Source organism: Polaromonas sp. (genome assembly GCF_029945685.1).
Classification (GTDB): domain Bacteria; phylum Pseudomonadota; class Gammaproteobacteria; order Burkholderiales; family Burkholderiaceae_C; genus Polaromonas.
The window spans coordinates 1-53,102 of the sequence record NZ_JAQSDA010000004.1; the positions used below are offsets into that span (position 1 = coordinate 1).

Genomic DNA, 53,102 nt, shown 5'->3' on the forward strand with positions numbered 1-53,102 from the left:
GGGCTGGGCCGAGGAGCACAGCCGAAAGCGGATCAGGGCGAGCGATTGTCTGAGCGTAGCGAGTTCGAACTCGACCCCGATTTCGGCGAGCACCGCAGGTTGCCCGTAGCGAAGCGAAGGGTCCCAGACCATCGGGTCGCCTTTCTTTTCCTTAGGTTTCTTTGGCGAAGCAAAGAAAAGTAAGTCGCCCGCCGGGGCGAGACCCGGCTCGTGGGCACCCCACAAACGACGGAGACAACCGGGTCTGCTCCCGCCAAAGGTCCTCCTGGGCACACCGCAGCGTGACGCCGGAGATCAGTCGATGTCGTCCACCGTGTCCGGGTCCGGCACGTCGCCTATCGCCTGGCGGGTCAGGGCACTCTGGGCCATCAGCCAGTCGCAGAAAGCCTTGACCTCGGGGCGGACGGCGCTGCGCGCGCCGACGATCAGCCAGTAGGCCATCGGCGATTCCAGCCGCATCTGCGGCAGGGGCTCGATCAGGTCGCCTGAAGCCAGGCTTTCGGCGATCAGCGGCAGACGCGCCAGCACGATGCCCTGGCCGGTCAGGGCGGCCTGCACCATCTGGTAGGCATAGTTGAAGTAGAGCCAGCGCTTGCCCTCCAGCTTGGGGGTGCCGTGGACTTCGAGCCAGCGCCGCCAGGTCAGCCATTCCATGTGGGTGGAATGTGAATCGCCGGCCTCGATCAGCGCGAAGTGCACCAGGTCCTCGGGTTTTTTCAGGCGCGGGCTGCTTTTGAGCAGCCAGGGGCTGGCCACCGGTGTCAGCTGTTCGCCGAACAGCCGTATAGCCCCGGCCGGCATGGTGGCCGCTGGACCATAACGCATGGCCATGTCCAGGTCCGAGGTGTCCAGCTCAATGGCGACGTCGGACGCATCAATGCGGATGTCCATGTCGGGGTTGTCGTGCTGAAAGGCCTCAAGCCGCGGGATCAGCCACATCGAGGCGAACGATGCGAAGGTGGTGAGCGAGACGCTTTTGCGGCCGGCGCTCTGGCGGATCTGCCGCACCGCGCCGTCGATCCGTTCGAGCGATGGCGAGACGGCACGCAGCAGCACGCCGCCGGCGCCCGTGAGCTCCACCGACCGCGTGTGGCGGTGAAACAGGCTCAGGCCGACTTCTTCTTCCAGCGCCTGGATCTGCCGGCTCACGGCCGACTGGGTCAGGGCGAGTTCTTCGGAGGCGGCGCGAAAGTTCAGGTGCCGGGCGACGGCCTCGAAGGCGCGCAACTGGCCGGCCGAGATCGGGCGGGTGCGCAGATGGGTTTTTGAATGCTGCACGGGGGGTTCCGGTGATTGATGCGTTTCGGGAATGAATAGCGTAGCGCGATTTCATTGGACTGCCAAGGGCCGGGACGCGATCATTCATTCCCATCAACGACATTTGTCTTCAGGAGAACAGCATGAACCATCTTCACCACCATGAGCTGCAATCAGTCGTCGGCACGGAAAAGGTGTCGGGCTGCTGGAAGCTCGGCGACAGTCGTGCACTGACGCTGAGGCCCAGCCAGCCGGGCGTGTTGCGTATCGCGCACGGACGGGTGTGGATCACTTTCGACCATGCGCGGGGCGATGATGCCGTGCGTGGCGGCGACCACTTCCTGGGCGCGGGAGACAGCCTCCAGCTATTGCCCGGCCAGGCACTGGTGATGGAGTCGTGGAATGCGGCGCAGGGTGCGGCGGCCTATTTCAGCTGGGACCCGCTGCCGGCCAGCGCCGGGCTGGCCCTCACCGCACGGCGGACCACGGCGCTTGCGCGCAACCCGCAGTGGCGCGCCGGCGTGCTTCAGCCGCTGCGTGATTTGCGGCTGGCTGCCGGCCTGGCCGCCACCGCATCCGGCCGTCTGCTGGGCGGGCTGGCCGGGGCCTTGACGGCGACCTTGCTCGCAGTGGTTCCACGTTTTGCTATTGATTTGGTAGCTGGTCGCGCCCGCACCACCTTGGCTGCGCGTGCTTTCAAGGCACATTCCAGCGAGAGCCGGGCCCACTGCGCCATCAGCTGAGGCGACTCCATCGCGTCTGCGGGGGCGCTGTAGTAGTTCAGCTTCATGGCCTTGCCTTTGGCCTCGTAGACAAAAGGCACACAGCCCGCGGCTTCAAACAGGCCGCGGGTTTCCTCGCCCGCCTTGAGCCAGAGGGTGTCTCCCCGGCCGAGATCGGCCAGCAACGCGATGTTGAGTCCCCCGGTGCTGATGCCGAAGCCGCCGAACATGCGGCGTGCCGTGCACGGCCCGACGCTGGCAAGCAGCTCGCAGCAGTAGTGGGCAAAGGACAGGTCGGCGGCCATGGGGCTACTTTAGCGCGACCTGCGTGCTTCACAATAGCGCATGGCCCGTCCCAAATCCGCCACCCACGAGCTCCAGCGCGAAGCCATCCTCGACGTGGCCGCCCAGTGTTTTGCGCAGCGCAGCTACATGGCCGCCAGCATGAACGACATCGCCGCAGCCTGCGGCACCTCCAAGGCCCGGCTGTACCACTACTACGGCAGCAAGGAAGCCATCCTGTTTGACCTGCTGGACCGCTACACCCAGCACCTGCTGGCCATCATCGGCCAGACCGAGGCCAGCGCCCAGCGCAAGAACCTGGACGATCGCGCTGCCCTGCATGAGCTGATCCGCAACTTCCTGGACCAGTACGAGACCTCCGCCACACGCCACAGCGCCTTGCTGGGCGACACCAAGTTTCTCGGGGACGTGCAGCGCGAACTGATCCTGGACCGGCAACGCGACGTGGTCTCGGCCATGACACGTTTTCTCAAACGCGCTTACCCGCAGCGCATCACGCCCGCCAACCAGACCGCAGTCACCATGATGCTGTTCGGCATGATCAACTGGACCTTCACCTGGATGCGGCCCGACGGGCCCATGACTTACCGTGACTACGCCCAGGAGGTGGTGGCCATGCTCGAGCACGGCCTGGCCTGAGGCAGGTCCTGGACGTTCCAGGTGTTTTACTATTCGTAATTGGTTACGTATAGTAAAATTAGAGCCACACCAGATGCACGGCCGATGCCTGTCGGCCATCCCCACGGAGACTTCACCCATGTCCAAAGCCTTTGCTTCGCAGTCCGACCTCACGGACAAAAAAATCACCTTCGAGCAGCTCAGTGCGCATTGCTGGGCCTACACCGCCGAGGGCGACCCGAATTCCGGCGTGATCATCGGCGACAAGTTCATCATGGTCAGCGATGCGACGGCCACACCAGCCATGGCGCAGGACCTGATCGCACGCATACGCGCGGTCAGCGACAAGCCCATCAAGTACGTGCTGCTCACCCACTACCACGCGGTGCGTGTGCTGGGCGCCAGCGCCTATCTCGCTGAAGGCGCCACGGAGGTGATTGCCAGCCAGGGCACTTACGAGCTGATCGTGGAGCGCGGTGCCCAGGACATGCAAAGCGAGATGGAGCGTTTCCCGCGCCTGTTCCGCAACGCCGAAAGCGTGCCCGGCCTGACCTGGCCGACCATGGTGATCGCCGGCGGCAACCCGGTCAAGGGCGAAGTGCCCGGCAAGCTGGTGATCGACCTGGGCGGCGTGAAGGTGCAGGTTTGGCACCCGGGCCCGGGCCACACGCGTGGCGACACGATTGCCTGGGTGGCTGAAGAAAAAGTGCTTTTTTCTGGCGACCTGGTGGAGTACAACGCCGGCGTTTACACCGGTGATGCCCAGCTCGAAGAGTGGCCCGCCACGCTGGAAGCGCTGCGCGCGCTCGGGGCCGAGGCCATCGTGCCGGGCCGCGGCGAGGCGATGAAAGGTGCTGCCGAGGTGAACAAGGCCATCGACTACACCAGGCAGTGGGTCGAAACCCTGTTTCGTTGCGGCAAGGAAGCCGCCGCCGCCAAAATGGACCTGAAAAGCGCGATGCTTCACACGCGCAAAAGCATGGACCCGATTTTTGGCCAGGTCTTCATTTACGAACACTGCCTGCCGTTTGACGTGAGCCGGGCTTATGACGAAGCCAGCGGGATCAAGAATCCGCGCATCTGGACGGCCGAGCGTGACCAGGAAATGTGGGCTGCGCTGCAAGCCTGATCTCAAAGCGCGGCCAGCGCGGATTTCACCTCACCCTTTTTCGCTTCGATCCCCGCAAGCGGGGCCCCTCGCAGGTCGAAAAAGGGCTCGCCGCGCATCTGGACGGCCGCACGCGACCAGGAAATGTGGGCCGCGCTGCAAGCCTGATTCCACATTCAGGCGGCAGTGTCAGGCGTCCAGGTCAAGGGTGGAAAGCAGTGCCAGGAAGGCGGTGATGGCTTCCTGGCCGGTCAATGCTTCCAGCCGGCCCAGTGCATCGTCATCATCGAGCGTGGTGTAACCCATGCTGAAACGCCGGAACCTGCGGACGGCCAGTGGCCCCTGGTGCACGACCCGAAGGTTGAAGTGACGCGTATCCTGCCGGATGCGCTCGAGTTGCGCCAGCACATCTTTCTGGCTGCCTTCCATCTGCTCGCAAAAACGCATGCCGTCAAAGATGAGCAGGCCGGTGATACCCATCCAGGGGTTGTGCAGGCGTGCTTTTCCGACAATGTCCGCCACGACGCTGGTGGGCGCGTCGGGGGCGAGGGTGCTGACGTAGATGATTTCGTGCAGCCCGGCGGTGGGATCAAGGTGATGCATGGATGCATGCAATATAGCGGTCTGCAGTGACTGTGACCATCTGCATGGCCGCCGGAGGGTTCAGCCGTCCTGATCCAGTGTCGATACCAACGCCAGAAACCGTGTCAGTGCCGCTTCTGCGCCGACTTCCCGCAGCCGGGCCAGAGCGTCGGCCTCCTCGTTGGCGGTGTAGCCGAGACCAAAATGCCTGAAGCGGCGCTGCGCGAGAGGGCCGTGGTACAGGATGTCGACATCGACATGCCGCGGATCCTGACGGATGCGCTCGGTCAGTGCCAGCACCGCCTTGCAGGGCCCCTCGATGTGCTGGCAAAACTGCATGCCGTCAAACACCAGCAGCCCCGTGATGCCTGCGGCCTGGTTGGCCTTGCGTGCCCTGGCGGCGATGTCGGCTACGACCTTGAGAGGCGCGCCGGGGGCGAGTGTGCTGAGGTACAGGACTTCGTGTAGTTCGGATGCTTCATTCATGGGTGGCCTGTACTGTAGCCAGCGGTCCACAACACCACAATGTCAAAAGACACAGGGTTTCAGTATTAAAATTTTTCGGTGAACTTCATCCCCCTGTCAGGCGCCAGCCCCTGCCCCCGCCACTGCGCCGATTGCCGGCTGCGCGCCACCCAGGCCTTCCAGCCGGTATCGCCGCAGGAGCTGGCGTTCATCGAGTCCTTCCGCAGCGGTGCGGCCCTGGCCCCGGCCGGCAGCGCCATCATTTCGGAGCAGAACCCCAACGGCAAGCTGTTCACCCTGTATGCCGGCTGGGCTTTCCGCTACAAAACCCTGAGTGACGGGCGGCGGCAGATCCTCAACTTCCTGTTGCCCGGCGACTTCATCGGCCTGCAGCAGGAGTTTGCCGACGGGGCCTCGCATGGCGTGGAGGCGCTGACGGACGCGGCCCTGTGCGTTTTTCTGCGGGACGGCCTGTGGGACCTGTTCCGGCAGTTTCCCAGCCTGGGCTATGACGTGACCTGGCTGTCGGCACGCGAAGAAAGCATGGTCGATGAAGGCATGCTGACAACGGGCCGGCGCAATGCCACAGAGCGGGTTGCGATGCTGCTGATCCATCTTTACCGGCGGGCCGAGCGGCTGGGTCTGGTGCAGGACGGGTCCATGGCCTTTCCCGTCAACCAGCAGCACATCGCCGATGCGCTGGGGCTGTCGCTGGTGCACACCAACAAGACCCTGCGGCGCCTGAAGCAGCTGGGGCTGCATGAGCTCAAGGACGGGCGTCTGTCCCTGCGCAATCCCAAGGCCCTGCACCGGATTGCCGATTATTACGATCTGCCGATGCGCAAAGTGCCCATGCTCTAGGCGCTACAGGCCCGCTGTAGGCCGGGTCTGACAGCAAGGGGCTGGGCTTGATGACAGGTCCGGTCCGCCTGGCTTTTTACGCTGGACCCCGAGGTGTCGTTGCTGTGTCGCCCTGGCACAGGAACGCCTCGCCGCAGGAGTTTTTCATGAACAGTCAAAGCGTTTCCCCGCCGCGCCCTCTGCAGCAGCAGCCGCGGTACCCCGCCAACCGGCAACAGCAGCAAAGCAGTGGTTCGGGCGAATTCCAGCCCGATCGCCCCCTGCAGGCCGGCGAATCTTTTTCTGCGTTCGCCGTCGGCAGCAGCCCTTTCCAGCGCTGACTGCCGCCGCCCGAATCAACCCATGAGGCTTTCCCATGACCAGCGAAAAATCCTCCCAGCCCCGGCCCGACACCTCCGCAACGCCAGCGTCGCCGGGCCAGCAGCAGACGCCGCCCATCGGCGAAGGCAGCTACGAAGGCACCTGTGATTACCAGAAAAGCATCCAGACCTATCTGGAGGGCGCCGACGTGGCGGCCGATGCACAGGCGGCCCGACCTGCGGACGCCGCTGAAGCCGAGGCGCTCAAGCAGGCTGAGCAGGCAGGCCTGTCACATTCCAGGTCCCCGGGCCAGTAAAGGGCAAGCGGGCGCAGCCGCGCCTGGCGCCGCAGGGGCTTGGCCCTCAGCGCCGTGCGACCAGGATTCCGAAGTCCTGCGCGTAACCCTCCAGGGTTTGCACTGCCTTGGCGCGTTGCGTTGCCGTGGTGCTGTTGTGCAGGGCCGCAAAGGTTTTGCAGCTGTCGCGTGTCAGCCGGTCCTGGTAGTTTCGGAAGGTGGGGTCGGGCGAGTTGACGGCACGGTCGATGTAGGCCCGCATGAGCGGCCTGGCTTGCTCGGAGCTGGCGCGGCCGGCGATCAGCGGTCCCAGGCTCTGCAAGGCGTCCCGCTGGCGGCGCTGGTATTCTGCCAGCGAAAGCCGGGCGTCGAACACCGACTGCGTGATCCGGCTGCGCAAAACCGCCTGCTGCCTGTCCTCCAGCGTGCCGTAAAGCATCTCGGCGCGGCTGACCGCCTTTTTCAGCCGCCGGTTGATCAGCTCGTCGGGACTTCCGTCGAGAAAGTCGTCGCGGTACTCCGCGTTGAGTTTCGAGAATTTCCGCTTCAGGGCGTCCAGCTGATCCGGCCCCAGCGTGCCCACCACGCTACCCATGGCGGGCACGGCGCGGTCCGAAATAACCTGCAGCCGGGTCTTGACCTCCTCAAAGATGCCGCAGGCGCGCGCCTCGTCGATCTCGGCGGGCAGCCAGGTCTTCCATTTTTCCAGTGTTTCGACATAGGCCGGCAGCTGGGTTTGCCGGTGCCATTGGTGCAGGCGGGCCAGCTCTTCCCGGATCAGCGGCTTTTGCGTATCGTCGAATTCGAAATAGCTGTTGAGCTGCCAGTACGCCAGCTCGCTCGCCTGGTTGTAGGCAAGTTTCACCGCACTGCAGGCCAGCAGTGTCCCGCCCAGCAGCAGCACACCGATAATCTGCAGGGTGCGTTTGAGTTCCGGCCCGGCCGGACGCCACCTTCGAGACCCCTCATTCACAGGAAACTTCATGGCCATTCCAGTTCCAGTTGATGTTGTCATCATGGCCGCGGGCAAAGGCACGCGGATGAAAAGCACATTACCCAAAGTGTTGCACCGATTGGGCGGCCGTGCCTTGCTGGCGCATGTGATCGACTGCGCCGCGCGGTTATCGGCCCGGCAGGCGGTGGTCATCACCGGCCACGGGGCCCCCGAAGTGGAGTCTGCCTGCAACAGCATGGCGCAGGCCGTGACTGCCGGCAATCCGGTGCCCCAACTGCGTTTTGCGCGCCAGGAGCCCCAGCTGGGCACCGGCCACGCGGTGCAGCAGGCCTTGCCGCTGCTGGCGGACGACGGCGTCACGCTGGTGCTGTCGGGCGATGTGCCCCTGACGCAGGCGGCCACCCTGCAGGCCCTGCTCGAACAGTGCGACGGCCAGCGCCTGGCCCTGCTCACGCTCAGCATGGCCGACCCGACGGGTTACGGGCGCATCGTCCGCGCCGGCGTGGAACCCTCCGCCCAGGTGCGCGCCATCGTCGAGCACAAGGATGCGACGCAGGCCCAGCGCGACATCCACGAAATCTACAGCGGCATCATGGCCGTGCCCACGCGCCTGCTGCGCAGCTGGCTGGCCCGGCTGGACAACAAGAACGCCCAGAACGAGTATTACCTGACCGACATCGTGAAGTTTGCCGTCGCCGATGGCGTGGCCGTGGTCGCGCACCAGATCACCGATGCCGCCCAAGTGGCCGGCGTCAACAGTCCGGTGCAACTGGCCGAACTCGAGCGTGTTTACCAGTTGCGCCAGGCCACGGCCCTGATGGAGCAGGGCGTGCGGCTTGCCGACCCGGCGCGTTTTGATGTGCGCGGCACGCTTTCCTGCGGACAGGATGTGGAGATTGATGTCAATTGTGTGTTCGACGGCGAGGTGTCGCTGGGCCAAGGCGTGCGCATAGGTGCCAACTGCTGCATTGCCAACGCCATCATCGCTGCCGGGGCGGTGATCCACCCGTTCACGCACATCGACGGCGAAAAACTCGGCGTGCAGGTGGGCGAGGGAGCGCTGGTTGGCCCCTTTGCCCGCCTGCGCCCCGGCGCGCAGCTGGGTGCCGAGGTGCACATCGGCAATTTTGTCGAAGTGAAAAATTCCACCCTGGCCCAAGGCGCCAAGGCCAACCACCTGGCCTACCTCGGTGACGCCACGGTGGGGGAACGCGTCAACTACGGCGCAGGCAGCATCACCGCCAACTACGACGGCGCCAACAAGCACCGCACCGTGATCGAAGCCGATGTGCACATCGGCAGCAATTGCGTGCTGGTGGCCCCGGTGACGATAGGCGCAGGCGGCACCGTCGGCGGCGGCTCGACGATCACCAAGGACACGCCGCCTGGCGCGCTGAGCGTGGCGCGCGGCAAGCAGGTCAACATAGCCAACTGGCATCGGCCCGCGAAAGTCTCCCGCTAGGAGTTGCCTGCAAGCGACAGGGGGCGCTCGGGCCTTCGTTGTAGTGGATTTTGGGCGTTACTATTCGTAACGGTGCTGACAGCAACTGGCAGCGACAGATCCAAAAAAACAATACGGAGGGTTTCTCATGTTTCAAACAGTCAGACGCGCAGCCTTGTGCGCCGGTATTGCCGTGTCCGCCATTCTTGCCGGGTGTGCCGGGCCGGCGCCCAATTACGCACCGTCCATCGACAACGTCGAAGTGCTCAAGAAAACTGGCGGTAACACGGCCGTGAAAACGGGTGTCATCGACGTGGCGCCGGGCCTTCCGGGGGGCACTTCCATGGCGCTGCGGGCCAACACCATGGTTTCTCCGGTGGGCAAGAACTACGGCGACTATATTGCCGCGGCCCTGCGGCAGGAACTGGAGCTGGCAAAGATCTACAACCCGCAGTCAGGCATTGAAATCAGCGGAACCCTGCTCAGAAACAACATCGACGCAGGCAACGTGAGCATCAACTCCGGGCAGATCGAGGCGCGCTTTCTGGTGAAGGCCAATGGCAGGGTGCTGTTTGACAAGGTCAAGCGGGCAGAACGCAAATGGGAAAGCTCCTTTGCCGGGGCGGTGGCCATTCCCCTGGCTGCGAACAACTATCCGCTGATGGTCCAGGCGCTGGTGTCCGCGCTGGTGACCGATCCGGATTTTGTCAAAGCCATTCGTAACTAGGCGTGGAGAGATCAATCATGAACCGCTTGTTGAGACTTGTTTTTCCGGTGATGGCCTGTGTGTTTCTGTTCGGCTGTGCACACCCGATCACGATGAATCCTGATCTTGCTGTGGTTGCCGCGCCGGTCGGTGTTGTGCCCATCGGCAAGAAGGTGGGTTACCACATGCCCGATGCGCTGCGGTCGGTGGAGGTGACGACGCCCGGTGGCGGCGGCGACAAGGTGCGCTACTTCCCGTACCGCGACATGGAGCCCGGGTTTTACAAAGCCCTGTCCGAAGCCTTCACCAGCGTGAGCAAGGTGCAGAACCCCAAGGATGCAGCAGCTCTTCAGGCCGATGGCATTGTTTTGCTGATCACGCCTGAGATCACCACAAGTTCGTACTCCGACAGCGCATTTACCTGGCCTCCAACCCAATTTACCGTCAAACTGGTTTGCGCCATCGTCGATGTCAGTGGCAAACCGGTGGAGACAATACGCGTAAGCGGCGAAGGCACAGCGACGTTCGGGGAGTTCAAGAGCAATTTTTCCCTGGCCGCGGTGCGAGCGTCCAACGATGCCCTGACCAAGCTGATCAAGGCGCTCGGGGAATCGCCGGCATTGCGCAAATAGGCGGCGCAAAGGCAGGGTATGCGAGCGACCCTTCGCCACGGTGATGGGTTTCACCGGACAGCGGAGCCCGAGGTGGAAGGATGTCGGCTCGCTATCAATAAAGTAGCTGCCCGCGCCCGCGTCTAGGGGGACAGAAGCAGTTTTGGCTCAAACTTCGAGCGTTTCAGACTGAAAAAGGCCTTCACATTGCGCACGTTCACGTCGCTGGTGAACAGCCGCTGCGCCAGTGCCAGGTAGGCCGGCATGTCGCGCACATGCACCACCAGGACGAAGTCCGGACCCGGCGAGACCCGGTAACACTGCTGGACGGCGCCGTCGGGCACCACCCGGGCTTCAAACGCTTCCTGCTGCTCGGCCCCCTGCCGGTCCAGGGTGATTTCCACCAGCGCCGTCAGGCCGTGGCCCAGTGTCTCGGCCAGCTTGTCGGCGTGGAGGATGGCGATATCGCGTTCGATCAGGCCAGCGTCTCGCAGCCGCTTGACGCGTCGCAGGCAGGTGGGCGGCGAGATGTGGGTGCGCGCTGCCAGGGCCTGGTTGCTTTGCGAGGCATCGTCCTGCAAAGCTTCAAGCAGTTTGATGTCAATTGCGTCGATGGAAAATTTCATCTTTATTCCATTTATCTTATAGATACGGAATATTATTCCATAATACAAATTCTATGGAATTTAATTCCACAATATATAGAAAATTGACGATAAAAGAAAATTGAAAACGCCTAGCATCCGCCTATTGTTTCTTTCAGGAGCGGTTTATGTGCGGCATTGTGGCGTCGGTTTCGACCAGAAATATTGTTCCCATCCTCGTGCAGGGTTTGCAGCGGCTCGAGTACCGGGGTTATGACTCCTGCGGCGTGGCGGTTTATGCCGACGGCCTGAAGCGGGCGCGCAGCACATCCCGCGTGGCCGAACTGATGGAGCAGGTGAGTACCGACAAGCTCGAAAGCGGCACCGGCATTGCCCATACCCGCTGGGCCACCCACGGCGCTCCCGCGGTGCACAACGCCCACCCCCACTTCAGCCAGGGCGCCGGGGACGTTGCGCACAAGCCGGGTCGGGTGGCGCTGGTGCACAACGGCATCATCGAAAACCACGACGAGCTGCGCGCAGAGCTGCAGGCCAAGGGGTATGTGTTTTCCAGCCAGACCGACACCGAAGTGATCGTGCACCTGATGGACAGCCTCTACGACGGGGACCTGTTCGAGGCCCTGCAGGCCACCACCGCGCGCCTGCATGGCGCCTACGCGATTGCCGCTTTCTGCAAGGACGAACCGCACCGCGTGGTGGGCGCCCGTTCGGGCTCGCCGCTGATCCTGGGTGTCGGCAAGGACGGCAGCGAAACCTTTCTGGCCAGCGACGCGATGGCCCTGGCCGGCGTGACCGACCAGATCCTCTATCTGGAAGAAGGCGACCTGGTCGATATCCAGCTCGGCAAGTACTGGGTCATCGACCGCGACCACAAGGCCGTCCAGCGCGAAGTCAAAACCGTGCAGGCGCACAGCGGCGCGGCCGAGCTCGGACCTTACCGGCACTACATGCAGAAAGAAATTTTCGAGCAACCGCGTGCCATTGCCGACACGCTGGAAGGCGTTGAAGGCATCGTTCCCGAACTCTTTGGCGACGATGCTTACCGCGTGTTCAAGGATATCGACTCGGTGCTCATCCTGGCCTGCGGCACCAGCTATTACAGCGGCTGCACGGCCAAGTACTGGCTCGAATCCCTCGCCGGCATACCCACGCAGGTCGAGGTGGCCAGCGAGTACCGTTACCGCACCTCGGTCCCCAACCCCAGGACGCTGGTGGTCACCATCACGCAGAGCGGCGAAACCGCCGACACGCTGGCGGCCTTGCGCCATGCGCAATCGCTGGGCATGACGCAGACGCTGACCATCTGCAATGTCGCCACCAGCGCCATGGTGCGTGAGTGCAAGCTGGCCTACATCACCCGCGCCGGCGTTGAAATCGGCGTGGCGTCCACCAAGGCTTTCACGGCACAGCTGGCAGGCCTGTTTTTGCTGACACTGGCACTGGCCCAAAGCAAGGGCCGGCTGAGCGAGCAGGAGGAAGAGGGCCACCTCAAGGCCATGCGCCATCTGCCGGCTGCCCTGCAAGCGGTGCTGGCGCTGGAGCCGCAGGTCATCAGCTGGGCCGAAGACTTTGCAAAGATGGAAAACGCGCTGTTTCTGGGTCGCGGTCTGCACTACCCGATTGCACTCGAAGGCGCGCTCAAGCTCAAGGAAATCAGCTACATCCATGCCGAGGCCTACCCGGCCGGTGAGCTCAAACACGGTCCTCTGGCCCTGGTGACCAGCGCCATGCCGGTGGTCACCGTTGCCCCCAACGACAGCCTGCTCGAAAAACTCAAAAGCAACATGCAGGAAGTGCGCGCGCGCGGCGGCGTGCTCTACGTGCTGGCCGACGCCGACTCCCGGATAGAAAGCGGCGAAGGCATCCACGTGATCCGCATGCCCGAACATTACGGCGCCCTCAGCCCCTTGCTGCATGTGGTGCCGCTGCAGCTGCTGGCGTATCACACAGCCCTGGCCCGCGGCACGGATGTGGACAAGCCGCGAAACCTGGCGAAGTCAGTGACCGTCGAATGACGGTCAGCGTGCTTGTGCACGCGTCGCGGTTTGGGGGAGCACTCCTATCGCGCAGCGATGTGATGTGATCACCACAAACCCCGCAATCTCGCAAAGAGCGTGACTGTCGAATGACAGGCACGGTGCGCGTAAGCGCACTTATTCCGCGCAATTAAAGTCGTAAACACGGCTCCAGCATTGGTGCGGGTTTGCGGGCTGTTGGATATTCGAGACTGATTTCTAAAGTCGTAAACATGGCGCTCTCGCCAAGGTGAGAGGCAGAAGAATGGCAGCGAGTGCAGTAGGTTTAATGATCCGTTAAAAATGCTCAAGTCCACACGTTCGCGGTAGAGCACGGGGGGTAGCTGTCGTTTGCCTCAAGCGTATTGCGCGAGGCCGTGGCCGAGAGACCAATTTTCTTTCGCAACTTCAACAAGGCTCACGAACACGTCCTCCGGCCGGATGCCGGGCCTTTCTCCGAGCAGTTCCGCGATCCGCAGGAACAGCGCTTTTTTTTGTTCCGCGTTGCGGGTGTTGTTCGCGGTGATTTGGATAAACACGAGATCGTCGCTCCGGGCGACGCCGAGATAAGACGCGCTGTAGCGGAAGTTTGCAGCGTCATGCTCCGTGATGGTCATGAACTGGTCGTCTTCGGGCACGTTGAACGTTTCGCGCATCGCGCAGTACAGGCTGTCGAAGATCTCCTGTCGATAGGCTTCCGGCTTTCCGGCGCGCAGTGAGATGTGAAGCAGCGGCATCCTGGATCCTTTTAATTCGGTGATGGCTGAACTTTAGATAGCTACGATCATATTGAAAAGCCATTAAAGTGAATATCAATGATAATCATTTGAAATGATAGAACGCCCCCTTGACTTGGATGCCGTCCAGGCTTTCGTCCGCATCGCCGAGCTGGGCAGTTTCACTCGCGCGGCTGAAGCCATGCGGACGACGCAGGCCGCGGTCAGCCTGAAGCTGAAGCGGCTCGAAAAGAGGCTCGGCTGGCGGCTCGTCGAGCGGACGCCTCGTTACGTGGAACTTTCGGCCCGGGGCGCAGCCTTCCTGGAACACGCCCGCGAACTTTTGGAGGTACACGATCGCGCGCTCGCCGCATTTGCCGGAGCCCGGCAGCGCCTCACCATCGGCATCAGCGACCATGTGGCAGGGCCGGAGCTTCCCGCGTTAATCGCGCGCATGAACGCACAAGACCCGCAGCTATTGATCGAAATCCGGATCGGATCGTCGGGCGATCTGCTTCAAAGCTTCGACAGGCGGGAACTCGACACTGTGATCGTGCGCCTGCATGCAGGGCGGAGCGACGGGGAAATCCTTACCGAAGAAAAATTCGCCTGGTTCGCGGCGCCAAGCTGGCAGCATCGCGCGGGTGAGCCTCTGCCACTTGCAACGATGGCCGAGCCCTGCGGCGTGCGTGCAATGGCCGGGCAGCTTCTTGATGCGGCTGGCATGCCCTGGACAGAAATTTTCGTCGGTGGCGGCGTTGCAGCGGTTGCTGCTGCCGTCATGGCCGGGCTTGGCGTTGCTGCATTGGCTCCACGCATGCTGCCATTTGGCGCAACTGACGTAGGCCCCAAGCTCGGGCTTCCCGATTTACCGCGCTTGCCAGTTCTTCTTCACTCAAGGGTCAAGGACGGCCGGCCGCGCGATGCGCTTACCGCGCTTTCGGCAGCCTTCAGGAGCGCGGTGCGAGGCTAGCAAACGCTCCCAGCGCGGCTACTTTCGGCGCGTTGAGGGTCGCAGTCTAAAAGCGACTTTCACAGTTGTGGTCAACGCCTGTCAGCGCTTTTTTTACAAAAATGCCAAGTTGATACCGGCAGGGGTGTGCAGTTCGCCCGGAATGCGTAAGGGATGACATTGAGGCTTGCAGCCGAAGACATGGGTGCATTCATGCTGGTAGTCATTGCGGACCAGCGGAAGTGGAAAGTTTCAGCGCTCTGGAATCGGGCCGCCGCATGACCCATATGCCCCATTTCAGCCTGCCGGCCACTGCAATCTCAGTCACCATCCACCGGGTATTGCAATTCAGGACCAATTGGTCCATAATTCGCAACATGTCACGTCCACAAGAATTCGATACACAGGCCGTTCTCGGCCAAGCCATGCGAGTTTTTTGGCGCAAGGGGTATGAAGCGACATCGATGGCTGATCTCCTTCATGCCACCGGATTGAGCAAGAGCAGCCTGTATGCCACGTTCAACAGCAAGCGAGATCTGTTTTTGGCGGCGTTCGACGACTATCGGCGAGGCCGAGCGAAGGACATGTTCAAGATGCTGAGCGACGACCCCGCTCGGGCCGCAATCGAAAAGTTCTTTCACATGGCCATCTCCGACGCATGGACGTGCAATGGCGAGGGATGCATGACCATCAATCAAGCGGTTGAGATGGCACCCACTGACGTTGGGGTTGCAATCCGTGTTCGCGAAGATTTTTTGGGGATGGAGAAGGCTTTTGCAAAAACAATTGAGCGAGGACAGAGAGATGGCTCCATCGCCTCGTCGATGCCGGCGCTCGATCTGGCAAGACTTTTCGTCGTCGCGTTTCCAGGCCTTCAAGTCATGGTTCGAGCTGGATGCGAAGTAGCCGATATTGAAGCCCGACTAACAGCACTGCTGGCAGTTCTCGACTGAGGGGCCACCCAACAAGACCTCGTTTTTTTTACCCATTATGGACCGATTAGTCCTTAACTATGCAAGACCTACAGACAACCGGAGCCAAGACAAATGAAGATCACACAAATTCGCAGCGCCACACTCATTGTTGAGTACGCAGGCAAGAGATTCCTCGTGGACCCGATGTTGGCGCCAAAAGACACCTACCCGGGATTCCCAGGCACCCCAAACAACCATCTCAGGAATCCGACGGTTGAGCTTGTGACGCCGATGGCAGACATTCTTGCGGTTGATGCCGTCATCGTGACGCATACCCATCCGGATCACTGGGACCATGCCGCACAGGCCCTGATCCCCAAGACGCTGCCCGTTTTTGTTCAGGACGCGTCAGATGCTGAGATTGTCCAATCCGCTGGCTTCAATGACGTTCGCATACTCGGTGAAGGTTCGAGCTTCGAAGGCATTGCGCTGACCAAGACCCAAGGTCAACATGGCTCTGATGTAGCTGTCGCTGCGATCGGCGCCCTACTTGGCGAGGTGTCTGGCGTCATCTTCAAGCATCCCGATGAAAAGACTGTCTACCTGGCTGGAGACACAGTCTGGAATGACTTCGTGCAATCGAACCTAGTCAAGTACCTGCCTGACGTGGTGATCCTAAACAGCGGTGACGCGCAATTTCTCGGTCACGGTCCCATCATCATGAACAAGGACGATGTGCTTTCGGTGCACCTGGCCGCTCCAAATGCAACGCTGGTAGCCACTCACATGGAAGCAGTCAACCATGCCCTACTGAAGCGCACAGAGTTGCGCGCATTTGCCGCCGAGCATGGCATGGCCCATTGCTTGCACGTTCCTGAGGATGGGGAGGCTTTCACCATCTAATCCGACCAATTCTTGCGCTGTCGGAGGAAGGCGAAGAACGCCTTCATACATGCTGCCACCGGAAGCCGCAAGCCAACTGACCAAGGCGGCAGTACGAAATACTGAAACTTACCATCAAGGACTTCAAAACCATGAAAATCAATGTCGACCGCTCGGTCATCCACTATATCGATCAAGGACAAGGCGCCCCCACCCTGCTCCTCCACGGGAACCCCGACTCCTCAGAGGTATGGAGTGCCGTGATTCCTGCGCTCGCTGGGCACGTGCGCTGTATTGCGCCGGACTTGCCCGGCTTCGGCTTGTCCACCGCGCCCGGGGATTTTGACTATTCTCTCGACGGGATGGCAGCTTTTGTGGACCGTTTCGTTACCGCGCTTGGGATTTCCGAACCACTGAATCTGGTCGTTCACGATATCGGTGGCCCGTTCGGTCTCGCGTGGGTCGTGAAGCACCCCGAAAAGGTAAAAAGCGTCGTCGTGATGAACACGGTTTTCCACGCGGACTACCGTTGGCACCTGTTCGGCCGACTTTGGAGGACGCCGGTCATCGGTGAAATTGTCCAGGCACTTACCAGCCGCAGCGGCTTCACGCGCGAGCTCAAGCGGGCATCGCGCAAGCTCTCGCGTGACCAGATCAATCGTACCTACGACCTGATCACGCCATCGGTGAAAAAAATGATGTTGCGCTGGTACCGAGCTGCAAACCCACGAAACTTCACCGGCTGGGAGGAGAAGCTGCAAAAGATTCTAGCCACCAAGCACTCTATCGTCCTTTGGGCCGAGCATGACCCCTACATCCAGGGTCACTATGCGGATCGCTTCGGAACCAAAAAAGTAGAACGCTTTACGGATAGCGGCCATTGGTTACCCGCCGAGCTTCCCGAAGCTGTAGCTTCTAGGATGCTTCACTTCTACAAGGAAGCCATTGGCTAACCTGGTACATCGTGGAGTTACCTCAAATACGAGCCTCCGCATTCTCCGTATGCATGTGATGCGACCGATAAAGCGGTTGAAGCTCCAGGGTGTTCAGGATTCAATCTGCGGCAGAGAAGTTGGACTGGAGAGGCGAAATTCCGCTTTGAATCTGTCCGGCAGCTCGTCCTAATGGAGCCATGATGAACACTTCCGCCACGACACCCTTGCATCCTAGTCCAGCAATGCCTCAAAGCCCCTCTACGGTTCTTGCGGCTTTGAGTTACCTGAAACCCACGTCGGAGGTACCGTGTAGCTATGCCTACGAACCGCCGCCGGGAATACCTTGGGAGAATTCCGAGTATGAGCTTCAGCGGATACCCATCGCTGACGCGCGCAGCGCTGCGCACAGTTCGTCTATTGATCGCGAAGGGTTTGAATTGTGGGACGCACCTACAATCGTCAAAGACTTTCTCGACGAGGATGCGGTCCGCACGATCTACTACCGCGAAGCCTCCGAACTCGCACTGGCCGTGACCGGTGCGCAGCACGCATACGTCTTTGATCACTTGGTTCGACGGCGTGAGCCCGACCGTGCGGCGCTCTCTTTCGGTCGTCGCGGCGCCGATGGACGGGCGGCGGCCAATGGCCGTATTCATAACGACTACACCGAGGCTTCGGGCCGCAAGCGGCTTGACCTGGTGCTGACCGATTCCAGAGCCGCGTCACAAGTTAAACGTTACGCCATAGTCAATGTCTGGCGGTCGATCAAAGGGCCGGTGCTCGACACGCCGCTTGCCGTCTGCGATGCCCGCACGCTGGTGATCTCCGACCTGGTGAGAAGCGAAGTGCGTTATCCGCGCCGCACCGGAGAAATTTACCAGGCTGTGCATTCACCCCTGCATCGCTGGTCCTACTATTCGGAGATGGATCGCCATGAGGCGCTGGTGTTCAAGCAGTATGACTCGCAAATTAGCGGTGTCGCCCGGTTCGTCCCACACGCAGCATTCGACCATCCCGACGCGCCCCCAGATGCCCCGCTACGGGAGAGCGTCGAGCTGCGGTGTCTGGTCGTCTACGAATGAACGGACTGAAAGCCATGAGCAACCCCACAACAACCGCGGTTCCATCTGCTATCGATTTCTGGTTTGAATTCGGCAGCAACTACAGCTATCTGAGCGTGATGCGCATCGAAGAAGCTGCGTCCTCGTTCAACATACCTGTCCGGTGGAGGCCGTTCTTGCTGGGACCCATATTTCGGTCGTTCGGCTGGGAAACCTCTCCCTTCGTACTGCAAAAGGCCAAAGGCGAGTATGTGTGGAAAGACATGGTCCGTCAGTGCAAGAAGGCCGGCCTACCCTGGACCCAGCCAAGCACATTTCCTCGAACCGCACTGCTCCCCCTGCGGGTGGCAACTCTTGCTGCCGAACAGGACTGGATGGGCGCCTACTGTCGGCGCATCATGTCACTCAATTTTTCCGAGGATCGCGACATAGATGCACCGGAAGTGGTGGCAAAGGTTCTGGACCAGCTCGGTCTTCCCGCCCAACAGATCCTCGAAGAGGCACGGTCTGATGTCATCAAACTGAAGCTTCGCGAGCAGACGGAGATCGCTGGGGCCAAAGGAATCTTTGGTGCGCCTATGTTCTTCGTGGGCGACGAGATGTTCTGGGGCAATGATCGCCTGGACGATGCGCTGGCTCTGTGCCTGAGCAAGCGGTTATGAAACCGACCGCCGCGGGGCAGCGCGCTGGTAGTGGCGTCCGAATCGCCTGATCTCCCGCTATCCTCTGCGGTATCGCCGTGATCCTGCTGTTTTCCATGCAGAGGTGCGGAGATCATTCCTGCATCCGTGGTCGTGAGGCTTGCACTTCGGACTCAATCCAGGCCGCCACGCGGCGCACGTCCTCGCGTGGATGCGCGTCCGCTTGAATCAGCCAATACGCGTGTGTCGTCTTGGTCTTGTGCTTGGGTGGCGCGACTATGACCAATCGATGTTGGTCGAGCAGTGGCCCGATAAGTTCAAGCCTTCCCAGCGCGATGCCCTGGCGGGCCAAGGCCGCCTGGATCACTTGATCGTATTGGTTGAAATGCAGGACGCCCTGAGGTTTTGCATCTGTCCATCCCCTCGCGCCGAGCCAGTCACTCCACTGGAGCCAGGGATGCTGCGGATCGTCGAACTCCAACAAGTTCAGATTAGACAGCGCTTGCGCTGAGCGTAGAGACTTGAGACCCAAAGACGGATGGGCGACGGGAACAATGGATTCTCCGAACAGCCGGGTTGCACCCTCAGGTGCCGCCGAAGGCGTGGTGTAGCGGATGGCCAGGTCGATGCCGTCATGGCGAAGGTCGGCGACACGGTTGTTCGCTGAAACACGAAGGTCTACGCCGGGATGAAGTTTCTGAAATCGGCTCAATCGCGGCAGGAGCCAAAGGCCGGTGACGCCGATGCTCGCGCTCAGCATCACGGGACGCAGTACCCCTTTCGTACTGATCTCGCCCAGGACTTCCTGCAATTGCTGGACTACGCCATCTGCGCTGCGGAACAGTCGTTCGCCCTCGGCTGTGAACGTGATGGAACGGTAGCCGCGAACCAGCAGTTTGACGCCGAGTTGTTCTTCAAGTGCATTAATCTGCCTGCTGACTGCCGACTGCGTGAGGCACAGGTCCTGTGATGCCAGCGTGATGCTCATGCGGCGTCCGACAGCAACGAAACCTCGGATCAAATCCAAAGAGGATAGGCGAACAAGATCAATTGGCATTCCCATGGCGCATGCGATACGAAGAAAAGATTAATTGAAGCACAAGCGACTAAATGCTGCAATGGGGGCATCAATCAGCGCTGAGGCTGATGCAATGCCCAACAGGGAATCATGACAATTAACTCGTCCGCATATTTTCGTTCGACCAAGTTGATCGCGTCCAAGGTCGTGCCCTTTACCTGGTGGCAACAGGCATGGGCCCCAGTGTTGGCCGGCGGCATCGTGATGGGATTGGCGCTGGGCGTGCGCCACGTGCAAGGTCTTTTTCTTCTACCCATCACGCTGGATCGGGGTTGGTCGCGCGAGACTTTCGGGTTAGCGATGGCCGTCCAGAACCTGACCTGGGGCATCGCTCAACCGTTTACCGGCATGGTCGCTGACCGTTTTGGCTCTGCCAAGGTGATCGCGGGCGGACTAGTCTTTTATGCCATGGGTTTGTTCCTCATGTCGCAAGCCTCCACGCCGAGCGCCTTCAACTGGAGCGCCGGCGTTTGCATCGGCATTGCCTTGTCCGGCACCTCGTTCGGCGCTGTGTATGGTGCTCTCAGCCGACTGGTGGCACCTGAACGGCGGAGTTGGGCGCTCGGATTGGCGGGCGCAATTGGCGGACTCGGGCAGTTCGCCATGGTTCCAACTGCATATGGCCTCATGGGTGCATGGGGTTGGAGTGGAGCGATTGCCCTGTTGGCGGTGGCAATGGCGCTTGTGTTGCCGCTCGCGCTGCCGTTGAAGGATCAGCAGCAGACCGGGTCGATGAGAGCTGCCGACATACCTATGTCGGCAGCAATTCGGGAGGCGTTCAATCATCCCGGCTTCTGGTTGCTGAACCTGGGATTTCTAGCCTGCGGCTTTCATTTGGCGTTCGTTGCCACCCATTTGCCCGCCTATCTTTTGGACAAGGGGATGCGGCCTGACGATGCGATAACTGCACTGGCAATAATTGCCTTGACCAACATCTTTGGGACTTACTGCTTTGGTTTGTTGGGGGCACGGTACAGCAGGAAGTACCTGTTGGCGGGCATTTATCTGGTGCGGACATGCGCCATGGCGCTGTTCGTTATCGTGCCACTCAATCCCCTTAGTGTCTACATGTTCGCCGCCGTACTGGGCTTTGTCTGGCTGGGTACCGTACCTCTAACGAACGGACTGATGGCGCAAGTCTTTGGTGTGCGCTACCTCACCACGCTGTTCGGATTCGTCTTCTGCGGCCATCAGTTGGGATCGTTTCTCGGAGTGTGGTTGGGCGGATACGTTTTTGAAGCAACCAAGTCTTATGACATTATTTGGTTAGGCGCAATGGCTCTTGGCGTGCTGGCGGCCGCACTGCATCTCCCAATCGACGATCGTGAGATTCTCCGCCAATCGACACTCAAGGCACATACATGAAAACCCGTCCGAGCCCGAGCCGGAGAGTCTGGATTCCGGCTTTGCTGGCAGTGCCGCTTTGCGTCGCAGTTTTGCATGCATGGCTCGCGCCCGGGATCGTCGCTTCCTGGGTGATGGTTCTGTCATTCTGCGGCTAATGCCGACCGGCAATTTTTTGAAAAGGCTTGTCAATGGATTCCCCGTTGCTGTCCCAACTTGACAAGGCAAAAGTCTTCCGCGCGCTCCATACGGCGGCCGACGGGTTTGTCATTCCGAACCCATGGGATGTGGGAACTGCGAGGGTGCTGGAATTGCTTGGCTTCCAGGCCTTGGCGACGACTAGCGCGGGTTTCTCGTTCTCACGTGGGAGGCCTGACAACTCGATGCCGCGCGAGCCGCTCTTGGCGCATCTCTCGGAGATCGCCGCGGCCACCAGCCTGCCGGTCAGCGCTGATCTTGAGAACGGATTCGGCGATGCACCTAAATATGTGGCGCAGACGATCCGGCTTGCCGCCGAAGCGGGTGTGGTGGGGGGGTCGATCGAGGACACCACAGGGCGATCCGGCGATCCACTCTATGCTCGCGAGTTTGCGGCGGAGCGCATTCGTGCTGCGGCGGAAGCGGCACGTTCGCTGCAGTTTCCATTTACTTTGACGGCCAGAGCGGAGAACTACTTCATTGGTCGGTCTGATCTTGCCGACACCATCGGCCGGCTACAGGCGTACCAGGAGGCCGGTGCGGATGTCTTGTACGCACCGGGCCTGACCAGTCAGGAAGACATTGCGACCGTCGTGCGAGAAGTCGATCGGCCATTGAACGTACTTGTCGGGTTTCCGGGCATCGTGCTTAGCGTGAATGAACTTGCAGGCCTGGGCGTTCGACGCATAAGCGTGGGCGGGTCGCTCGCACGGGCCGTGTTCGGCGAGTTCCTCCGGGCAGCGACCGAACTTCGCCATCACGGTACGGCAACGTACGCGCGTACGGCGGCGAGCGGAGGAGCACTTAATGAGCTGTTTTCACAGACTACGCAAGTGAAATGAACACCGGGCGCTTTGATGTGATGCAGGCAATGCTACACGACCAACGCCATAGAGTCTGGGAACATGCGCTTGCGCAAGATCACAAAGAACCGGGGCTCGTTTCCCAGTGACGATGCCTTGCTCAAGCGGTTCTACCTGGCCTTGGCCAACATCAGCAAAAAATGGACAATGCCACTGCGTAACTGGAAGGTAACCTTTTGAACAGCCAGTTGCTCAAAATCAGGCGGCAAGTAGCTTGCCGCGCGCCGCAGTCATGACGCCAAACCTGACGCCCTATAGTGACTTGGGTTGGCTCCCGCCACCTTCCGCATAAGGCGCCTGAGTGCTGTGGCACCGCCATAACCCACCTGTTCAGCTACTGCTTCGATCGTCATCTTGCTGGATTCGATGAGCATCCGAGCCCTGTTCATTCGAACACAATGCACTAACGCCATCGTACTTTTGCCCGTTGCTTCACGCACCCGCCTTGAGAGCGTTCTTTGCGACATTGCGAACTCTTGCGCCAGCGTTTCAACGCTTGGTGGATTTGGCAAGGCCGATTCGATTCTCATTACAAGGCGCGTGATCAATTCATCCCCGTTGGAAAGCATGGTTGGCACAATAAAAGGGGCTTGGGCTTGCCGTCCATCGATCAGTAGAACGCGTCCCACCGCTTCAGCTAGCGCAACGCCAAACCGAACCCGTAACAGGTGGAGCATCAAATCAGTTTGCGCAAATGCAGCGCCCGCCGTGCTTAGAAGACCGTCGGTGCAAACCATTCTGTCGGAGTCAACAATGCAACTCGGCTCCAACTTTCTCAGTTCCGTAGCCAGCCACCAGGATGTGGTTACCCGACGCCCGGACAACAGACCCGCGGCCTGGAGTAAAAATACTGCGGAACAGGAAGCTGCAACACGCCCATCCCGGGCAGCATGCGCGGCAACGGCCTGAATTACGCGCAGTGCATCTTCCCGCGCCAACCCTGCTGCAAGGCCATCGGCATCGTCAATTCCCAATCCCGGGACGATCCAGGTTGCCATGTCGAGGTGATGCCGCTTTGGCAAGGCTTTGGTTTCCAAGTGCATTCCAGCGCTCAACGGCACGGTACCGCCAGATGCCGATACAACGCGCCAAGTTGGACTGGCTAGCTTCAAGCGCGGCGCCAGGACAGATGCAGCACGCAAGATATCCAGCGTGGCTGCCACGCTGGTCGCGAAAGTCCCGGGTAGCACCACTATCGTGAAATCGGTCATTGTCTGAAACAGCCCTAAATATGTCTTTTTAGACACTGGAAGTCTAGCCGCTGAGGGCATCTAATTCAAGCATTCCTCATCACGGAGCCCTTCATGCCCAACATACTCGTCAAAATTCCCACAGGCGCATTTCCCGACGCGGCCAGTGGAACTCCTATCCGCAGCATGAAAGAGGACGATGCTCTTGAAGACTTTACCCGCCGCGAGATCACCCTCAATGGTATTTCCAAGATCGTGTATGTCAGCGGAAATGGTGCTTCGGGACCGGCTGTAATCGTCATGCCGGAGTTGCCTGGTATCAGCCCACACGTTGCCCGCTTCAGCCGGTGGGTGCGCGATGCCGGTTTTACCGTCTACATGCCTTCTCTCTTTGGGCGCGACGGTGCGATACCGAGTGCTGAAGAGGGCGCGGCAATCTTCCAGAAAGTCTGCGTGAGTGCTGAGTTTCGCGCATTTGCCGCCAATCAATCAAGCCCGGTAACACAGTGGCTCAGAGCTCTTGCGCGTTTGGCGCACCAAGAGTGCGGCGGTCCGGGCGTCGGCGCCATTGGCATGTGTTTAACAGGAAATTTCGCCCTTTCAATGATGCTTGAGCCCGCGATGCTGGCAGCGGTATTGTCCCAGCCTTCACTGCCGTTCAATGATCCGGCTGGTTTGGAGATCGCACCAGAAGAACTCGCGGCCGTTCGTGAACGGCTTGAACGGGAGGATCTCACGGTGTTGGCTTACCGATTCGAAGGTGACAAGTTCTGCCGCGCGCAGCGCTTTGAGGCCTACTCTCAGGCTCTTGGCGACCGGTTTAAAGGTCGCGTGCTGCCCGACAATGCTGCGAATTCCGATGTCCCAGCATTTTTTGCACAGCACGTCACCACACCCCATAGCGTTGTGACGGTCCATTTAATCGATGAAGCGGGCCAGCCTACCGTCGCCGCTCGCGACGAAATTCTGTCGTTCTTTGTTCAGCGCCTTGCGAGCGAGACCTGCGACCTCAATCATTAAACTCACTCACTACTGTCCGGTTAATTTGGCCATGGCAAGCCGAATGGCAAGCATTGGCGCGGGTTTTCGGTCTATCTCATCTGGTGTCGATTTGAATCTTGATGTCTTGCTGCGCTTTTGCGGTGCGCGCCCTAAGCGTCGAAGGGCTAACGGACCTTCCTGCCGCAGCATCCGGCACATCGTGGACCCGGATGCCAAATTGACTTGCTAGTCAGCCAGGCGCGGCGCGATTTGACTGGGAGGCAAGTCCTTGAACGTCTCTCTGTTGAGTGTCGCCATCACGGCCTGGCGTCCGCTTCGCACAGATTGTTCGGTGGGCACACGTCGCGTCGTCTGCCTAGGTTTCGCTGATTGACCCTCAGGGGCATGCGCACAGGAGGCCTGTTTACGACTTCAATTGCGCGGAATAGCACTTAGGGGTTTGGGAGAGCACTCATGTCGCGTAGCGACGTGATGTGATCACCACACGCCGCGCAATCTTGCGAAGAGCGTCACCGTAGAATGACGGATTTGCGGCGGCAAGAAATGCCGCCCGGCGCGGCCGCCAGGTTTTTGGTTTTGGGGGAGCTCTCGTGTCGCGCAGCGACCTGATGTGATCACTACAAGCCGCGCAATCTTCCCAAAAGCGTGACGGTGGAGTGAACATATGCCCAATACACCAGCCTGCCCCCAGTGCGGCCAGGAAAATACCTACCCTGATGGCGACAACCTTGTGTGTGCCGACTGCGGACACGAGTGGTCGATGGTCGAAAGTGCGGCGGCCGACGACGATACAAACGCCGTGGTCAGGGACAGCAACGGCAAGGTGCTGGCCGACGGCGATGCCGTGGTGCTGATCAAGGACCTCAAGGTCAAGGGCTCGTCCATCACCCTCAAGATGGGCACCAAGGTCAAGAGCATCCGACTGGTCGGCGGCGACCATGAGGTGGACTGCAAGATGGACGCCGGCAGCTTCATGCTCAAGGCGTGTTACCTCAGAAAGGCCTGACGCGGCCCGCCTGATCTGGCGCCTGACCGTTCGGTTCAGTGATGGTGCCCGTGCTCGCCATGCACATGGCGGTGAGCAATTTCTTCTTCGCTGGCCTTGCGCACATCAGTGACGGTCAGGCTGAAACGCAGGGCCTTGCCGGCCAGCGGGTGGTTGCCGTCCATCATGACCGTGTCGCCCTTGATTTTGGTCACGGTAAAGGCATGCGCCTTGCCGTCGTTGTCGCGGCCTTCGAGTTGGCCGCCGACTTTCACGCCGGGCGGGAACTGGCTTTTGGGAATGGTCCGCAGCAGCGCTTCATCACGCAGGCCAAAGGCGTCTTCGGGTTGCAGTTCCAGCGTGGTCTGGTAGCCGCGCGTTTTTCCTTCCAGTGCTTCCTCGATTTTTGGCAAGGTGTTGCCATAACCTCCGTGCAGGTAAACCATGGGTTCCTTGCTTTCTTCAATCAGCTTGCCCCCGATTTCGGAGACCTTGAAGCGCAGGGTGACGGCGGTGTCTTTTTCAATGTTCATGACGGGTCTTGGTGGGGTGACAAAACCCCATTTTCGCGCAAAGACGGCCGGGCTCAGTGTCTCAGTGCAACTGCCTGTCGGCTTCGGCGGTCAGGGCGGCGGAAATCGAGTCCAGCACGGCCGACTCCAGGTTCCAGCAGTGCCAGAACAGCTGCACCGGCAGGGTGTGCTGGGGCGCGACATTGACCAGCTCGCCGTCGTCGATCAAGCCGCGCACCAGCAGTTCCGGCAACACGCTGACCCCCCATCCGGCCAGTGCGGCGCGCAGCTGCCCCTCGGAGCTGGGAACAAACAGCTGGCTCAGCGAGACCCGCTTGAGGCCGACCGCCCGGGCGACAAATTCGCTTTGCATGTCGTCCTTGCGGTTGAAAGCCACGTAGGTGAGGGTGCGAAAATTCGACGCGTCCAGCCCGCCGGGCAGATGGTTTTTTGCATACGCCGGTTCGGCCACGGCGACATAGTGCATGGCACCAAGCTGGGCCACCTTGCACCCGCGCAGGGCCTGTTTCAGGGTGGTGACGCAGCCCAGCACATGGCCCTGGCGCAACCAGTCGTGCGTGAAATCCTGGTCGTCGACCATGATTTCGACCGGCAGACCCTGTCTGACCAGGCCGGTCAGGGCATCGAGCGCCCAGCTGGCAATGCTGTCCGCGTTGACCGCAATCGAGATGCGCTCTTCCTCGCGGACGCCACCCGACAGGCCCGGCGCCAGCTCCTTGAGGTCGCGCTCCAGGTCGGCGCGTATCAGGCGCAGCTGGCGGGTGTGTTTGAGCAGCAGCTTGCCGGCCGAGGTGGCTTTCAGCGGCCGGCTACGCACGATCAGGATGGCGCCGACCTGGCCCTCCAGCACCCGCAGGCGCTGCGAGATGGCCGATTGCGTGACGTTCAGGCGCTGGGCGGCGCGCTCAAAACCGCCTTCTTCAACAATGGCGGCCAGGCATTCGAGGGCAAGCGGATCGTACATAGACTTATTAGCCGTCCTAATGATTTGCCAAAGAGTTTAACGAGGCTGTTCATTTGCGGCAAGCGCAGCCAGACTAGGGCCTGCTCACACTATTTATGCAAGGTGCGTTGCGAGTCAAAAAGGCCATGCGCGAGGCGCAAAACGCAGCCGGGCTGGCGCCCGGCAGGGCTTTGCAACGCTGCGCATGGCCTTTTTGGCCGCAACCCGAAGGGAACATGGTTAAAACAGCACCACTCGTCGTTGCACTCCTAGCCCAGCCGCCCAGGCTGAGCGTCGTCGCGCGCCTAGATTGGCGCTGTTTTAACCACGTTCGCACTTGTATAAATAGTGTGAACAGGCCCTAGCCCATGAAAATCATTGTCATGGGCGCGGGAATCATCGGTGTCAGCACGGCCTGGCATCTGGCGCAGCGCGGGCACGAGGTGACGGTGGTGGAACGCCAGAGCGGCGCGGCCATGGAAACCAGTTTTGCCAATGCCGCGCAGATTTCCGTGAGTTACTGCGAACCCTGGGCCAACCCGCAGGCACCCGCCAAGCTGCTCAAGTGGATGTTTCGCAACGATGCGCCGCTGCTGTTCCGGCCCACGCTCGACTGGCGCCAGTGGCGCTGGGGCCTGGAGTTCCTGGGCCAGTGCACCGACGCAGCCTTTCGCCGCAATGTCGAGCAGATCGTGGCGCTGGGCGTTTACAGCCACGCGGCGCTCAAGGACATCGTGCAGGGCACCGGCATTGTCTACAACCGGCTCGAGCGCGGCATCGCGCATTACTACACCGACCAGGCTTCGTTTGACGCGGCCGCGCAGGCCGCCGCGCTGATGCGGGGTTTTGGTGTGGACCGCCGGGTGGTCAGCCGCAGCGAGCTGTTTGTCATTGAACCGGCCTACCGATCGTTTGCCGATCACATCGTGGGTGGCACCTACACCGCCAGCGACGAAAGCGGTGACGCGCGGGTCTTCACCCAGGAACTGGCGCAACGCTGCGAAGCGGCCGGGGTGCAGTTTGTCTACGGCCACGACATCGTGCGGCTGGAAAAAACCGGCGGCGAGGTCAGCGCGCTCCAGCTCCGGCAGCGCAGCACCGGCGAGTTGCTGACGTGGCGTGCCGACGCCTACGTGGTGGCCTGCGGTTCCTGGTCTGCGCCACTGTTGCGCACGGCCGGCGTGGATCTGTCCATCTACCCCGGCAAGGGCTACAGCGCCACCTTCAAGCTGCTCAAGCCCGAACGCGCGCCCTGGGTGAGCACCATCGACGACGAGGTCAAGTGCGCCATCAGCCGTCTTGGCGACACCCTGCGTGTCGCCGGCACGATCGAGGTGGCCGGTTACGACCTGTCGCTGGACACGCCACTGGCCAGGGCGCGCTGCCAGATGCTGGCCGATCGCATCGAGCAGGTGCTGCCGGGCGTGTGCGACACCCGGAATGAAGCCCAGGGCGGCCAGCCCAACTTCTGGGCCGGCCTGCGCCCCGCGACGCCGACCAACATTCCGTGCATAGGCCGTACCCGCGTCGGCAAGCTCTGGGTCAACGCCGGCCACGGCACGCTGGGCTGGACCCACGGTGCCGGATCGGGCAAGGCCATCGCCGAGCTGATCGACGGCCAGCGGCCAGAACTGAGGTTTGGCTTCCTCGGGGTTTGATCTTTATCTTTACTTCGCAGGGGCATGTGGACGGGGGCAGGTCAGTCGGGCCCACCTGAAGGCAGAATCAGCGCAACAAACGCGCCTGTCCTGTTGTGAAATCTGCCCGCTCCTGCCTCTCCCCTGTCATCGCCTGCCTGACCCTGGCCGTGGCTGTCCCGTCCAGCGCCCAGACGCTGGCACCCATCAGCGTCACCGCCACCCGCACCGAACTGGCGCCCTTCGACGTGCCGGCCTCGGTCGATGTACTCGACGGCGAACGTATTCGTGGCGATGGGCGCGCTCAGGTCAACCTGTCGGAAAGCCTGGCGCTGGTGCCCGGCTTGTTGGCGCGGGACCGGCAGAACCAGGCGCAGGACCTGCAACTGTCGGTGCGTGGCTTTGGCGCACGGTCGACCTTCGGCGTGCGGGGTGTGCGCCTGTACGTGGACGGCATTCCCGCGACCATGCCCGATGGCCAAGGCCAGCTCTCGCACATTGACCTGGCCTCGGTCGGACGCCTGGAAGTATTGCGCGGCCCGTTTTCGGCGCTGTACGGCAATTCGTCCGGCGGCGTTTTGCAGGTCTTCACCGAAGAAGGGCAGGGCAGCCCGGTGCTGGGCAGCAGCGCGGCGAGCGGCTCACACGGCCTCCGGCGTTTCGACATCAAGGCCAGCGGTGCCGCCGGCGCCTTGGGGTATGTGCTGAGCGCCGGTCGGCTGAGCAGCGATGGGTATCGCGACCACAGCGCGGCAACACGCGAGGGAGCCAACCTGCGGATGGACTGGGCGCTGGACAACGATCGCAAGCTGACCCTGCTCGCCAACACCTTGTCGGTGGAGGCGCAGGATCCGCTGGGCCTGAGCCGCGCGCAGTTCGATGCGGCCCCGAGCAGCGCCGACGCCTCGGCCACCACCTTCAACACCCGCAAGACGGTGCGCCAGAACCAGCTCGGCGCGCTCTACGAGCAGCGGGTCGATGCCGGCAACCAGCTGCGCCTGATGGTGTACGGCGGCGAGCGGGCCACCACCCAGTTCCAGGCCATCCCCACGGGTGTGCAGGCCAACCCCCTGCACCCCGGCGGCGTGATCGGCCTGGCGCGCGACTACGGCGGGCTGGACCTGCGCTGGACCACCCGCACCCTGTTGGCACAGCGTCCGCTGGAGATCGTCGGCGGCCTGGCGTATGACGCGATGAAGGAAACGCGGCGCGGCTGGCAGAACTTCCAGGGAACAACACTTGGCGTGCAGGGCGCCTTGCGGCGCGAGGAAGACAACCGCGTTTCCAGCCTGGACCCCTACCTGCAAGCCACCTGGAAGCCTGCTCCGCACTGGACCGTGAACGCCGGTGTGCGCCACAGCCTGGTGCGTTTCAGTTCCGCGGACCGCTACATCTTCGGCACCAATGGCGACGACAGCGGCAGCGTGTCTTACCGCGCCACCTTGCCAGCGGCCGGCCTCACGTATGCGCCGTCGGCGCAGTGGCGGCTCTACGCGGCCGCCGGGCGTGGTTTCGAAACGCCGACCTTCAATGAACTGGCTTACCGGCCGGCCGGCACCGGACTGAATTTTGCACTGCAGCCCTCACGCAGCGACAACCTCGAAGCCGGCGCCAAGTGGCGCAGCGCCACCGGCTCAGCGCCACGCATCGAGGCCACGGCGGCTGTCTTTCATACGGCCACGCAGGACGAAATCGTCACGCAGTCCAATGTCGGCGGCCGCAGCACCTTCCGCAACGCGGGTGCCACACGCCGGCGCGGGCTGGAGCTGGCAGGCAGCATCGCGCCCGCACGGCACTGGCTGGCGCAGCTGTCCTACACCTTGCTGGACGCCAGCTACCGCGACGCCTTTGCCTGCCCGGTCAACGCCAGCCTCTGTCCAGGCGGCGTGGTGGCAGCGGGCAACCGCCTCCCCGGCACCGCGCGCCATGCACTGGCCGGCGAGTTCGGCTGGCGGCCGCCCACCGGCTGGCGTGCCGGCATGGACGCGCGTTACCTCGGCAGCGTGGCCGTCAACGATGTCAACAGCGACGTGGCGGCGTCCTTTGTGGTGCTGGGCGCCCATGTTGGCTACGTGGCCGAGATCCATCGCTGGACCCTGTCGGCTTCGGCGCGCATTGACAACCTGAGCAACCGCCGCTACGCAGGCTCGGTCATCGTCAACGAGGGCAATGGCCGCTACTTCGAGCCGGCAGCCGGCCGAAACCACGTGTTGAGCGTGTCGGCGAATTACCGGTTTTAGGCGGCGCGGCACAATAAGCTCTCCCGCACAACGCTCCGACTTTTCCCCATGCACACCACCGCCCTCGTCCTGTTCTCCGGTGGCCAGGACTCCACCACCTGCCTGGCTCAGGCACTGTCTAAATACCAGCGCGTGGAAACCGTGGGTTTTGACTACGGCCAGCGCCACAGCGTCGAGTTGCAGGCGCGCCTGGTGGTGCTGCGCGAAATCAGGGCGCAGTTTCCGCAGTGGGCGTCCAGGCTTGGCGAGGATCATTTTCTGGACCTTGCCGTGCTGGGGCAGGTCAGTGAAACCTCGCTGACGCGCGATACGGCCTTCAAGATGGAAAGTTCGGGCCTGCCCAACACCTTTGTGCCGGGGCGCAACCTGCTGTTCCTGACGCTGGCGGCGGCGCTGGCCTACCGGCGCGACCTGCAAGTGCTGGTCACCGGCGTGTGCGAAACCGATTTTTCAGGCTATCCCGACTGCCGCGACGACACCATGAAAGCCATGCAGCTCGCCTTGTCGCTGGGCATGGACAAACGCTTCCTGATCGAGACCCCGCTGATGTGGATCGACAAGGCGGAGACCTGGGCGCTGGCCGAAGTGCTGGGCGGCCAGGCGCTGGTGGACTTGATCATTGAGCACACCCACACCTGTTACCTGGGCGATCGCACACACCGCCAGGCCTGGGGTTATGGCTGCGGCCAGTGCCCGGCCTGCGAGCTGCGCTTGCGGGGGTATGCGGCTTACAGGGCGGGGTTGCCGCAGGCACCCACCCGTTCGGGCTGAGCTTGTCGAAGCCCTTCGACGAGCTCAGGGCGAACGGAGAAAAGGATAATGCTTACGCGCGGGTTTCCGTCAGCCGGTACAGCGCGGCTGCGCCTTCAGGCTGCTTCTCAAGCTCCCAGCGCTTGCCGTGAAACGCCGCCACCGTGGGTCGGTGTGCTATGGAAATAATAGCGCCTCCTGCTTGCCGGGTCTGGGCCAGCAGCCGTTCATACAGTGTTTTTTCGGCGTCCTCGTCGAGCGCGCTGGTGGCTTCGTCGGCAAACAGCCAACTGGGCTTTTTCAGCAGCACGCGGGCGATCGCCAGGCGCTGCTGTTCGCCGCCCGAGAGTTTCTGGCTCCAGGCGTCTTCATCGTCCAGCCGCTGTGTCAGCTTGGGCAGCAGGGCGTCTTCCAGCGCCTGCCGCAGTTGCGCGTCGCTGTAGCTGGCGGCCGGTTGCGGGTAGGCCAGCGCATCGCGCAGGCTGCCGTTCGGAAAGTAAGGGCGTTGCGGGATGAACATGGTGTTGGCCGGCAGACGGGTAGAGCCGCGGCTGAAGGGCCAGATGCCGGACAGCGCGCGAAACAGCGTCGATTTGCCGCTGCCCGACGGGCCCTTGATCAACACGTTCTCGCCGGCGTCGGCATGCAGCGTGACACCTTCCAGCAGCACTGCCCCGGTGGGCAGGGCCACGGTCAGGTCCTGCGTGTCCAGGCTGGTGGAGGTGCTGTTAGTTGCTACTGAATTCATAGCTGTTTGCGCCCGCTGCGCCTGGGCCAGAGCCGTAAAACTCTCTTCAAAACTGGTCAGGCGGTCGGTGGTGGCGCGCCAGGCGGCCAGGCTGCTGTAGTTGTCGACAAACCAGCTCAGCGAGTCCTGCACGCGGCCGAAGGCCGACGAGATCTGCATCAGCTGCCCGAGCTGGATGGCGCCGCTGAAAAAGCGCGGTGCCGCCACCACAAAGGGAAACACCACGGCGGCCTGGCCGAAGAAGTTGGTGAACCAGATCAGGTTTTTCTGCTTCTTGATCAGGGTCAGGTAGTTGCCCAGCACGGTGGAAAAGCGGCTTTCCAGGTGCACACGCTCGACCGTTTCGCCCTTGTCGAGCGCAATCGATTCGCTGTACTCACGCACCCGCACCAGGTGGTGGCGGAAGTCGGCCTCGTAACGCTGCTGCAGGAAATTGAGCCGGATCTGCGGCCGGCCGATGTAGTGCGTGATGATGCTGCCGACCGCGCAGTACAGCACCGCCATCCAGACCATGAAGCCGGGAATGTTGAAGCTGGTGCCGCCCAGCGTGAAGCCAAACGGCCCCGACAGGCCCCACAGGATGCCGACAAAACTCAGCAGCGTCACCACGGCGTTGAGCAGGCCCATGCTCAGGGAGATGGTGTAGGTGGTGAACAGGTTCAGGTCTTCCTGGATGCGCTGGTCGGGGTTGTCCGGCGCCGCCGTGCCATTGCCCCCATCACCATTCGCGCCATTCGCGGCATTGATCGCATAGCGGGCCAGCTCCATCCGGTAGAAGGCATGGTCGGCCAGCCAGCGCTGCAGGTAGTGGGTCGTCATCCAGGCGCGCCAGCGGATCTCCAGCAGCTGCGTCAGGTAAAAGCGGTAGACCGCGATGATGATGAAGGCAAACGCCAGGTAGGTGAAGCGCCCGAGCTGCTCCCAGAACACAGGCTGGTTCTTGTCCTGCAGCGCGTCGTAAAACACCCGGTTCCATTCGTTGAGCAGCACCAGCATGTAGACCGCGCCGAGGTTGAGCAGCACGATGGCCAGCAGCAGGCCGCGCGCCTTCCATTTGTCTTCGGACGCGAAGTAGGGCCGGGTCAGCGCCCAGGCCTTGCGGCAGAAGTCCTTGAAGGCGGCGAACTTGCCGGGCACGGTGGGAGCCAGGGGCGTCTGGGGCATGGGAGTCATCCTTGGAGGATTGAAGGAGGCGGAAATGGCAGCCAGTGTAGTGCCGCACCCTGTCGCGTGGGTGAATGGCCGCCGGGGCGGAACTCGCTAGGATGGCCGGATGACCACCTCCACGTCCCCCGAAGGCAGCATCGACTGCACCGTGCGCGGCCCCCTGCTGCTGATCGCCATCAACCGCCCGGCCAAGCGCAACGGCTTCACGCCGAAGATGTTCCGCGAGCTCGGCGAGGCGTACACCCTGCTGGACGACGACCCGGCGCTGCGTGTCGGCGTGTTACACGCGCTGGGCGAGCATTTCACCGCCGGGCTGGACCTGCCGACGATTGCGCCGCTGATGCAGCGCGGCGAAAAAGCCGTGCCGCTGGGCCTGGTCGATCCGCTCAATCTGGGCATGGAAGGTTACCGCCGCCGCAGCAAACCCATGGTGGTCGCGGTGCAGGGCATCACTTTCACGCTGGGCATTGAGCTGATGCTGGCGGCCGACATCGTGGTGGCCGCCGACGATTGCCGGTTTTCACAACTCGAGGTCAAGCGCGGCATCATGGCCACCGGCGGCGCCACACTGCGCATGGCCGAACGTGCCGGCCTGGGCAATGCGCTGCTGCACCTGCTGACCGGCGACGAGTTCGGCAGTGCCGAGGCCCTGCGGCTGAACTTCGTGCAGAAGGTGATGCCCGCCGGGCAGGCGCTGGACGAGGCTTTGCGTATCGCGGAAGCGATTGCCGCACAGGCACCGCTGGCGGTGGTGGCGACGCGAAAAAACGCACTCAAGGCGGTGGAGCAGGGCCCGCTGGCCGCCATGCAGGACTTCATCACCGTGCAGCAGGGGCTGGCGCGCAGTGAGGACGCGGCAGAGGGTGTGCGCTCGTTTGTGGAAAAACGCGCCGCGCAGTTTCAGGGACGCTGAGCTCAGGACAGCGGGTTGGAGACGCCGCTGACCACATGGCCGGAAGGCACATGCTGCGAGGCCGCGTTGACATGGCCGGTCTGGTCGTCGAAGAAAAAGTCCGGCTCGAACTCGCGCAAAAACTCGCCCTTGGCCAGGCCGCCCAGGAACATGGCTTCATCCACCTCGATGTTCCAGTTCATCAGCGTGCGGATCGCGCGTTCATGCGCCGGCGCGCTGCGCGCCGTGACCAGCGCCGTGCGTATGCGCATGCGCGAGGTGCCGACCTGCTGCAGCCGGTGCAGCGCTTCGAGCAGCGGCTTGAAAGGCCCGGCCAGCAGCGGCTGCGCGGCCTTGTCACGTTCATGCGCCTGGAAGGCCGACAGGCCCTGCGCCTGGAACACGCGTTCGGCCTCGTCGGAAAAAATCACCGCGTCGCCGTCAAAGGCGATGCGCACCTCGTGGGGATGCTGGTCGCTGGCGTGCGCCGACTGCGGATAGACCTGCGCGGCAGGCACGCCGGCGGCCAGCGCCTCGCGCACGTCGCTCAGGTGGGTGGACAGAAAAAGATTGGCGTGCAGCGGTTTGAGGTAGCGCCACGGCGGCTCGCCACGGTTGAAGGTGCCGCGCTGGATGGCCAGGCCGTAGTGCTGGGCCGAGCGGAACACCCGCATGCCCGAGACCGGGTCGTTGCGCGAAAGGATCACGACCTCGACGCGCTGTGCCAGCTTAGACGTGCTGGGGGGCGCAGGATTTTCCGACGGGCCGCCCCTAGGAAAATCAGCCCCTTTTCCCGATGAAAGGGGCAGCGAACCGCCGTAGGCTCGCGAAGCGACGAGCGTGGGGGCCAGTTCTTCGTCCAGGCTGTCGGGCGCGTCGTTGAAGGCCAGCAGCTTTTTGACCAGCGAAAAGGCCACGCCGGGTTTGGCCGGCACGTCGAGCCGGTCCAGCTGCAGCTGCATGTAGGCGGCATCGCGTTTGGTGCCGGGCGCGGGCGGCTGGCCCAGGCCATCCTCGAAGACGCGGTTTTCTTCCTCGAAATCAAACAGCGCGCGCGATGAAATCGCCACCACCAGTTGTCCGTCCAGAGTTGCTGCCATGGGGTTTACCTGTTTACTGTGGGGGTGGGCTCAACGATAGCTCAAGTGTGCGCCATTGGCCGCAGGCCGTCGCGTCCAGCGGCCACTGGTCGGCGCGCGTGACTTCGCGGGTGCCGCCGGCCAGCAACTGCGCGGCGCGGATGATGCCGGCGTGGGTGATCCAGACGGTGGGCGGGCCGGCCGGCAGTTCATCGAAAGCACTGGCCACGCGCGCCATCACGGCGTGCACGCTTTCGCCATGGCCGCCGACGGTGTGGCCGGCAAAGTCGGCCATCCAGGCGTCGATGTCGCTGCGCGTGATGTCGCTCCAGCGCCGGCCTTCCCAGGCGCCGAAGTTCATTTCCTGCAGCCGGGCGTCGGTTTGAAGGGGTAAATCGGGCCGCAGCCAAATCAGCGCCTGCGCCAGCTGCTCACATCTTTGTAGCGGTGAGGTGAGGATGCGTGCGCCGGTGGGCAGCACGGCGGCCAAGGCCGTGGCGCTTTGTTGCGTCGCGGCCGGGTCCGCCGCCACATCCAGCGCGCCGTAACAGGTGCCCGGCGCCAGCAGGACCTGCGCGTGGCGCACCAGCCAGAGGGTCATAAAGTGAAGGCCAGGCCGAGGTAAAAAGCGATCTCGCAGACCTGCTGCGTGGCGCCCAGGCAGTCGCCGGTAAAACCCTGCAGGCGGCGCGAGAACAGGCGGCCCATCCACAGCAGGGCGATCACGGAGAAGCTGCAGGCTACTATCAAACTCATAGCTGGCAGCGCATAACTGGCGAGGGCCAGGGCCAAAAATGCCCATACGAACGCCACCCCCAGGCTGGTCAGCGTGATCTGGTCGGCCAGGGGTTTGGACTTGGAGCCCGCGGCATCGCCGACATGCGGCAGCACGCGGATCAGCAGCAGCGGCAGGGTGCGCGAGACCACATGTGCGGCGAACAGCGCGGCGGCGACCAGCCAGCCGTCCAGGGGCAGGTCGGCAGACGTTTCCTCCGCGCCGGACAGCGCGCTTTCGACCGAGCCGAGCATCGTCACCAGCGCCACCTTGCCGAGCAAGGCGAGCACCAGTGCCATTGCACCAAAAGCGCCGACCCGCGAGTCCTTCATGATCTCCAGGGCGCGGTCGCGCTCGTAACTGCCACCCAGTCCGTCCGCCACGTCGGCCAGCCCGTCTTCGTGGAAGCCGCCGGTCAACAGCACGGTGGCCGCCGTGGACAGCACGGCGGCCACCAGCGATGCGAAATCGGTGGCGGGCAGCAGCGCCATCAGCAGGCTGTACACGCCGGCCGCCACGGCGCCGACCAGCCAGCCGATGCCGGGGAAGTGCGCGGCACTGGCGCGCAGCATGGCCGGGCTGTAGCCGGTCCACGCCGCCAGCGCGCCGGTCACCGGAATGCGGGTGAAAAACTGGACGGCCAGCAGGTAGTGGCGAATGAACTGCAACATATTTGCAGGTTCAGGTTTCGCCGCCGGGCCGCCCCAAGGCGAAATGCGCCCCCTCGGGGGGCAGCGAAGTACACGCAGTGACGAGCGTGGGGGCTTCGGCTTTACCGCTGACCCCGGCCGAATCAAAACTCGCCATCTCGGCCATGAACAGCGCCGCCGATTGCAGCAGTGGCCAGGCGAGCAGGGCGCCCGTGCCTTCGCCCAGGCGCATGTCCAGGTCCAACAGCGGCGTCGCCTGCAGATGCGCCAGCAGCAGCTGGTGGCCGCGCTCGGCCGAGCGGTGGCAAAACACCAGGTAGTCTCGCACCTGCGGCACCAGGGCGCGGGCCACCAGCGCGGCGGCACCGGCAATAAAACCATCGACCAGCACCGCGCGGCGTTCGCTGGCGGCCTGCAGCATGGCGCCGGCCATCATGGCGATTTCGAAACCGCCCAGCGCCGCCAGCACGGCCAGTGGTTCACGCACATCGGCGTGGCGGGCCAGGGCACGTTGCAGCACAGCCTGTTTGTGGGCCAGTTGCGCATCGTCCAGACCGGTGCCGCGCCCGACCACGTCGCCAACCGGCAGGCCGGCCAGCCGCGCCAGCAGCAGGGCGGCGGGCGAGGTGTTGGCAATGCCCATCTCGCCGAAGGCCACGACGTTGCCGGGCAGACCCTGCATGACATCCATGCCGGCTTGCAGCGCCGCGCGGGCCTGCGCCGGCGACATGGCAGGACCTTCGCATATGTTCTGCGTGCCCGGGGCGATTTTCCGCTGCTGCAGCTGCGGGTGGTCGGCCAGATCGGCGGCCACGCCAGCGTCCACCACCTGCAGCGCAAAGCCATGCTGGCGCGCAAATACATTGATGGCGGCGCCACCGGCCAGCATGTTGCCCACCATCTGCACCGTCACGGCTTGCGGGAAGGCCGACACACCCTCGCTGGCAATGCCGTGGTCGGCAGCAAACACCACCATTTGCGGCGCATGGAAGGAAATGGCCTCGCTGCGCTGGATCAGGCCGAGCTGCAGCGCCAGCGCTTCGAGCTGGCCAAGTGCGCCCAGCGGCTTGGTCTTCTGGTCGATCCTGTGTTGCAGGCGCGCGGCCAGCGCCGCGTCGGCGGTCGATTCAATCGCGGGCAGGAGAAAGGTCTGGTTGTCGGTCATCGGTGATTTTCTGGAGGCAGGCGGCGCAAAAGCAGGAGGCTTCCGACGTGCCGATTGAGGACGATGGGTTGGAGGAGGGAACGGGCATGACATGGGGCAGCTTGACGCACCAGCATTCGGCGTCCCCTCCCACCATGCCGCAGCGAAAAGCCGCACCGCAACGGGGGCACGATGCATTGGAGGGAAGGGATGCGCCTGCCGCAGTCATGACCAGGCCTGTCAGCTTTGCAGGAACAGGCGGTAGACCGGGTTGTCGGTCTCTTCCACATGCGGGTAGCCCAGCGTGTCGAGAAATGCCTTGAAGGCCTTGTTGTCGGTCTTGGGCACCTGCAGGCCGACCAGGATGCGGCCGTAGTCGGCGCCCTGGTTGCGGTAGTGGAAGAGGGAGATGTTCCAGCCGGGTTTCATGGCGCCCAGGAATTTCATCAGCGCCCCGGGCCGCTCGGGAAACACAAAACGCAGCAGGCGTTCGTCCTTCGACAGGGCGCTGTGGCCGCCCACCATGTGACGGATGTGTTCCTTGGCCAGGTCATCGTGCGTCAGGTCGAGCGACTTGAAGCCGTGTTTGCTGAAATTGTTGGCGATCTTGATGCTCTCGCCCTTGCCGTGGGTGGTCAGGCCGACAAACACGTGGGCCTGGCTGGCATCGCTGATGCGGTAGTTGAACTCGGTCACGCTGCGCGGGCCGCCGGGCAGCTCGCCGATCAGTTCGCAAAACCGGCGAAAGCTGCCGCGCTCCTCAGGAATCGTCACCGCAAACAGCGCCTCGCGCTCCTCGCCGACCTCGGCGCGCTCGGCGACAAAACGCAGGCGGTCGAAGTTCATGTTGGCGCCGCACAGGATGGCCGCGTAGGTCTCGCCTTTGGTCTTGTGCGTGGCCACGTACTGCTTGATGGCGGCCACACTCATGGCGCCCGAGGGCTCGACAATGCTGCGCGTGTCGATGAACACGTCCTTGATGGCGGCGCAGACGGCGTCGGTGTCCACGGTGATGAATTCGTCCACCAGCTCGCGGCTGATGCGGAAGGTTTCCTCGCCCACCAGCTTGACGGCCGTTCCGTCGGCAAACAGGCCCACATCGGGCAAGGTGACGCGTTTTCCGGCGCCCACCGATTGGGCCATCGCGTTGGAATCGTTCATCTGCACGCCGATGATCCTGACCTCGGGGCGCACGGCCTTGATGTAGTTGGCGACGCCGGAAATCAGCCCGCCGCCACCGATGGCGACAAACACCGCGTCGAGCGAGCCTTTGCCTATGGTCTGGATCTGGCGCAGGATTTCCATGGCGATCGTGCCCTGGCCGGCGATCACGTCCGGGTCGTCAAACGGGTGCACAAAGGTCAGACCATTTTTTTTCTCCAGCGTGACGGCGTGCAGATGGGCATCCGAGTAGCTGTCGCCGTGCAGGATCACTTCGCCGCCGAGCGCACGGACGGCATCGACCTTGACCTGCGGCGTGGTCACCGGCATCACGATGACGGCGCGTGTACCGAGCTTGTGCGCGCCCAGGGCTACGCCCTGTGCGTGGTTGCCGGCCGAGGCGCAGATCACGCCCTTCTTGAGCTGGACAGCGCTCAGGTGCGCCATCTTGTTGTAGGCGCCGCGCAGCTTGAAGCTGAACACCGGTTGCTGGTCTTCGCGTTTGAGCAGCACCGTGTTGTGCACCCGGCGGCTGAGGTTTTTCGCTGGCTCCAGGGCGGACTCCACCGCCACGTCATAGACGCGTGCAGTCAGGATTTTTTTCAGGTAGTCGGCGGGTGTGAGCGCCCCGGCGGTCGATGGCCGGGGGGTGCCGGGTGAACGGCGGGGAGCGGGTCGGGGGGGAGTGGGCATGTGTTTTCTCGCAACCCGACATCATAGTGGGCAAGAAAAAAGGCCCAGACCTTGCGGTCTGGGCCTGTAAATCCACCCTTTCAGGGATGGAGGAGACAAGGGGTGCATGAAAACAAGGCTGTGTTCATGCGATGATTTCAGTATAGCGGAGGCATGTTGCGCTGCAACAATGATCTGTTGCGAAAAATAAACATTCGCTGCTACTTTTGACAACTATTTCTGACTTTTCTATTTCTGACTTTTGAGGATGGCAATTCATGGAATGCACAGTGAGCTGGACCGGCCCCCCTGCCAGCACGGGCACAACAACAACTTCTGGCTCTGCCATGAGTTTTCTGGCAACCACCGGCAGTGGGCACACGCTGGTGATGGATGGCGCACCTGACGCGACCAAGCCGGAAAATGGCGGCGCCAACCTGGCGCCGCGCCCGATGGAAACCGTGCTGGCCGGCACCGGGGGCTGCACGGCCTACGATGTGGTGTTGATCCTCAAACGCGGCCGCCACGATGTGCGCGGCTGCACCGTCAGGCTCACGTCCGAACGGGCCGGGACCGACCCCAAGGTGTTCACGAAAATCCACATGCATTTTGTCGTGACGGGGCGTGGCATCGCGGCCAGTGCGGTCGAACGCGCGATTGCCATGAGCCGCGACAAATACTGCTCGGCCACCATCATGCTCGGAAAAACGGCTGACATCACCACCAGCTTTGAGCTGGTCGAATCCTGAGTTTGAGGCTAAATCGGGCTGTAGCCCCGGTGGAAAAAGCGCCGACAGCTATCGAAAAGATAGCAATCTAGATGTGATGTGCAGTGGTGGTCATGACCTTGGCCGCGGCCCGCATCATGGCCTTCACCGGCGCGGGCAATGCAAATGCCCCGGCGCTTTGCGCTTCCTGTGCGTGACGGGCCTCGTCGTCCTTCATCTGCGCCACGATGGCGCGCGAGGCATGGTCGCCCTCTGGCAGGCGTTCCAGGTGGCTGGCCAGGTGCGCTTCGACCTGCCGCTCCGTCTCCACCACAAAACCCAGGCTGACCCGGTCACCGAGACGGCCCGCCAGCAGGCCCAGCCCGAAAGCCCCGGCGTACCACAGCGGGTTCAGCAAGGAGGGGCGGTCGCCGAGTTCATCGAGCCGCTCACGCGTCCAGGCCAGGTGGTCGCCTTCTTCCTTGCTGGCCTCCAGGAAGTGCTGGCGCAAAACGGGGTTGCGTGTGCTCAGCGCCTGCGAGGCGTACAGCGCCTGCGCACAGACCTCGCCGACATGGTTGACCCGCATCAGCGCGCCGGCCAGCGCCTTGTCCGCGGCGCTCAGCTCGGTGCCCTGTGCAGGCACGGTCGGGCAGGTGCGGCTGGCGCGGGGTGTGGCAAACAGGGTGCGCAGGGCGCTGTCGGCGGTGGTGATCAGAGCATCCATGGGGGTGTTTATCGCTTGTCAGTCGGTGAAAGTGCAGTTGAAATTTTATCCAGCCGGGCCTCCAGCTGACGAACACGCTCTGCAAGGGACGCGTGCAGCATGGCTATTTCGGTGGGCAAGGGGTCCTGCATGCCAGGCGACTTTTCCATGGGCGCAGACGGGGGCAACGGTGTCAGCCGCGCCACTTCCTGCCCGCGCCGGGTGATGCAGAAAGCCTCTCCACGCTCGACAGAAGCGATGAGCCTGGAAAAATTCTGGTTGGCGTCGCGCAGCGAGATCAGCTGGAACTTCATGGGCAATGGTGGGCCGGCAAGCACTCAATGGCGCCTGAATTCCGGCCCGGATGATCTTTCTAAAAAGTAGTACAAATTGTAGTACATGAGTGGCGACGATGGCCAGGGTTTGAAACACGGCTAAATGCCGCTTCACGGGTTTTTTCGGTTTGTTGCAGGGGTGCAACGGAATTGAATTTATCGGGCCAATTCCTTTGCGAAAGCTCTCAGCCTCTGGTGCAATACATACAACTTCCTAAATGGAGGTTGGCCCGGGGATCCAAAATCCTGGAGCCCTATGTTTAACCTTGGAGAAACTCGCAATGAAAAAATCCCTAGTCGCTTTGGCTATCCTGGCTGCTGCTGGCGTGGCTTCGGCCCAGTCTTCCGTGACCCTGTTCGGCGTTGTTGACGTGAACTACGCTCACGGCTCCGGTTCCGGCGTTGGTTCTTCCAGCAAGAGCCAGATTACCGACTCTGGTTACAACTCCAGCCGTTTGGGCTTCCGTGGTACGGAAGACCTCGGCGGTGGCATGTCCGCTTCTTTCTGGCTGGAAGCCGGTATCAACCCTGACAATGGTACGGGCGACGTTACCAACACCAACAACCAAACGACTGGTACTGGTGCAGCTACTGCCGGTACACAAGGTCTGACCTTCAACCGTCGTTCGACCGTCAGCCTGGCCAGCGGCCTGGGTGAACTGCGTCTGGGCCGTGACTACACGCCACAGTTCTGGAACCAGACCGTGTTTGATCCGTTCGGCACCAACGGTGTGGGCACCACCCAGACCCTGAGCTCCAGCATTGGTGGCAATGCGCTGACTGGTGTCCGCGCTTCGAACAGCGTCGGCTACTTCCTGCCAGGCAATCTGGGCGGCTTCTACGGCCAGTTCCAGGCCTACATGGGTGAGAACAACAAGAACGGTGCAGCAACTGAAAAAGACGGCAACGGTTCTGCCATCCGCCTCGGCTACGCCAACGGTCCTGTCAACGTGGCTCTGGCAACGGCCAGCACCAAGTTTGCTCCGACTGCTACCACTGGCAAAATCCGCTCCACCAACCTCGGTGGTTCGTTCGACTTCGGCGTCGCCCAAGCCATGGCTTTGGTGACCCGTGACAAAGTTGACTCTACCCCCACCTCGGTGACGGGCAAGGGCGCTTTGATCGGTGCTTTGGTCCCAATGGGTGCCGGCCAGATCCGCGCTTCTTACTCCACCTACAAGACCGACGCTGCTGGTACACCTAAGTCCAAAAAATGGGCTCTGGGTTATGTGCACAACCTGTCCAAGCGTACGGCTCTGTACACCACGTTCGCTCGCGTGACCAACAGCGGCGGCGCAGCCCAGGCTCTGAACGGCGCCGTGACCGCAGCGAACGCACGTTCGACCGGTTACGACTTCGGTATCAAGCACTCCTTCTAATTGATGGCTGGTCTTGTGCCAGCTTCAATCAAGAAAGATTAAAAAGCCGCCTTCGGGCGGCTTTTTTCATGGAAAATCCGGATCCGTACCGCTATGGGGAGTTGTTGATGACGCAAGTTGACAGGGAACGACGGTGGACCGGCCTGATGGGTGGCATGGTGTTATTGGCTTTGCTGCAACTGGCGGGTTGTGCATCGTTGGTGCCGCCGGCCAACCCAGCTTCCCCAGCTGCACCAGCCGTGCTCAGCGCCTCACCATGGGTGACCGCGTCCGCCGGAAACGGAGTCGCGCCAGAGTGGCGACACCATCCCTTTCCGGGCAAGCAACCCAGCCACTTTCGTTATGAACGCAAGGACGGGCGCGACGCGATGTCGGTCACGTCCAGTTCGTCTGCGAGCATGGTGCGCCAGCTGCTGCGGGTCGAGCCTGATGAGCTTGCCAGCGTACGCTTTTCATGGAAGGTGCCCGAGCTGATTGCGCAAGCCGACATGGCGCTGCGTGAGGCCGATGATTCGCCGGTACGCGTGGTGCTGGTGTTTGAAGGCGACCGCAGCAAGTTCTCCAGCAAGAACGCCATGCTGTCCGAGCTGGCACGTGCGCTGACCGGCGAGGAGCTGCCTTATGCCACGCTGATGTACGTGTGGTGCAACACGCGTGCGCCGGGCACCGTGATTGTCAATCCGCGCACCGACAGGATACGCAAACTGGTCGTGGAATCCGGCGCGGGCAAGCTGCGCCAATGGGTTGACTACGAGCGCGATATTCGTGCTGACTATGAAAAGACCTTCGGCGAAGCGCCTGGCGCGCTGGTGGGCATAGGCCTCATGACCGACAGCGACAACACCCGTTCCAAGACCTCGGCCTGGTATGGGCCGGTCACATTCGCCAAGGCCGCCAAGGTCGCGCAGGCGCGTTAGCCGCTTGCCTGGCCTGGGAGTTGCAAGCCCCCGGCGGGCGCGAATCTCAAGCGCCCAGTGCGGTGCGTCACGCATGTTCAGCGAGCCCATTTCAGGGGGAAACCCTTGCTTTACCTTCATGGGCCGGTTGTATATTTGTCGCTTACTTTCCAGAGAGATAACCATGAAATTTCACCCGCTTCTCATCGCTGCCGCGGCAGCCGCGTCGTTTGCTCTGGTGCCTGCCGTGCAGGCCAAGACCTTCAGATGGTCGAGCGCGAGCGACATTCCCACGTTCGACATCCACTCGCAGAACAATGCGCTCGGCAACGGCGTTCACGCGGCCGTTTACGACTCGCTGGTTTACTACAACAGCCGCACCTTCAAGGTGGAGCCACAGCTCGCCACCTCCTGGCGTGACGTCTCGCCGACGCAGGTTCGCTTTTCCTTGCGCACCGGTGTGAAATTCAGCGACGGCACCCCGCTCACGGCGGATGACGTGGTTTTCTCCTTGACCCGTGCGACGGCCAAAACCTCCAACTATGCGGTTTATACCCAGGGCATCGACAAGGTGGTCAAGGTCAACGATTCGACCGTGGACATCATGATGAAGGGTCCGAACCCGGTGCTGCTGAACCAGTTGACCGAGCTGCGCATCATGAGCAAGGCGTGGGCCGAGAAAAACAAATCGACCGAACCCAAGGACATCCGCGCCAAGGACGAAACCTTCGCACACCGCAATGCCATGGGCACCGGCCCTTTCATGGTCAAGGAATGGCAACCCGACCAGAAGCTGGTGCTGGTTTCAAATCCCAATTACTGGGGCAAGAACGAATCCAATGTGACCGAAGTCGTCTACACACCGATCAAATCGGAAGCGACGCGGGTTGCCGCCCTGTTGTCGGGCGAAGTTGATTTTGTCCTCGACCCCAGCATCCAGGATCTGGGCCGGCTGCGCAGCACCGGCAACCTGAAGGTCATCGACGGCATCGAGAACCGCACCATCTTCTTCGGCATGGACCAGTTCCGCGAAGAGTTGCCCGGCTCCAATATCAAGGGCAAGAATCCGCTGAAGGATCAGCGCGTGCGCATGGCCTTGTACCAGGCGATTGATATCAGTGCCATCCAGCGCGTCACCATGCGCGGCCTGAGCCAGCCGACGGGAGCGATCGTGGCGCCGCAGGTCAACGGCTGGACCGAAGGCGTGCACAAGCGTCACCCTTACGATCCCGAGGCCTCCAAAAAGCTGCTTGCCCAGGCCGGTTACCCCAACGGCTTCGAGGTGGACTTTGCCTGTCCCAACAACCGCTACATCAACGACGAGGAAATCTGCCAGGCAGTGACCGCGATGTGGGCACGAGCCGGTGTGAAAGCCAAGCTGCGCACCTTGCCGCTGGTCACCTATTTCCCGATGATCCAGCGCTACGAAGCCAGCATCTACATGTTGGGCTGGGGCGTGCCTACCTTTGACGCCCTTTACAGTTTGCAGTCGCTCGTCCGCAGTGTGGGCACGGGCGGTGACGGCAACTACAACGTCGGCCGCTACAGCAACCCGCGCATGGACTACATCGTGGACCGCGTGAAGGTGGAAACCGATTTGCCGGTGCGCAATCGCCTGCTGACCGAGGCCCTGCAACTGTCGAACGACACGGTCTCGCATATTCCCCTGCACAACCAGATCATTCCGTGGGCGATGAAGAAGAATATTGATGTCGTGCACCGCGCCGACAACCGGCTCGATTGGCGGCTGATCAAGGTCAACTGAGCGAGCTCACAAAGAAGGGCCTTCCGGGGCCCTTTTTTGCAGGTATTTTCTTTAGGTCTAAAGGAAACCCCGGTGTCGGCACAGTGCTTGCTCTGCTAGCATTGGCTCACTCTCAAAACCACCTCCCCGAATGTTTGCATTTATTCTCCGTCGCCTGCTCCAGGCAGTGATCGTGATGGTCGCTGTGGCCTTCATTGCATTCATGCTGTTCCAGTATGTTGGCGACCCGGTGGTGTTTCTGCTGGGGCAGGACGCGCGGCCCGATCAGATCGCGCAGCTGCGCGCCGATCTGGGGCTGGACAAGCCCTTTTTCGTGCAGTTCGGGCACTTTCTGGTCAATGCCGTGCAGGGCGAGTTTGGCCTCAGCCTGCGTCAGGGGGCCAAGGTCTCACGTCTGATTGCCGAGCGTTTCCCGGCCACGCTGGAGCTGGCACTGGTGGCTGCCGTCCTGGCCCTGGTGATCGGTGTACCGATGGGTGTTTATGCGGCCCTGCGCCGCGGAACCTTTCTGAGTCAATTGCTCATGACGGTGTCGCTGGTGGGCGTGTCGCTTCCGACCTTCCTGATCGGGATCCTGCTGATTCTGTTTTTCTCCGTGGGGCTGGGCTGGTTCCCCAGCTTCGGGCGCGGCGACGTGGTGCAGATGGGTTGGTGGAGCAGCGGATTGTTGACGGCCAAGGGCTGGCACCATATCGTGCTTCCGGCGGTGACACTGGCGATTTTCCAGCTCACGCTGATCATGCGGCTGGTCCGCGCCGAAATGCTCGAAGTGCTGCGCACCGACTACATCAAGTTTGCGCGCGCGCGTGGCCTGTCCAACCGCGCCATCCATTTTGGGCACGCGCTGAAAAACACCCTGGTGCCGGTCATGACCATCACCGGCCTGCAACTGGGCGGGCTGATCGCTTTTGCAATCATCACTGAAACTGTTTTCCAGTGGCCCGGCATGGGCCTGCTCTTCATCCAGGCGGTGACTTTCGCCGACATTCCCGTGATGGCCGCCTACCTGTGCCTGATTGCGCTGATTTTTGTTGTGATCAACCTGGTGGTTGACCTTCTTTATTTTGTAGTGGATCCGCGCCTGCGCGTCGGCTCGGCGGGGGGACACTGACATGCTGTCTCCCCGGCCCGTTCCTGCGCTCAAGGCCAACGGCCGCGCCTTCGCGCAGATCAGCGAGTTCCACCCGGAAATCACTGCCTTTCGCCGTGACCTGCATGCCCACCCCGAACTCGGTTTTGAAGAGCTTTACACCAGTGCCCGCGTGAAGGAAGCGCTGCAGCGATGTGGTGTGGACGAGGTGCACACCGGCATCGGCAAGACCGGGCTGGTGGCCGTCATCAAGGGGCAGCACAGCAGCAGCGGAAAAATGATCGGCTTGCGTGCCGACATGGACGCGTTGCCGATGACGGAACACAACGACTTTGCCTGGAAATCCTCCCGGGCCGGCATGATGCACGGTTGCGGCCATGACGGGCACGTGGCCATGCTGGTGGGCGCGGCCCGCTACCTGGCGGCGACACGCAATTTTGACGGGACGGCTGTGCTGATTTTCCAGCCCGGCGAAGAAGGTTTTGCGGGTGCGCGGGTGATGATTGAAGACGGCCTCTTCGACCGGTTCCCGGTGCAGGCGGTTTACGGCATGCACAACTGGCCGTCCATGAAGCCCGGTACGGTGGGCATCAACGCGGGGCCCATGATGGCAGCGGCTGACCGCATCACCATCGACATCACCGGCCGCGGCGGCCATGGCGCCCACGCCTACATGACGGTTGATCCTGTGCTGGTTGCGGGGCACATCATCACGGCGGTGCAAAGCATTGTGTCGCGCAACGTCAAGCCGATTGACAGTGCCGTGATCAGCCTATGTGCGATGCAGGCGGGCGACATGGGCGCCTTCAGCGTGGTGCCGGGCAAGGCGACGCTGGTGGGCACGGTCCGCACCTTCAACCCGGACGTGCAGGACATGATAGAGCGCCGCCTCCACGAACTTTGCAGCGCCGTTGCACTCGGCTTTGGTGCAACCGCCAACGTGCACTACGAACGCATTTACCCGGCCACCATCAACTCGTTTGATGAAGCCATGTTTGCAGCCGATGTGGCGCAAACCCTTCTGGGTGAGGACCACGTCGTGCGCGACATGGAGCCCAGCATGGGCGCCGAAGACTTTTCCTTCATGCTGCAGGTCAAACCCGGCGCTTACATGCGTATCGGCCAGGGCGCTGAAAACGGTGTTGGCAGCTGTTTTCTGCATAACAGCCGCTACGACTTCAACGACGACATCCTGCCACTGGGTGCCGCCCTGCATGCCGGGCTGGTGGAGCAGTCCATGCCTTTGTCCGTGCCACGCTGATCATTTTTTTCAACAGGAGAATCCCATGAATTTCACGAAAAAAGCCGCTTTTGCCCTTGTGGGTACAGCGCTGGCAGCTACTACTTTCGTAGCGTCCGCAGTGACCCTGCGGGTTGGAAACCAGGGTGATGCCCTCTCGCTGGACCCGCATTCGCTCAACGAATCGCTGCAGCTGACGGTGGTAGGCAATGTCTACGAACCGCTGGTCACGCGTGACCGCAGCTACAAGCTGGCGCCGTCGCTGGCGACCGACTGGAAGCAGACCTCGCCGACGGTGTGGCGCTTCAACCTGCGCAAGGGCGTGCAGTTTCATGACGGTACGCCGTTCACTGCAGACGATGTGATCTTCAGCTACGAGCGCGCCAAGGGCGACGGCTCCGACATGAAGAGTTATGTCGGCCAGATCAAGGAAATCAAGAAAATCGACGATCACACGATCGACTTTGTGCTGAACAACCCCTTCCCCATCCTGCCAGAGCTGTTCACGCAGTGGCACATCATGAGCAAGAAGTGGTGCGAAACGAACCAGGCCACCAAGCCGGTGGACCGCCGCAAAGGCATCGAAAACGCCGCGTCTTTCCGCGCCAATGGGACCGGCCCTTTCCGCGTGCGTGAGCGCCAGCCCAATGTCCGCACCACCTTCACCCGCAACGGCAATTACTGGGGCAAGATCGACGGCAATGTGGACGAAGTGATCTTCAACGTCATCGGCAACAACAGCACCCGCGTCGCCGCACTTCTGTCGGGTGAAATTGACGTGATGGAACCGGTGCCGGTGCAGGACGTTGCGCGCATCAAGGGAAATGCCGATCTGAAGGTTCTGCAGGGCCCCGAGCTGCGCATCATTTTTCTTGGCATGGACCAGAAGCGCGACGAACTGCAGTTCTCCAGCGTCAAGGGCAAGAACCCCTTCAAGGACAAGCGCGTCCGCCAGGCCTTCTACCAGGCCATCGACATCGAAGCCATCAAGAACCGTGTGATGCGTGGTGCATCCACGCCGGTGGCGACGCTGCTGGCACCCGAGATCAAGGGTTACGCTCCCGAGCTTGCCAAGCGCCTGCCGTTTGACGTGGAAGCCGCCAAGAAGCTGATGGCTGACGCGGGTTACGGCGCCGGGTTCGAGCTCAAGATGAACTGCCCGAACGACCGTTATGTCAATGACGGTGAAATCTGCCAGGCCGTGGCTGCGAACCTGTCGCGCATCGGGGTCAAGATCAATCTGGAAGCCGAAACCAAGGGCACCTACTTTCCGAAGATCCTGCGCCGTGATACCAGCTTCTACATGCTGGGCTGGACACCGAGCACGGTGGACGCCCATAACGTGCTCTACCCCATCATGTCCACGCCGGGTGAGGGTGGTCGCGGTCAGTTCAATCTGGGCGCTTACAGCAATGCACGCATTGACCAGCTGACCGACCTGGTGGCTTCCGAGACCGATGACAAGAAGCGCAACGAGATGATCCGCGAGGCGCTGAAGATCCATCAGGATGAAGTGGGCCATCTGCCGCTGCATCAGCAGGCGCTCAACTGGGCGTCCAAGAAGAACATTGAGATGGTTCAGTGGCCCGACAACGGCATGCCCTGGAAGTACGTCAAAGTCAACAAATAACAAGGGTTGATGAAAAGCGCGCTATTCCGATGGTGGGATGGCGACATCGGCTACAGCTTTCGCACCTCTCCGGTGGCGATGGCTGCAGCTGCAGTCGCCCTCATCTGCATCTTCTGTTCGGTGTTTGCGGGCTTTGTGGCGCCGCACAACCCGTTTGACCTGACGACGCTCGAACTGAGCGATGCCCGCCTGCCGCCGGCCTGGTCGGCCGAAGGCTCGAGCAAGTACCTGCTGGGTACCGACGACCAGGGGCGGGACATCCTGTCTGCCCTGATGTACGGTGCCCGCGTTTCCCTGGCGGTGGGTTTTGCCTCGGTGATCCTGTCGGTCGTGTTCGGCGTGGGCATGGGCTTGCTGGCCGGGTTTTACGGCGGCTGGATTGACTCTGCCCTGATGCGCCTGTGCGACGTGATGCTGTCTTTCCCGGCCATTCTGGTGGCGCTGTTGATTGCGGGGGTGGGGCGAGCCCTGTTCCCCAACGCGCAGGATTCCCTGGCGCTGGGGGTGCTGATCATATCGATCACGCTCACGGGATGGGTGCAATACGCCAGAACGGTGAGGGGCTCGACCCTGGTCGAGCGCAACAAGGAGTACGTGCAGGCGGCACGCGTGACCGGTGTGACACCGATGCGCATCATGCGCCGCCATGTGCTGCCCAATGTGATGGGGCCGGTGCTGGTGCTGGCAACCATCCAGGTGGCCACGGCCATCATCACCGAAGCCACCCTGTCCTTCCTCGGCGTAGGCGCGCCACCCACGTCGCCTTCGCTGGGCACCCTGATCCGCATCGGCAACGACTACCTGTTTTCCGGGGAATGGTGGATCACCGTGTTTCCAGGCTTGATGCTGGTGCTGATTTCGTTGAGCGTGAACCTGCTGGGCGACTGGCTGCGTGATGCGTTGAACCCGAGATTGAGATAGACATGGCGCTCACGCTTGTCGCTTCGCGTACTTCGCTGCCCCCCGGGGGGGCTAATTTCCCTTGGGGCGGCCCGGCGGGACATTGCCTGGCCCCCGCGCTTTATCCCTGTTGAGCACGCAATGAGTCTTTTACAAGTCAAGAACCTGATCGTCGAGTTTCCCGGCCGGCGCGGTACGCTGCGGGCGCTGGACGACATTTCGTTTGATATCGCACCCGGCGAAATCCTGGGCGTGGTCGGTGAGTCGGGCGCCGGCAAGTCGCTGACCGGCGCCGCCATCATCGGGCTGCTGGAGCCGCCCGGTCGCATTGGCGGCGGGCAGATCCTGCTCGAAGGCGAACGCATCGACAACCTGCCCTACGAGCAGATGCGTCATATTCGCGGCCGCAAGATCGGGGCCATTTTCCAGGACCCCTTGACCTCGCTGAACCCGCTGTACACGGTGGGCCGGCAGCTGATCGAAACGATACAGGCGCATTTGCCGGTCAGCAACGCGGAAGCGCGCCAACGCGCCATTTCGCTGCTGCAGGACACCGGCATTCCGGCGGCCGAGCAGCGCATCGAGCATTTCCCGCACCAGTTTTCGGGCGGCATGCGTCAGCGCGTGGTGATTGCCTTGGCGCTGGCCGCCGAACCCAAGCTGATTGTGGCTGACGAGCCGACGACAGCGCTTGACGTGTCGATCCAGGCGCAGATCATCATGCTGCTCAAGAGCATCTGCAAGAAGCGTGGTGCCGCCGTGATGCTGATCACCCACGACATGGGCGTGATCGCCGAAACCTGCGACCGCGTGGCCGTGATGTACGCCGGCCGCATTGCCGAAATTGGTCCGGTGCATGAGGTGATCAACCACCCGGCTCATCCCTACACCGCAGGCCTGATGGAGGCGATTCCCGACATCACGCTGGATCGCGAACGGCTCAACCAGATTGACGGGGCCATGCCGCGTCTGAATGCCATTCCGCAAGGCTGCGCCTTCAATCCGCGTTGCCCCAAAGTGTTCGACCGCTGCACACAGGACAGGCCTGACCTCCTACCTGCCGGTGCCACACGCGCCGCCTGCTGGCTGCACGCTGCCACGGTGGGAGTGACGGCATGAGCAACAGCGAAACCACAAGCGTGGGTGGCCATTTTCCCGCAGGGCCGCCCCAAGGGAAAACAGCCACCTCGGGGGGCAGCGACGTAGGCGCAGCGACGAGCGTGGGGGCACCTCTCGTTCAGGCTTTTGACCTGGCCAAGACCTTCGACGTTTCCCCGCCCTGGTTGAACCGGGTGCTGGAGGGCAAGCCCAGGCTGATGCTGCACGCCGTCGACGGCGTCAGCTTCGAGATTGAAAAAGGCAAGACATTGGCCCTGGTCGGTGAATCGGGCTGTGGCAAAAGCACGGTGGCCCGATTGCTGGTGGGCCTGTACGAGCCCACCCGTGGCGGCCTGACCTTTGACGGGCAAGATGCCCATGCGGCCTTCAAGACACCGCAAGGCCGGCAGCTGCGGCGCCGCATCCAGATGATTTTCCAGGACCCGTACGCGAGCCTGAATCCGCGCTGGATCGTGGAGGACATCGTGGGTGAGCCGCTCAAGGAACACGGCCTGATCACCAACGAGGCCGAGCTCAAGGCGCGCGTGGGCGAACTGCTCAAGTCGGTCGGCCTGTCCCCGCTGGACATGGTCAAGTTTCCGCACCAGTTTTCGGGCGGCCAGCGCCAGCGCATCTCGATTGCCCGGGCACTCGCCACCGAGCCGGAATTTCTGGTTTGTGACGAACCGACCTCGGCGCTCGATGTGAGTGTGCAGGCGCAGGTGCTCAACATCATGAAAGACCTGCAGCGCGAGCGCGGGCTGACCTACCTGTTCATCTCGCACAACCTCGCGGTGGTGCGCCATGTCAGTGACCAGGTGGGCGTGATGTACCTCGGACGGCTGGTCGAACTGTCGGACAAGCAGACGCTGTTTGCCAACCCGAAGCACCCTTACACACGCATGCTGCTGGACGCGATCCCGAAAATGCACGACACCGGCCGCGCCCGCACCCCGGTACAGGGCGAGGTGCCCAACCCCTTGAGCCCGCCGACCGGCTGCACCTTCCACCCGCGCTGCCCGCACGTCAACGACCGCTGCCGCGCCGAGCGGCCGCAGCTCCTGAGCATCCAGGGCGTGAAGATCGCCTGCCACGCTGTCGAAGAAGGCCGTATCTAGCTGCTCCTGTTTTTGTAGCTTCTGGCGCTTGATGGATAAGGGCTAGGGGTCGATTTCACTTAAGAGATCGGATGAAATCCTTTGCGGCATCACGCTGCGCTGGTGGTTCGCAGTGGACAGTAGGCGTAACTCCCCACTCCCTCCCCCCGCCCCGCTGGGCGATGGCGGGGAGCTTCATTTGGCCGCGTGTGCTGCGATCGGGTGCCTACATGACGGCCGCGTGCCCCGACGTGGCGCGGCAA

General features: G+C 62.1%; 53 protein-coding genes and 2 pseudogenes. 35 read left to right on the plus strand and 20 right to left on the minus strand.

Translation table 11 applies throughout. The annotated features are described in order from the left end of the window. Positions 1-294: 294 nt before the first annotated feature. On the minus strand, positions 295-1,278 hold the full coding sequence (locus PSV26_RS01925) for a LysR substrate-binding domain-containing protein (RefSeq protein WP_300512230.1): 984 nt from the start codon (positions 1,276-1,278) through the stop codon (positions 295-297). A gap of 122 nt (positions 1,279-1,400) precedes the next feature. On the opposite strand from PSV26_RS01925, the gene PSV26_RS01930 reads away from it, so the two are divergent. Then, complete coding sequence (locus PSV26_RS01930) at positions 1,401-2,000, plus strand: DUF2917 domain-containing protein (protein ID WP_300567019.1); 600 nt, start codon at positions 1,401-1,403, stop codon at positions 1,998-2,000. Positions 2,001-2,017: 17 nt separating this feature from the next. Here the strand turns inward: PSV26_RS01930 and PSV26_RS01935 are convergent. Further along, positions 2,018-2,284: pseudogene (locus tag PSV26_RS01935) on the minus strand (TfoX/Sxy family protein); the annotation flags it as partial. A gap of 40 nt (positions 2,285-2,324) precedes the next feature. On the opposite strand from PSV26_RS01935, the gene PSV26_RS01940 reads away from it, so the two are divergent. Both PSV26_RS01940 and PSV26_RS01945 read left to right on the plus strand, forming a co-directional pair. Continuing rightward, on the plus strand, positions 2,325-2,921 hold the full coding sequence (locus PSV26_RS01940) for a TetR/AcrR family transcriptional regulator (RefSeq protein ID WP_300567021.1): 597 nt from the start codon (positions 2,325-2,327) through the stop codon (positions 2,919-2,921). Positions 2,922-3,039: 118 nt separating this feature from the next. Continuing rightward, complete coding sequence (locus PSV26_RS01945; protein WP_300567024.1) at positions 3,040-4,029, plus strand: MBL fold metallo-hydrolase; 990 nt, start codon at positions 3,040-3,042, stop codon at positions 4,027-4,029. A gap of 168 nt (positions 4,030-4,197) precedes the next feature. Here the strand turns inward: PSV26_RS01945 and PSV26_RS01950 are convergent, their stop codons facing one another. Then, on the minus strand, positions 4,198-4,611 hold the full coding sequence (locus PSV26_RS01950; RefSeq protein WP_300567027.1) for a BLUF domain-containing protein: 414 nt from the start codon (positions 4,609-4,611) through the stop codon (positions 4,198-4,200). Between the two features lie 60 nt (positions 4,612-4,671). After that, a complete protein-coding gene (locus tag PSV26_RS01955; protein ID WP_300567030.1) occupies positions 4,672-5,076 on the minus strand; it encodes a BLUF domain-containing protein in 405 nt (134 codons plus the stop codon). A 78-nt stretch (positions 5,077-5,154) separates the two neighbouring features. Here PSV26_RS01955 and PSV26_RS01960 point away from each other — a divergent pair, with 78 nt between their 5' ends. The 3 genes from PSV26_RS01960 to PSV26_RS01970 all read left to right on the plus strand — a co-directional run bounded on the left by PSV26_RS01960 (position 5,155) and on the right by PSV26_RS01970 (position 6,532). Further along, positions 5,155-5,916, plus strand: a complete 762-nt coding sequence (locus tag PSV26_RS01960) for a Crp/Fnr family transcriptional regulator (protein ID WP_300567032.1) — start codon at positions 5,155-5,157, stop codon at positions 5,914-5,916. Between the two features lie 146 nt (positions 5,917-6,062). Further along, the gene (locus PSV26_RS01965; RefSeq protein WP_300567035.1) at positions 6,063-6,236 is read left to right on the plus strand and encodes a hypothetical protein; all 174 of its coding nucleotides are present in this window, start codon (positions 6,063-6,065) and stop codon (positions 6,234-6,236) included. Between the two features lie 35 nt (positions 6,237-6,271). Continuing rightward, positions 6,272-6,532: a hypothetical protein gene (locus tag PSV26_RS01970; protein WP_300567037.1), complete on the plus strand. Its 261-nt coding sequence runs from the start codon at positions 6,272-6,274 to the stop codon at positions 6,530-6,532. A gap of 46 nt (positions 6,533-6,578) precedes the next feature. On the opposite strand, the gene PSV26_RS01975 is transcribed toward PSV26_RS01970, so the two are convergent. Continuing rightward, on the minus strand, positions 6,579-7,496 hold the full coding sequence (locus PSV26_RS01975) for a DUF6279 family lipoprotein (protein WP_300567039.1): 918 nt from the start codon (positions 7,494-7,496) through the stop codon (positions 6,579-6,581). Between PSV26_RS01975 and glmU the strand changes: the two genes are divergently transcribed. From glmU to PSV26_RS01990, 3 genes are all read left to right on the plus strand, one after another. Then, positions 7,495-8,928, plus strand: a complete 1,434-nt coding sequence (gene glmU, locus PSV26_RS01980; protein WP_300567042.1) for a bifunctional UDP-N-acetylglucosamine diphosphorylase/glucosamine-1-phosphate N-acetyltransferase GlmU — start codon at positions 7,495-7,497, stop codon at positions 8,926-8,928. The two genes, PSV26_RS01975 and glmU, sit on opposite strands and share 2 nt — an antisense overlap. A gap of 127 nt (positions 8,929-9,055) precedes the next feature. Beyond that, a complete protein-coding gene (locus PSV26_RS01985) occupies positions 9,056-9,634 on the plus strand; it encodes a hypothetical protein (RefSeq protein WP_300567045.1) in 579 nt (192 codons plus the stop codon). Positions 9,635-9,651: 17 nt separating this feature from the next. Further along, a complete protein-coding gene (locus PSV26_RS01990; RefSeq protein ID WP_300567048.1) occupies positions 9,652-10,245 on the plus strand; it encodes a hypothetical protein in 594 nt (197 codons plus the stop codon). A 122-nt stretch (positions 10,246-10,367) separates the two neighbouring features. On the opposite strand, the gene PSV26_RS01995 is transcribed toward PSV26_RS01990, so the two are convergent. Then, positions 10,368-10,850, minus strand: a complete 483-nt coding sequence (locus PSV26_RS01995; protein ID WP_300567051.1) for an Lrp/AsnC family transcriptional regulator — start codon at positions 10,848-10,850, stop codon at positions 10,368-10,370. A gap of 146 nt (positions 10,851-10,996) precedes the next feature. Between PSV26_RS01995 and glmS the strand changes: the two genes are divergently transcribed. Then, positions 10,997-12,844 carry a glutamine--fructose-6-phosphate transaminase (isomerizing) gene (gene glmS, locus PSV26_RS02000; protein ID WP_300567054.1) on the plus strand — a complete coding sequence of 616 codons (1,848 nt, stop codon included), beginning with the start codon at positions 10,997-10,999 and terminating at the stop codon, positions 12,842-12,844. Positions 12,845-13,200: 356 nt separating this feature from the next. Here glmS and PSV26_RS02005 read toward each other — a convergent pair whose 3' ends face one another. Next, the gene (locus tag PSV26_RS02005; protein WP_300512214.1) at positions 13,201-13,581 is read right to left on the minus strand and encodes a tautomerase family protein; all 381 of its coding nucleotides are present in this window, start codon (positions 13,579-13,581) and stop codon (positions 13,201-13,203) included. Positions 13,582-13,675: 94 nt separating this feature from the next. Between PSV26_RS02005 and PSV26_RS02010 the strand changes: the two genes are divergently transcribed. The 6 genes from PSV26_RS02010 (at position 13,676) to PSV26_RS02035 (ending at position 18,966) form a co-directional block, all read left to right on the plus strand. After that, on the plus strand, positions 13,676-14,533 hold the full coding sequence (locus tag PSV26_RS02010) for a LysR substrate-binding domain-containing protein (protein ID WP_300512213.1): 858 nt from the start codon (positions 13,676-13,678) through the stop codon (positions 14,531-14,533). 257 nt (positions 14,534-14,790) lie between these two features. Then, positions 14,791-15,465, plus strand: a complete 675-nt coding sequence (locus PSV26_RS02015; protein ID WP_300567057.1) for a TetR/AcrR family transcriptional regulator — start codon at positions 14,791-14,793, stop codon at positions 15,463-15,465. Positions 15,466-15,558: 93 nt separating this feature from the next. Next, positions 15,559-16,329 carry an MBL fold metallo-hydrolase gene (locus PSV26_RS02020; RefSeq protein ID WP_300567060.1) on the plus strand — a complete coding sequence of 257 codons (771 nt, stop codon included), beginning with the start codon at positions 15,559-15,561 and terminating at the stop codon, positions 16,327-16,329. A 131-nt stretch (positions 16,330-16,460) separates the two neighbouring features. Beyond that, on the plus strand, positions 16,461-17,261 hold the full coding sequence (locus PSV26_RS02025) for an alpha/beta fold hydrolase (protein WP_300567062.1): 801 nt from the start codon (positions 16,461-16,463) through the stop codon (positions 17,259-17,261). Between the two features lie 182 nt (positions 17,262-17,443). Next, positions 17,444-18,325, plus strand: coding sequence for a CmcJ/NvfI family oxidoreductase (locus tag PSV26_RS02030; protein WP_366945952.1), 882 nt, complete (start codon positions 17,444-17,446; stop codon positions 18,323-18,325). 14 nt (positions 18,326-18,339) lie between these two features. After that, the gene (locus PSV26_RS02035; RefSeq protein WP_300567064.1) at positions 18,340-18,966 is read left to right on the plus strand and encodes a 2-hydroxychromene-2-carboxylate isomerase; all 627 of its coding nucleotides are present in this window, start codon (positions 18,340-18,342) and stop codon (positions 18,964-18,966) included. A 112-nt stretch (positions 18,967-19,078) separates the two neighbouring features. Here PSV26_RS02035 and PSV26_RS02040 read toward each other — a convergent pair whose 3' ends face one another. After that, a complete protein-coding gene (locus PSV26_RS02040; protein WP_300567067.1) occupies positions 19,079-20,002 on the minus strand; it encodes a LysR substrate-binding domain-containing protein in 924 nt (307 codons plus the stop codon). 225 nt (positions 20,003-20,227) lie between these two features. On the opposite strand from PSV26_RS02040, the gene PSV26_RS02045 reads away from it, so the two are divergent. The 3 genes and pseudogenes from PSV26_RS02045 to PSV26_RS02055 form a co-directional block, all read left to right on the plus strand. After that, positions 20,228-21,388, plus strand: coding sequence for an MFS transporter (locus PSV26_RS02045; protein ID WP_300567132.1), 1,161 nt, complete (start codon positions 20,228-20,230; stop codon positions 21,386-21,388). A 182-nt stretch (positions 21,389-21,570) separates the two neighbouring features. Next, positions 21,571-22,407 carry an isocitrate lyase/phosphoenolpyruvate mutase family protein gene (locus tag PSV26_RS02050; protein ID WP_300567135.1) on the plus strand — a complete coding sequence of 279 codons (837 nt, stop codon included), beginning with the start codon at positions 21,571-21,573 and terminating at the stop codon, positions 22,405-22,407. A gap of 33 nt (positions 22,408-22,440) precedes the next feature. Next, positions 22,441-22,608: pseudogene (locus PSV26_RS02055) on the plus strand (transposase); the annotation flags it as partial. A 50-nt stretch (positions 22,609-22,658) separates the two neighbouring features. Here the strand turns inward: PSV26_RS02055 and PSV26_RS02060 are convergent. After that, positions 22,659-23,699 carry a helix-turn-helix domain-containing protein gene (locus tag PSV26_RS02060; protein WP_366945953.1) on the minus strand — a complete coding sequence of 347 codons (1,041 nt, stop codon included), beginning with the start codon at positions 23,697-23,699 and terminating at the stop codon, positions 22,659-22,661. 105 nt (positions 23,700-23,804) lie between these two features. Here PSV26_RS02060 and PSV26_RS02065 point away from each other — a divergent pair, with 105 nt between their 5' ends. Both PSV26_RS02065 and PSV26_RS02070 read left to right on the plus strand, forming a co-directional pair. Next, the gene (locus PSV26_RS02065; protein WP_300567140.1) at positions 23,805-24,638 is read left to right on the plus strand and encodes a dienelactone hydrolase family protein; all 834 of its coding nucleotides are present in this window, start codon (positions 23,805-23,807) and stop codon (positions 24,636-24,638) included. A gap of 646 nt (positions 24,639-25,284) precedes the next feature. Then, positions 25,285-25,626 (plus strand): zinc ribbon domain-containing protein YjdM, encoded by a 342-nt coding sequence (locus PSV26_RS02070; RefSeq protein ID WP_300567070.1) that lies wholly within the window; start codon positions 25,285-25,287, stop codon positions 25,624-25,626. A gap of 35 nt (positions 25,627-25,661) precedes the next feature. Here the strand turns inward: PSV26_RS02070 and PSV26_RS02075 are convergent, their stop codons facing one another. Together PSV26_RS02075 and PSV26_RS02080 are read right to left on the minus strand one after the other, a co-directional pair. Continuing rightward, the gene (locus PSV26_RS02075) at positions 25,662-26,138 is read right to left on the minus strand and encodes a peptidylprolyl isomerase (RefSeq protein WP_300567073.1); all 477 of its coding nucleotides are present in this window, start codon (positions 26,136-26,138) and stop codon (positions 25,662-25,664) included. A gap of 61 nt (positions 26,139-26,199) precedes the next feature. Then, complete coding sequence (locus PSV26_RS02080; RefSeq protein ID WP_300567077.1) at positions 26,200-27,102, minus strand: LysR family transcriptional regulator ArgP; 903 nt, start codon at positions 27,100-27,102, stop codon at positions 26,200-26,202. 347 nt (positions 27,103-27,449) lie between these two features. Here PSV26_RS02080 and PSV26_RS02085 point away from each other — a divergent pair, with 347 nt between their 5' ends. The 3 genes from PSV26_RS02085 (at position 27,450) to queC (ending at position 31,729) form a co-directional block, all read left to right on the plus strand. Further along, positions 27,450-28,739: a D-amino acid dehydrogenase gene (locus PSV26_RS02085; RefSeq protein WP_300567080.1), complete on the plus strand. Its 1,290-nt coding sequence runs from the start codon at positions 27,450-27,452 to the stop codon at positions 28,737-28,739. Positions 28,740-28,834: 95 nt separating this feature from the next. Then, on the plus strand, positions 28,835-30,958 hold the full coding sequence (locus PSV26_RS02090) for a TonB-dependent receptor (protein WP_300567082.1): 2,124 nt from the start codon (positions 28,835-28,837) through the stop codon (positions 30,956-30,958). 48 nt (positions 30,959-31,006) lie between these two features. Continuing rightward, entirely contained in the window at positions 31,007-31,729 is a 723-nt protein-coding gene (queC, locus tag PSV26_RS02095) for a 7-cyano-7-deazaguanine synthase QueC (RefSeq protein ID WP_300512201.1), read from the plus strand. A gap of 52 nt (positions 31,730-31,781) precedes the next feature. Here the strand turns inward: queC and PSV26_RS02100 are convergent, their stop codons facing one another. Beyond that, a complete protein-coding gene (locus PSV26_RS02100) occupies positions 31,782-33,620 on the minus strand; it encodes an ABC transporter ATP-binding protein/permease (RefSeq protein ID WP_300567085.1) in 1,839 nt (612 codons plus the stop codon). Positions 33,621-33,729: 109 nt separating this feature from the next. On the opposite strand from PSV26_RS02100, the gene PSV26_RS02105 reads away from it, so the two are divergent. Beyond that, on the plus strand, positions 33,730-34,536 hold the full coding sequence (locus tag PSV26_RS02105; protein ID WP_300567089.1) for a crotonase/enoyl-CoA hydratase family protein: 807 nt from the start codon (positions 33,730-33,732) through the stop codon (positions 34,534-34,536). Between the two features lie 2 nt (positions 34,537-34,538). On the opposite strand, the gene PSV26_RS02110 is transcribed toward PSV26_RS02105, so the two are convergent. Genes PSV26_RS02110 through ilvA form a run of 6 tightly spaced genes read right to left on the minus strand, consistent with a single transcriptional unit; the run spans position 34,539 to position 40,017 of the window. Continuing rightward, entirely contained in the window at positions 34,539-35,615 is a 1,077-nt protein-coding gene (locus tag PSV26_RS02110) for a 5'-nucleotidase (RefSeq protein WP_300567092.1), read from the minus strand. A 13-nt stretch (positions 35,616-35,628) separates the two neighbouring features. Then, positions 35,629-36,195, minus strand: a complete 567-nt coding sequence (locus PSV26_RS02115; RefSeq protein ID WP_300567094.1) for a histidine phosphatase family protein — start codon at positions 36,193-36,195, stop codon at positions 35,629-35,631. Further along, the gene (locus tag PSV26_RS02120) at positions 36,192-37,040 is read right to left on the minus strand and encodes an adenosylcobinamide-GDP ribazoletransferase (protein ID WP_300567097.1); all 849 of its coding nucleotides are present in this window, start codon (positions 37,038-37,040) and stop codon (positions 36,192-36,194) included. The genes PSV26_RS02115 and PSV26_RS02120 overlap by 4 nt, the downstream gene beginning before the upstream one ends. Positions 37,041-37,050: 10 nt before the next feature. Beyond that, positions 37,051-38,184: a nicotinate-nucleotide--dimethylbenzimidazole phosphoribosyltransferase gene (gene cobT / locus PSV26_RS02125; protein WP_300567099.1), complete on the minus strand. Its 1,134-nt coding sequence runs from the start codon at positions 38,182-38,184 to the stop codon at positions 37,051-37,053. Then, positions 38,147-38,392, minus strand: a complete 246-nt coding sequence (locus tag PSV26_RS02130) for a cysteine-rich CWC family protein (protein ID WP_300567102.1) — start codon at positions 38,390-38,392, stop codon at positions 38,147-38,149. The genes cobT and PSV26_RS02130 overlap by 38 nt, the downstream gene beginning before the upstream one ends. Positions 38,393-38,403: 11 nt before the next feature. Continuing rightward, a complete protein-coding gene (gene ilvA, locus PSV26_RS02135) occupies positions 38,404-40,017 on the minus strand; it encodes a threonine ammonia-lyase, biosynthetic (RefSeq protein WP_300567105.1) in 1,614 nt (537 codons plus the stop codon). Positions 40,018-40,274: 257 nt separating this feature from the next. Here ilvA and PSV26_RS02140 point away from each other — a divergent pair, with 257 nt between their 5' ends. Then, positions 40,275-40,745: an OsmC family protein gene (locus PSV26_RS02140; RefSeq protein ID WP_300567108.1), complete on the plus strand. Its 471-nt coding sequence runs from the start codon at positions 40,275-40,277 to the stop codon at positions 40,743-40,745. A 67-nt stretch (positions 40,746-40,812) separates the two neighbouring features. Here PSV26_RS02140 and coq7 read toward each other — a convergent pair whose 3' ends face one another. Further along, positions 40,813-41,430: a 2-polyprenyl-3-methyl-6-methoxy-1,4-benzoquinone monooxygenase gene (gene coq7 / locus PSV26_RS02145; protein WP_300567111.1), complete on the minus strand. Its 618-nt coding sequence runs from the start codon at positions 41,428-41,430 to the stop codon at positions 40,813-40,815. An 8-nt stretch (positions 41,431-41,438) separates the two neighbouring features. Then, positions 41,439-41,723, minus strand: a complete 285-nt coding sequence (locus PSV26_RS22625) for a type II toxin-antitoxin system prevent-host-death family antitoxin (RefSeq protein ID WP_366945954.1) — start codon at positions 41,721-41,723, stop codon at positions 41,439-41,441. Positions 41,724-42,025: 302 nt separating this feature from the next. Here PSV26_RS22625 and PSV26_RS02155 point away from each other — a divergent pair, with 302 nt between their 5' ends. The 9 genes from PSV26_RS02155 (at position 42,026) to PSV26_RS02195 (ending at position 52,860) form a co-directional block, all read left to right on the plus strand. Next, complete coding sequence (locus PSV26_RS02155) at positions 42,026-43,123, plus strand: porin (RefSeq protein ID WP_300567117.1); 1,098 nt, start codon at positions 42,026-42,028, stop codon at positions 43,121-43,123. A 107-nt stretch (positions 43,124-43,230) separates the two neighbouring features. Then, positions 43,231-44,040, plus strand: coding sequence for a DUF3047 domain-containing protein (locus PSV26_RS02160; protein WP_300567120.1), 810 nt, complete (start codon positions 43,231-43,233; stop codon positions 44,038-44,040). Positions 44,041-44,203: 163 nt separating this feature from the next. Then, the gene (locus tag PSV26_RS02165; protein WP_300512183.1) at positions 44,204-45,784 is read left to right on the plus strand and encodes an ABC transporter substrate-binding protein; all 1,581 of its coding nucleotides are present in this window, start codon (positions 44,204-44,206) and stop codon (positions 45,782-45,784) included. Positions 45,785-45,914: 130 nt separating this feature from the next. Beyond that, positions 45,915-46,895 carry an ABC transporter permease gene (locus PSV26_RS02170; protein ID WP_300567123.1) on the plus strand — a complete coding sequence of 327 codons (981 nt, stop codon included), beginning with the start codon at positions 45,915-45,917 and terminating at the stop codon, positions 46,893-46,895. A 1-nt stretch (position 46,896) separates the two neighbouring features. Beyond that, positions 46,897-48,135, plus strand: a complete 1,239-nt coding sequence (locus tag PSV26_RS02175; RefSeq protein ID WP_300567126.1) for a M20 aminoacylase family protein — start codon at positions 46,897-46,899, stop codon at positions 48,133-48,135. Positions 48,136-48,160: 25 nt separating this feature from the next. Beyond that, entirely contained in the window at positions 48,161-49,744 is a 1,584-nt protein-coding gene (locus tag PSV26_RS02180; RefSeq protein ID WP_300512180.1) for an ABC transporter substrate-binding protein, read from the plus strand. Between the two features lie 9 nt (positions 49,745-49,753). Then, a complete protein-coding gene (locus tag PSV26_RS02185) occupies positions 49,754-50,665 on the plus strand; it encodes an ABC transporter permease (RefSeq protein ID WP_293594298.1) in 912 nt (303 codons plus the stop codon). A 120-nt stretch (positions 50,666-50,785) separates the two neighbouring features. Continuing rightward, on the plus strand, positions 50,786-51,763 hold the full coding sequence (locus PSV26_RS02190) for an ABC transporter ATP-binding protein (RefSeq protein WP_300512179.1): 978 nt from the start codon (positions 50,786-50,788) through the stop codon (positions 51,761-51,763). Positions 51,764-51,864: 101 nt separating this feature from the next. Next, positions 51,865-52,860 carry an oligopeptide/dipeptide ABC transporter ATP-binding protein gene (locus PSV26_RS02195; protein WP_300512231.1) on the plus strand — a complete coding sequence of 332 codons (996 nt, stop codon included), beginning with the start codon at positions 51,865-51,867 and terminating at the stop codon, positions 52,858-52,860. Positions 52,861-53,102 lie beyond the last annotated feature (242 nt).

Excerpts from the sequence above, each read along its gene's own strand:
- PSV26_RS01930 (WP_300567019.1), top strand. The coding sequence starts at position 1,401 with ATGAACCATCTTCACCACCATGAGCTGCAATCAGTCGTCGGCACGGAA.
- PSV26_RS01940 (WP_300567021.1), top strand. The coding sequence starts at position 2,325 with ATGGCCCGTCCCAAATCCGCCACCCACGAGCTCCAGCGCGAAGCCATC.
- PSV26_RS01945 (WP_300567024.1), top strand. The coding sequence starts at position 3,040 with ATGTCCAAAGCCTTTGCTTCGCAGTCCGACCTCACGGACAAAAAAATC.
- PSV26_RS01950 (WP_300567027.1), bottom strand. The coding sequence starts at position 4,611 with ATGCATCACCTTGATCCCACCGCCGGGCTGCACGAAATCATCTACGTC.
- PSV26_RS01955 (WP_300567030.1), bottom strand. The coding sequence starts at position 5,076 with ATGAATGAAGCATCCGAACTACACGAAGTCCTGTACCTCAGCACACTC.
- PSV26_RS01965 (WP_300567035.1), top strand. The coding sequence starts at position 6,063 with ATGAACAGTCAAAGCGTTTCCCCGCCGCGCCCTCTGCAGCAGCAGCCG.
- PSV26_RS01970 (WP_300567037.1), top strand. The coding sequence starts at position 6,272 with ATGACCAGCGAAAAATCCTCCCAGCCCCGGCCCGACACCTCCGCAACG.
- glmU (WP_300567042.1), top strand. The coding sequence starts at position 7,495 with ATGGCCATTCCAGTTCCAGTTGATGTTGTCATCATGGCCGCGGGCAAA.
- PSV26_RS01975 (WP_300567039.1), bottom strand. The coding sequence starts at position 7,496 with ATGAAGTTTCCTGTGAATGAGGGGTCTCGAAGGTGGCGTCCGGCCGGG.
- PSV26_RS01985 (WP_300567045.1), top strand. The coding sequence starts at position 9,056 with ATGTTTCAAACAGTCAGACGCGCAGCCTTGTGCGCCGGTATTGCCGTG.
- PSV26_RS01990 (WP_300567048.1), top strand. The coding sequence starts at position 9,652 with ATGAACCGCTTGTTGAGACTTGTTTTTCCGGTGATGGCCTGTGTGTTT.
- PSV26_RS01995 (WP_300567051.1), bottom strand. The coding sequence starts at position 10,850 with ATGAAATTTTCCATCGACGCAATTGACATCAAACTGCTTGAAGCTTTG.
- glmS (WP_300567054.1), top strand. The coding sequence starts at position 10,997 with ATGTGCGGCATTGTGGCGTCGGTTTCGACCAGAAATATTGTTCCCATC.
- PSV26_RS02005 (WP_300512214.1), bottom strand. The coding sequence starts at position 13,581 with ATGCCGCTGCTTCACATCTCACTGCGCGCCGGAAAGCCGGAAGCCTAT.
- PSV26_RS02010 (WP_300512213.1), top strand. The coding sequence starts at position 13,676 with ATGATAGAACGCCCCCTTGACTTGGATGCCGTCCAGGCTTTCGTCCGC.
- PSV26_RS02015 (WP_300567057.1), top strand. The coding sequence starts at position 14,791 with ATGACCCATATGCCCCATTTCAGCCTGCCGGCCACTGCAATCTCAGTC.
- PSV26_RS02020 (WP_300567060.1), top strand. The coding sequence starts at position 15,559 with ATGAAGATCACACAAATTCGCAGCGCCACACTCATTGTTGAGTACGCA.
- PSV26_RS02025 (WP_300567062.1), top strand. The coding sequence starts at position 16,461 with ATGAAAATCAATGTCGACCGCTCGGTCATCCACTATATCGATCAAGGA.
- PSV26_RS02030 (WP_366945952.1), top strand. The coding sequence starts at position 17,444 with ATGAACACTTCCGCCACGACACCCTTGCATCCTAGTCCAGCAATGCCT.
- PSV26_RS02035 (WP_300567064.1), top strand. The coding sequence starts at position 18,340 with ATGAGCAACCCCACAACAACCGCGGTTCCATCTGCTATCGATTTCTGG.
- PSV26_RS02040 (WP_300567067.1), bottom strand. The coding sequence starts at position 20,002 with ATGCCAATTGATCTTGTTCGCCTATCCTCTTTGGATTTGATCCGAGGT.
- PSV26_RS02045 (WP_300567132.1), top strand. The coding sequence starts at position 20,228 with ATGGGATTGGCGCTGGGCGTGCGCCACGTGCAAGGTCTTTTTCTTCTA.
- PSV26_RS02060 (WP_366945953.1), bottom strand. The coding sequence starts at position 23,699 with ATGCCCTCAGCGGCTAGACTTCCAGTGTCTAAAAAGACATATTTAGGG.
- PSV26_RS02065 (WP_300567140.1), top strand. The coding sequence starts at position 23,805 with ATGAAAGAGGACGATGCTCTTGAAGACTTTACCCGCCGCGAGATCACC.
- PSV26_RS02070 (WP_300567070.1), top strand. The coding sequence starts at position 25,285 with ATGCCCAATACACCAGCCTGCCCCCAGTGCGGCCAGGAAAATACCTAC.
- PSV26_RS02075 (WP_300567073.1), bottom strand. The coding sequence starts at position 26,138 with ATGAACATTGAAAAAGACACCGCCGTCACCCTGCGCTTCAAGGTCTCC.
- PSV26_RS02080 (WP_300567077.1), bottom strand. The coding sequence starts at position 27,102 with ATGTACGATCCGCTTGCCCTCGAATGCCTGGCCGCCATTGTTGAAGAA.
- PSV26_RS02085 (WP_300567080.1), top strand. The coding sequence starts at position 27,450 with ATGAAAATCATTGTCATGGGCGCGGGAATCATCGGTGTCAGCACGGCC.
- queC (WP_300512201.1), top strand. The coding sequence starts at position 31,007 with ATGCACACCACCGCCCTCGTCCTGTTCTCCGGTGGCCAGGACTCCACC.
- PSV26_RS02100 (WP_300567085.1), bottom strand. The coding sequence starts at position 33,620 with ATGCCCCAGACGCCCCTGGCTCCCACCGTGCCCGGCAAGTTCGCCGCC.
- PSV26_RS02105 (WP_300567089.1), top strand. The coding sequence starts at position 33,730 with ATGACCACCTCCACGTCCCCCGAAGGCAGCATCGACTGCACCGTGCGC.
- PSV26_RS02110 (WP_300567092.1), bottom strand. The coding sequence starts at position 35,615 with ATGGCAGCAACTCTGGACGGACAACTGGTGGTGGCGATTTCATCGCGC.
- PSV26_RS02115 (WP_300567094.1), bottom strand. The coding sequence starts at position 36,195 with ATGACCCTCTGGCTGGTGCGCCACGCGCAGGTCCTGCTGGCGCCGGGC.
- PSV26_RS02120 (WP_300567097.1), bottom strand. The coding sequence starts at position 37,040 with ATGTTGCAGTTCATTCGCCACTACCTGCTGGCCGTCCAGTTTTTCACC.
- cobT (WP_300567099.1), bottom strand. The coding sequence starts at position 38,184 with ATGACCGACAACCAGACCTTTCTCCTGCCCGCGATTGAATCGACCGCC.
- PSV26_RS02130 (WP_300567102.1), bottom strand. The coding sequence starts at position 38,392 with ATGACTGCGGCAGGCGCATCCCTTCCCTCCAATGCATCGTGCCCCCGT.
- ilvA (WP_300567105.1), bottom strand. The coding sequence starts at position 40,017 with ATGCCCACTCCCCCCCGACCCGCTCCCCGCCGTTCACCCGGCACCCCC.
- PSV26_RS02140 (WP_300567108.1), top strand. The coding sequence starts at position 40,275 with ATGGAATGCACAGTGAGCTGGACCGGCCCCCCTGCCAGCACGGGCACA.
- coq7 (WP_300567111.1), bottom strand. The coding sequence starts at position 41,430 with ATGGATGCTCTGATCACCACCGCCGACAGCGCCCTGCGCACCCTGTTT.
- PSV26_RS22625 (WP_366945954.1), bottom strand. The coding sequence starts at position 41,723 with ATGAAGTTCCAGCTGATCTCGCTGCGCGACGCCAACCAGAATTTTTCC.
- PSV26_RS02155 (WP_300567117.1), top strand. The coding sequence starts at position 42,026 with ATGAAAAAATCCCTAGTCGCTTTGGCTATCCTGGCTGCTGCTGGCGTG.
- PSV26_RS02160 (WP_300567120.1), top strand. The coding sequence starts at position 43,231 with ATGACGCAAGTTGACAGGGAACGACGGTGGACCGGCCTGATGGGTGGC.
- PSV26_RS02165 (WP_300512183.1), top strand. The coding sequence starts at position 44,204 with ATGAAATTTCACCCGCTTCTCATCGCTGCCGCGGCAGCCGCGTCGTTT.
- PSV26_RS02170 (WP_300567123.1), top strand. The coding sequence starts at position 45,915 with ATGTTTGCATTTATTCTCCGTCGCCTGCTCCAGGCAGTGATCGTGATG.
- PSV26_RS02175 (WP_300567126.1), top strand. The coding sequence starts at position 46,897 with ATGCTGTCTCCCCGGCCCGTTCCTGCGCTCAAGGCCAACGGCCGCGCC.
- PSV26_RS02180 (WP_300512180.1), top strand. The coding sequence starts at position 48,161 with ATGAATTTCACGAAAAAAGCCGCTTTTGCCCTTGTGGGTACAGCGCTG.
- PSV26_RS02185 (WP_293594298.1), top strand. The coding sequence starts at position 49,754 with ATGAAAAGCGCGCTATTCCGATGGTGGGATGGCGACATCGGCTACAGC.
- PSV26_RS02190 (WP_300512179.1), top strand. The coding sequence starts at position 50,786 with ATGAGTCTTTTACAAGTCAAGAACCTGATCGTCGAGTTTCCCGGCCGG.